This window comes from Streptomyces turgidiscabies Car8, from assembly GCF_000331005.1.
Taxonomy (GTDB): Bacteria; Actinomycetota; Actinomycetes; order Streptomycetales; family Streptomycetaceae; genus Streptomyces; species Streptomyces turgidiscabies.
The window spans coordinates 1-54,750 of the sequence record NZ_AEJB01000623.1 but is presented as its reverse complement, the minus strand read 5'-3'; the positions used below and the strand labels follow the sequence as shown (position 1 = coordinate 54,750).

General features: G+C 69.5%; 53 protein-coding genes and 3 pseudogenes (1 of these 56 only partly in view). 22 read left to right on the top strand and 34 right to left on the bottom strand.

Annotation, left to right across the window (positions count from 1 at the left end):
• From STRTUCAR8_RS43505 to STRTUCAR8_RS43490, 4 genes are all read left to right on the top strand, one after another.
• On the top strand, positions 1-460 hold the 3' portion of the coding sequence (locus STRTUCAR8_RS43505; RefSeq protein ID WP_006382841.1) for an LLM class flavin-dependent oxidoreductase. The gene continues 662 nt to the left of window position 1, outside the view; only the last 460 of its 1,122 coding nucleotides appear in the window; its start codon lies off the left edge, out of view; its stop codon occupies positions 458-460.
• Positions 457-1,098, top strand: coding sequence for an FMN reductase (locus STRTUCAR8_RS43500; RefSeq protein WP_006382834.1), 642 nt, complete (start codon positions 457-459; stop codon positions 1,096-1,098). The genes STRTUCAR8_RS43505 and STRTUCAR8_RS43500 overlap by 4 nt, the downstream gene beginning before the upstream one ends.
• Positions 1,099-1,176: 78 nt before the next feature.
• The gene (locus STRTUCAR8_RS43495) at positions 1,177-1,911 is read left to right on the top strand and encodes a response regulator transcription factor (RefSeq protein ID WP_006382849.1); all 735 of its coding nucleotides are present in this window, start codon (positions 1,177-1,179) and stop codon (positions 1,909-1,911) included.
• Positions 1,912-3,336 carry a HAMP domain-containing sensor histidine kinase gene (locus tag STRTUCAR8_RS43490; protein WP_006382839.1) on the top strand — a complete coding sequence of 475 codons (1,425 nt, stop codon included), beginning with the start codon at positions 1,912-1,914 and terminating at the stop codon, positions 3,334-3,336.
• Between the two features lie 57 nt (positions 3,337-3,393).
• Here STRTUCAR8_RS43490 and STRTUCAR8_RS43485 read toward each other — a convergent pair whose 3' ends face one another.
• The 3 genes from STRTUCAR8_RS43485 to STRTUCAR8_RS43475 all read right to left on the bottom strand — a co-directional run bounded on the left by STRTUCAR8_RS43485 (position 3,394) and on the right by STRTUCAR8_RS43475 (position 5,964).
• Positions 3,394-3,984 carry a DUF305 domain-containing protein gene (locus STRTUCAR8_RS43485; RefSeq protein ID WP_006382789.1) on the bottom strand — a complete coding sequence of 197 codons (591 nt, stop codon included), beginning with the start codon at positions 3,982-3,984 and terminating at the stop codon, positions 3,394-3,396.
• A 66-nt stretch (positions 3,985-4,050) separates the two neighbouring features.
• Positions 4,051-4,473, bottom strand: coding sequence for a DUF6153 family protein (locus tag STRTUCAR8_RS43480; protein ID WP_006382797.1), 423 nt, complete (start codon positions 4,471-4,473; stop codon positions 4,051-4,053).
• A 90-nt stretch (positions 4,474-4,563) separates the two neighbouring features.
• Positions 4,564-5,964: a histidine-type phosphatase gene (locus tag STRTUCAR8_RS43475; RefSeq protein ID WP_006382810.1), complete on the bottom strand. Its 1,401-nt coding sequence runs from the start codon at positions 5,962-5,964 to the stop codon at positions 4,564-4,566.
• A gap of 188 nt (positions 5,965-6,152) precedes the next feature.
• Here STRTUCAR8_RS43475 and nagZ point away from each other — a divergent pair, with 188 nt between their 5' ends.
• On the top strand, positions 6,153-7,691 hold the full coding sequence (nagZ, locus tag STRTUCAR8_RS43470) for a beta-N-acetylhexosaminidase (protein WP_006382788.1): 1,539 nt from the start codon (positions 6,153-6,155) through the stop codon (positions 7,689-7,691).
• A gap of 104 nt (positions 7,692-7,795) precedes the next feature.
• Here nagZ and STRTUCAR8_RS43465 read toward each other — a convergent pair whose 3' ends face one another.
• The 3 genes from STRTUCAR8_RS43465 to STRTUCAR8_RS43455 all read right to left on the bottom strand — a co-directional run bounded on the left by STRTUCAR8_RS43465 (position 7,796) and on the right by STRTUCAR8_RS43455 (position 10,275).
• Positions 7,796-8,284, bottom strand: a complete 489-nt coding sequence (locus STRTUCAR8_RS43465) for a PASTA domain-containing protein (RefSeq protein ID WP_006382809.1) — start codon at positions 8,282-8,284, stop codon at positions 7,796-7,798.
• Positions 8,281-8,937, bottom strand: a complete 657-nt coding sequence (locus tag STRTUCAR8_RS43460; protein WP_006382820.1) for a SigE family RNA polymerase sigma factor — start codon at positions 8,935-8,937, stop codon at positions 8,281-8,283. Before STRTUCAR8_RS43460 ends, STRTUCAR8_RS43465 begins: the two co-directional genes overlap by 4 nt.
• A gap of 93 nt (positions 8,938-9,030) precedes the next feature.
• The gene (locus tag STRTUCAR8_RS43455; protein ID WP_006382837.1) at positions 9,031-10,275 is read right to left on the bottom strand and encodes a glycoside hydrolase 5 family protein; all 1,245 of its coding nucleotides are present in this window, start codon (positions 10,273-10,275) and stop codon (positions 9,031-9,033) included.
• An 84-nt stretch (positions 10,276-10,359) separates the two neighbouring features.
• Here STRTUCAR8_RS43455 and STRTUCAR8_RS43450 point away from each other — a divergent pair, with 84 nt between their 5' ends.
• Positions 10,360-11,487 (top strand): BadF/BadG/BcrA/BcrD ATPase family protein, encoded by a 1,128-nt coding sequence (locus STRTUCAR8_RS43450; protein WP_006382826.1) that lies wholly within the window; start codon positions 10,360-10,362, stop codon positions 11,485-11,487.
• 74 nt (positions 11,488-11,561) lie between these two features.
• On the top strand, positions 11,562-13,796 hold the full coding sequence (locus STRTUCAR8_RS43445) for a glycoside hydrolase family 3 N-terminal domain-containing protein (RefSeq protein WP_086810404.1): 2,235 nt from the start codon (positions 11,562-11,564) through the stop codon (positions 13,794-13,796).
• A gap of 97 nt (positions 13,797-13,893) precedes the next feature.
• On the opposite strand, the gene cpt is transcribed toward STRTUCAR8_RS43445, so the two are convergent.
• From cpt to STRTUCAR8_RS43430, 3 genes are all read right to left on the bottom strand, one after another.
• Positions 13,894-14,481 (bottom strand): chloramphenicol phosphotransferase CPT, encoded by a 588-nt coding sequence (cpt, locus tag STRTUCAR8_RS43440; protein WP_006382802.1) that lies wholly within the window; start codon positions 14,479-14,481, stop codon positions 13,894-13,896.
• Between the two features lie 59 nt (positions 14,482-14,540).
• A complete protein-coding gene (locus STRTUCAR8_RS43435) occupies positions 14,541-15,653 on the bottom strand; it encodes an alkene reductase (protein ID WP_006382814.1) in 1,113 nt (370 codons plus the stop codon).
• A 332-nt stretch (positions 15,654-15,985) separates the two neighbouring features.
• On the bottom strand, positions 15,986-17,329 hold the full coding sequence (locus STRTUCAR8_RS43430; protein WP_006382838.1) for an aldehyde dehydrogenase family protein: 1,344 nt from the start codon (positions 17,327-17,329) through the stop codon (positions 15,986-15,988).
• Between the two features lie 169 nt (positions 17,330-17,498).
• On the opposite strand from STRTUCAR8_RS43430, the gene STRTUCAR8_RS43425 reads away from it, so the two are divergent.
• The gene (locus tag STRTUCAR8_RS43425; RefSeq protein WP_006382835.1) at positions 17,499-17,852 is read left to right on the top strand and encodes an ArsR/SmtB family transcription factor; all 354 of its coding nucleotides are present in this window, start codon (positions 17,499-17,501) and stop codon (positions 17,850-17,852) included.
• A gap of 290 nt (positions 17,853-18,142) precedes the next feature.
• Here STRTUCAR8_RS43425 and STRTUCAR8_RS55930 read toward each other — a convergent pair.
• Positions 18,143-18,842 (bottom strand): annotated as a pseudogene (locus STRTUCAR8_RS55930) (IS701 family transposase); the annotation flags it as partial.
• Positions 18,843-19,202: 360 nt separating this feature from the next.
• Here STRTUCAR8_RS55930 and STRTUCAR8_RS53030 point away from each other — a divergent pair.
• On the top strand, positions 19,203-19,364 hold the full coding sequence (locus STRTUCAR8_RS53030) for a hypothetical protein (RefSeq protein WP_006382827.1): 162 nt from the start codon (positions 19,203-19,205) through the stop codon (positions 19,362-19,364).
• 36 nt (positions 19,365-19,400) lie between these two features.
• Positions 19,401-21,119 (top strand): protein kinase domain-containing protein, encoded by a 1,719-nt coding sequence (locus STRTUCAR8_RS48570; RefSeq protein ID WP_006382852.1) that lies wholly within the window; start codon positions 19,401-19,403, stop codon positions 21,117-21,119.
• 239 nt (positions 21,120-21,358) lie between these two features.
• Here STRTUCAR8_RS48570 and STRTUCAR8_RS43405 read toward each other — a convergent pair whose 3' ends face one another.
• Together STRTUCAR8_RS43405 and STRTUCAR8_RS43400 are read right to left on the bottom strand one after the other, a co-directional pair.
• Positions 21,359-21,730 carry a hypothetical protein gene (locus tag STRTUCAR8_RS43405; RefSeq protein WP_006382787.1) on the bottom strand — a complete coding sequence of 124 codons (372 nt, stop codon included), beginning with the start codon at positions 21,728-21,730 and terminating at the stop codon, positions 21,359-21,361.
• Positions 21,731-21,959: 229 nt separating this feature from the next.
• The gene (locus tag STRTUCAR8_RS43400; protein ID WP_158697500.1) at positions 21,960-22,130 is read right to left on the bottom strand and encodes a hypothetical protein; all 171 of its coding nucleotides are present in this window, start codon (positions 22,128-22,130) and stop codon (positions 21,960-21,962) included.
• 228 nt (positions 22,131-22,358) lie between these two features.
• Here STRTUCAR8_RS43400 and STRTUCAR8_RS43395 point away from each other — a divergent pair, with 228 nt between their 5' ends.
• From STRTUCAR8_RS43395 to STRTUCAR8_RS43385, 3 genes are all read left to right on the top strand, one after another.
• Positions 22,359-23,330 (top strand): hypothetical protein, encoded by a 972-nt coding sequence (locus STRTUCAR8_RS43395; protein ID WP_143666641.1) that lies wholly within the window; start codon positions 22,359-22,361, stop codon positions 23,328-23,330.
• 87 nt (positions 23,331-23,417) lie between these two features.
• Positions 23,418-23,684: a hypothetical protein gene (locus STRTUCAR8_RS43390; RefSeq protein WP_006382784.1), complete on the top strand. Its 267-nt coding sequence runs from the start codon at positions 23,418-23,420 to the stop codon at positions 23,682-23,684.
• Positions 23,685-24,085: 401 nt separating this feature from the next.
• Positions 24,086-25,255 (top strand): HEAT repeat domain-containing protein, encoded by a 1,170-nt coding sequence (locus STRTUCAR8_RS43385; RefSeq protein WP_006382792.1) that lies wholly within the window; start codon positions 24,086-24,088, stop codon positions 25,253-25,255.
• A gap of 236 nt (positions 25,256-25,491) precedes the next feature.
• On the opposite strand, the gene STRTUCAR8_RS43380 is transcribed toward STRTUCAR8_RS43385, so the two are convergent.
• Positions 25,492-26,175 (bottom strand): class I SAM-dependent methyltransferase, encoded by a 684-nt coding sequence (locus tag STRTUCAR8_RS43380; RefSeq protein WP_006382783.1) that lies wholly within the window; start codon positions 26,173-26,175, stop codon positions 25,492-25,494.
• A gap of 149 nt (positions 26,176-26,324) precedes the next feature.
• Between STRTUCAR8_RS43380 and STRTUCAR8_RS43375 the strand changes: the two genes are divergently transcribed.
• A complete protein-coding gene (locus tag STRTUCAR8_RS43375) occupies positions 26,325-26,594 on the top strand; it encodes a hypothetical protein (RefSeq protein ID WP_044473895.1) in 270 nt (89 codons plus the stop codon).
• Here the strand turns inward: STRTUCAR8_RS43375 and STRTUCAR8_RS43370 are convergent, their stop codons facing one another.
• The 8 genes from STRTUCAR8_RS43370 to STRTUCAR8_RS43335 all read right to left on the bottom strand — a co-directional run bounded on the left by STRTUCAR8_RS43370 (position 26,595) and on the right by STRTUCAR8_RS43335 (position 38,281).
• Positions 26,595-27,410 (bottom strand): hypothetical protein, encoded by an 816-nt coding sequence (locus tag STRTUCAR8_RS43370; RefSeq protein WP_006382828.1) that lies wholly within the window; start codon positions 27,408-27,410, stop codon positions 26,595-26,597. It lies immediately after the preceding gene.
• Positions 27,411-27,530: 120 nt separating this feature from the next.
• A complete protein-coding gene (locus STRTUCAR8_RS43365; RefSeq protein WP_006382812.1) occupies positions 27,531-28,490 on the bottom strand; it encodes a DUF4232 domain-containing protein in 960 nt (319 codons plus the stop codon).
• A gap of 161 nt (positions 28,491-28,651) precedes the next feature.
• Positions 28,652-29,554, bottom strand: coding sequence for a carbohydrate ABC transporter permease (locus STRTUCAR8_RS43360; RefSeq protein ID WP_006382819.1), 903 nt, complete (start codon positions 29,552-29,554; stop codon positions 28,652-28,654).
• A complete protein-coding gene (locus STRTUCAR8_RS43355) occupies positions 29,551-30,579 on the bottom strand; it encodes a carbohydrate ABC transporter permease (RefSeq protein WP_044473894.1) in 1,029 nt (342 codons plus the stop codon). The genes STRTUCAR8_RS43360 and STRTUCAR8_RS43355 overlap by 4 nt, the downstream gene beginning before the upstream one ends.
• 2 nt (positions 30,580-30,581) lie before the next feature.
• Positions 30,582-31,952: an extracellular solute-binding protein gene (locus STRTUCAR8_RS43350; RefSeq protein ID WP_006382795.1), complete on the bottom strand. Its 1,371-nt coding sequence runs from the start codon at positions 31,950-31,952 to the stop codon at positions 30,582-30,584.
• Between the two features lie 139 nt (positions 31,953-32,091).
• Complete coding sequence (locus STRTUCAR8_RS43345) at positions 32,092-32,883, bottom strand: hypothetical protein (protein ID WP_006382833.1); 792 nt, start codon at positions 32,881-32,883, stop codon at positions 32,092-32,094.
• Complete coding sequence (locus tag STRTUCAR8_RS43340; RefSeq protein WP_006382842.1) at positions 32,880-37,193, bottom strand: glycoside hydrolase family 38 N-terminal domain-containing protein; 4,314 nt, start codon at positions 37,191-37,193, stop codon at positions 32,880-32,882. Before STRTUCAR8_RS43340 ends, STRTUCAR8_RS43345 begins: the two co-directional genes overlap by 4 nt.
• A gap of 203 nt (positions 37,194-37,396) precedes the next feature.
• Entirely contained in the window at positions 37,397-38,281 is an 885-nt protein-coding gene (locus STRTUCAR8_RS43335; protein WP_044473901.1) for a MurR/RpiR family transcriptional regulator, read from the bottom strand.
• Between the two features lie 326 nt (positions 38,282-38,607).
• On the opposite strand from STRTUCAR8_RS43335, the gene STRTUCAR8_RS43330 reads away from it, so the two are divergent.
• The 3 genes from STRTUCAR8_RS43330 to STRTUCAR8_RS43320 all read left to right on the top strand — a co-directional run bounded on the left by STRTUCAR8_RS43330 (position 38,608) and on the right by STRTUCAR8_RS43320 (position 40,057).
• Entirely contained in the window at positions 38,608-39,387 is a 780-nt protein-coding gene (locus STRTUCAR8_RS43330) for a sugar isomerase domain-containing protein (protein WP_006382825.1), read from the top strand.
• A gap of 132 nt (positions 39,388-39,519) precedes the next feature.
• Positions 39,520-39,786 (top strand): type II toxin-antitoxin system Phd/YefM family antitoxin, encoded by a 267-nt coding sequence (locus STRTUCAR8_RS43325; RefSeq protein ID WP_006382811.1) that lies wholly within the window; start codon positions 39,520-39,522, stop codon positions 39,784-39,786.
• Positions 39,787-39,793: 7 nt separating this feature from the next.
• Positions 39,794-40,057: a type II toxin-antitoxin system RelE family toxin gene (locus tag STRTUCAR8_RS43320; protein WP_006382794.1), complete on the top strand. Its 264-nt coding sequence runs from the start codon at positions 39,794-39,796 to the stop codon at positions 40,055-40,057.
• A gap of 42 nt (positions 40,058-40,099) precedes the next feature.
• On the opposite strand, the pseudogene STRTUCAR8_RS54920 reads toward STRTUCAR8_RS43320, so the two are convergent.
• Positions 40,100-40,201: pseudogene (locus STRTUCAR8_RS54920) on the bottom strand (GNAT family N-acetyltransferase); the annotation flags it as partial.
• Positions 40,202-40,269: 68 nt separating this feature from the next.
• Here STRTUCAR8_RS54920 and STRTUCAR8_RS43315 point away from each other — a divergent pair.
• Together STRTUCAR8_RS43315 and STRTUCAR8_RS43310 are read left to right on the top strand one after the other, a co-directional pair.
• Complete coding sequence (locus STRTUCAR8_RS43315; protein WP_006382848.1) at positions 40,270-41,100, top strand: SDR family oxidoreductase; 831 nt, start codon at positions 40,270-40,272, stop codon at positions 41,098-41,100.
• A 104-nt stretch (positions 41,101-41,204) separates the two neighbouring features.
• Positions 41,205-41,786, top strand: coding sequence for a hypothetical protein (locus STRTUCAR8_RS43310; protein ID WP_006382793.1), 582 nt, complete (start codon positions 41,205-41,207; stop codon positions 41,784-41,786).
• An 11-nt stretch (positions 41,787-41,797) separates the two neighbouring features.
• Here the strand turns inward: STRTUCAR8_RS43310 and STRTUCAR8_RS43305 are convergent, their stop codons facing one another.
• Together STRTUCAR8_RS43305 and STRTUCAR8_RS54915 are read right to left on the bottom strand one after the other, a co-directional pair.
• A complete protein-coding gene (locus STRTUCAR8_RS43305) occupies positions 41,798-42,211 on the bottom strand; it encodes a GNAT family N-acetyltransferase (protein WP_006382831.1) in 414 nt (137 codons plus the stop codon).
• 91 nt (positions 42,212-42,302) lie between these two features.
• Positions 42,303-42,563 carry a hypothetical protein gene (locus tag STRTUCAR8_RS54915; protein WP_006382823.1) on the bottom strand — a complete coding sequence of 87 codons (261 nt, stop codon included), beginning with the start codon at positions 42,561-42,563 and terminating at the stop codon, positions 42,303-42,305.
• Between the two features lie 579 nt (positions 42,564-43,142).
• On the opposite strand from STRTUCAR8_RS54915, the gene STRTUCAR8_RS43295 reads away from it, so the two are divergent.
• Both STRTUCAR8_RS43295 and STRTUCAR8_RS53025 read left to right on the top strand, forming a co-directional pair.
• The gene (locus STRTUCAR8_RS43295; protein WP_006382847.1) at positions 43,143-43,826 is read left to right on the top strand and encodes an alpha/beta fold hydrolase; all 684 of its coding nucleotides are present in this window, start codon (positions 43,143-43,145) and stop codon (positions 43,824-43,826) included.
• Positions 43,827-44,000: 174 nt separating this feature from the next.
• A complete protein-coding gene (locus STRTUCAR8_RS53025; protein ID WP_158697499.1) occupies positions 44,001-44,153 on the top strand; it encodes a hypothetical protein in 153 nt (50 codons plus the stop codon).
• Positions 44,154-44,270: 117 nt separating this feature from the next.
• Here STRTUCAR8_RS53025 and STRTUCAR8_RS43290 read toward each other — a convergent pair whose 3' ends face one another.
• From STRTUCAR8_RS43290 to STRTUCAR8_RS43245, 10 genes and pseudogenes are all read right to left on the bottom strand, one after another.
• On the bottom strand, positions 44,271-44,657 hold the full coding sequence (locus STRTUCAR8_RS43290; RefSeq protein WP_044473892.1) for a PIN-like domain-containing protein: 387 nt from the start codon (positions 44,655-44,657) through the stop codon (positions 44,271-44,273).
• Positions 44,647-45,303, bottom strand: coding sequence for a DUF433 domain-containing protein (locus STRTUCAR8_RS43285; RefSeq protein WP_006382815.1), 657 nt, complete (start codon positions 45,301-45,303; stop codon positions 44,647-44,649). The genes STRTUCAR8_RS43290 and STRTUCAR8_RS43285 overlap by 11 nt, the downstream gene beginning before the upstream one ends.
• 116 nt (positions 45,304-45,419) lie before the next feature.
• Complete coding sequence (locus STRTUCAR8_RS43280) at positions 45,420-46,400, bottom strand: hypothetical protein (protein ID WP_063139058.1); 981 nt, start codon at positions 46,398-46,400, stop codon at positions 45,420-45,422.
• A 274-nt stretch (positions 46,401-46,674) separates the two neighbouring features.
• Positions 46,675-47,478, bottom strand: a complete 804-nt coding sequence (locus tag STRTUCAR8_RS43275; RefSeq protein ID WP_006382816.1) for a hypothetical protein — start codon at positions 47,476-47,478, stop codon at positions 46,675-46,677.
• A 79-nt stretch (positions 47,479-47,557) separates the two neighbouring features.
• Positions 47,558-49,189: pseudogene (locus tag STRTUCAR8_RS43270) on the bottom strand (nuclease/transposase family protein).
• Positions 49,182-49,757 (bottom strand): IS607 family transposase, encoded by a 576-nt coding sequence (locus STRTUCAR8_RS43265; RefSeq protein ID WP_044473891.1) that lies wholly within the window; start codon positions 49,755-49,757, stop codon positions 49,182-49,184. Before STRTUCAR8_RS43265 ends, STRTUCAR8_RS43270 begins: the two are co-directional and overlap by 8 nt.
• Positions 49,758-49,825: 68 nt before the next feature.
• Positions 49,826-50,320 (bottom strand): NUDIX domain-containing protein, encoded by a 495-nt coding sequence (locus STRTUCAR8_RS43260; protein ID WP_006382824.1) that lies wholly within the window; start codon positions 50,318-50,320, stop codon positions 49,826-49,828.
• 106 nt (positions 50,321-50,426) lie between these two features.
• Complete coding sequence (locus tag STRTUCAR8_RS43255; protein WP_044473890.1) at positions 50,427-51,221, bottom strand: phosphotransferase; 795 nt, start codon at positions 51,219-51,221, stop codon at positions 50,427-50,429.
• An 89-nt stretch (positions 51,222-51,310) separates the two neighbouring features.
• Complete coding sequence (locus STRTUCAR8_RS43250; protein WP_006382805.1) at positions 51,311-51,985, bottom strand: formylglycine-generating enzyme family protein; 675 nt, start codon at positions 51,983-51,985, stop codon at positions 51,311-51,313.
• Positions 51,986-52,010: 25 nt separating this feature from the next.
• Entirely contained in the window at positions 52,011-53,303 is a 1,293-nt protein-coding gene (locus tag STRTUCAR8_RS43245; RefSeq protein WP_006382853.1) for an acyltransferase family protein, read from the bottom strand.
• 215 nt (positions 53,304-53,518) lie between these two features.
• Between STRTUCAR8_RS43245 and STRTUCAR8_RS43240 the strand changes: the two genes are divergently transcribed.
• Positions 53,519-54,730, top strand: a complete 1,212-nt coding sequence (locus STRTUCAR8_RS43240) for an AI-2E family transporter (RefSeq protein ID WP_006382803.1) — start codon at positions 53,519-53,521, stop codon at positions 54,728-54,730.
• The last annotated feature ends 20 nt before the right edge of the window (positions 54,731-54,750 follow it).

The following is a 54,750-nucleotide window of genomic DNA, read 5'->3' as shown; positions in this document are numbered from 1 at the left end:
CCACTACGGGCACGGGGCCGCCGAGCAGGCCGTCGTGGGGCTGGGCGGCCATGTGTTCATGCGGAAGAACTCGCAGGACGCGGTACGGGAGTTCCGGCCGTACTTCGACGAGGCGCCGGTGTACGGGCACGGGCCCTCGCTGGAGGACTTCGCTGATCAGACGCCGCTGACCGTCGGGTCGCCGCAGGAGGTCATCGAGAAGACGCTCGCCTTCCGGGAGTACGCCGGTGACTACCAGCGCCAGCTGTTCCTGGTCGACCACGCGGGGCTGCCGCTGAAGACGGTCCTCGAGCAGCTCGACATGCTCGGCGAGGAGGTCGTGCCGGTGCTGCGGGCGGAGTTCGCCAAGGGACGGGCGGCGGATGTGCCGGACGCGCCGACGCACGCCTCCCTGCTGGCCGCGGCTCGGAAGGCGCAGGAGAAGGACACGGAGCAGGAGAAGGAGGGGACCGTCGTATGAAGCTCGTCGTCGTCTCGGCGGGGCTGAGTGTTCCGTCGTCCACCCGGCTGCTGGCCGACCGGCTGGCCGGCGCGGTGGACCGGAAGGCGGACGCGGACGTCGACGTCCAGGTCGTGGAGCTGCGCGAGCTGGCCGTGGCGATCGCGCACCACTTCACCAACGGGTTCCCGGGGCGGAAGCTGGCGGACGCGCTCGACGCGGTGACGCGGGCTGACGGGCTGGTCGTCGTGACTCCGGTGTTCTCGGCGTCGTACAGCGGGCTGTTCAAGTCGTTCTTCGACGTGCTGGAGAAGGACGCGCTGGCGGGGAAGCCGGTGCTGGTCGCCGCGACCGGGGGCTCGGCCCGGCACTCGCTGGTGCTGGAGCACGCGATGCGGCCGTTGTTCGCGTATCTGCGGGCCGTGGTCGTGCCGACGGCGGTGTACGCGGCTTCGGAGGACTGGGGTGCGGAGGGGCTGCCGGAGCGGATCGAGCGGGCCGCCGGGGAACTGGCGGCGCTGATGTCGGGGCTGGCGGGGGTCTCGGCGCGGCTGCCGGCACCGAGGGCCGTGGCGGACGGGTTCGGCTCGGACGCCTTCGTGTCGGACGGGTTCGAGGTCGTCCCGTTCGAGCAGCAGCTGAACGCGCTGCGGCCGTGAGAGCGGGAGGGGTGCCGGGCGTGAGAGTGAGAGGCGAGTAAGAGCTCCCCTTGGCACACTGGGCGGGTGCCCCACACCGTGCTGCTCGCCGAGGACGACCGTGCCATCCGCCACGCCCTGGAGCGGGCCCTGACTCTGGAGGGCTACCGGGTCACCGCGGTCGCCGACGGGGTCGAGGCGCTCGCCCAGGCGCATCGCACACCGCCGGACATTCTCCTCCTCGACGTGATGATGCCCGGCATCGACGGCCTCCAGGTGTGCCGGGTGCTGCGGGCCGAGGGGAACCGTACGCCGATCCTGATGCTCACCGCGCTCGTGGAGACCGCCGACCGGATCGCCGGCCTGGACGCGGGCGCGGACGACTACGTCGTCAAGCCGTTCGACGTCGAGGAGGTCTTCGCCCGGCTCCGCGCGCTGCTGCGGCGCACCGGCACCGGCGAACGCCCCGCCAGGAGCGCCGCTCCCGTCGGCGGACACGCCTCGCACGTGGCGAAGGAGCCAGCCCTTCCCGAGCGGCAGCTCAACGCCGCCGGACTGCGGATGGACCTCCAGGCGCGGCGGGTGTGGCGCGGGACGCGCGAACTGGAGCTGACCCGGACGGAGTTCGAGCTGCTGGAACTGCTCGTGCGCAACGCCGGGATCGTCCTCGACCACTCCACGATCTACGACCGTATCTGGGGCTACGACTTCGGCCCGGGCTCCAAGAACCTCGCCGTGTACGTCGGTTACCTGCGCCGCAAGCTGGACGAGCCGGGCGCGTCGCAGCTGATCCACACGGTGCGTGGCGTGGGTTACGTCCTCCGGGAGGACTGAGTGACCGTGCGGAGGGCGGGACTGGCCTCGTTGCGGACCACCTTCGCCGTGTCGTTCGCCGCGGTCGCCGCCGGGGTGACCGTGCTGGTCGGTTTCCTGTCGTACGACGCCGCCGCGAGGCTGGTCCGGGTGGACCAGCAGTCCGCGTTCGCGGAGGTCGTGCAGGACCTCCAGGACGAGGTGCGGCACAACAGGATGACGCCGCAGGACTTCTCGTCGTCCGAGCCGGGGCACGACATCGTGCGGCCCAGCCGTACGGATGTGCAGGTGCTCGGCCCGGCGGGCGAGGTGGTCGACGGTGGCAGTCCGGCGCTGCCCGTCACCGCGGCGGACCGGCGCATCGCCGTGTCCCCGGTCGCCGGGCTCGCCGTGCAGCACAAGGACGTCGACGTCGGCGATGACGTCTACCGCATCGCGACCGTCTCCCTGGGCGGCGAGCAGGGCGACGGGCGGGGCGCGGTGCAGGTCGCGCAGGAGTTCAGCGACACGGAGGACCTGCTGCGGGAGCTTCAGCAGCGGACGATCCTGATGGTGGTCGCGGTCGTCGTCGCGGCCGGGTTGTTCGGGTGGTGGCTGGCCCGGCGGATCACGCACCGGCTGCGTATCCTCGCGTCCGCCGCCGAGGACGTCGCCCGGACCCGCCGGCTCGGCATCCAGGTGCCGGTGACCGGGTCCGACGAGGTGGGGCGCCTCGGCCGCTCGTTCGACCGCATGCTGGGCCGGCTCGCCCAGTCGGAGGAGGACCAGCGCCGGCTGGTCCAGGACGCGGGGCACGAGCTGCGGACGCCGCTCACCTCTCTCCGTACGAACATCTCGCTGTTGCGCCGCATCGACGAACTGCCGCCCGCGACCCGGGAGGACCTGGTCGACGACCTCGCCCTTGAGGCGCGTGAACTCACCGACCTGGTAAACGAGTTGGTGGATCTGGCGGCCGGGCAGTCGGACACCGAGCCCAAGCAGCGGATCGACCTCGCGGACATCGCGGACGAGGTCGCGGTGGTGGCCCGGCGGCGTACCGGGCGGGAGGTCGTCGTACGGGTGAGTGGCGAGACGGCTGCCGACGCCCGTCCCGCCGCGCTGCAGCGTGCGATGTCCAACCTCGTCGAGAACGCGGCCAAGTTCGACCGGGGCGGTACGACGCCGATCGAGATCGCGGTCACCGGACCGGAGCGGGCGCGGCTGGGCGGGCGGCAGGGGGTGATCCGGGTCGAGGTGCTCGACCGGGGGCCCGGAATCGCCGAGGGCGATCTTGTGCGCCTGTTCGACCGGTTCTACCGTGCCGCCGACGCCCGTAGCCTGCCCGGTTCGGGGCTGGGCCTGTCCATCGTCCGTGAGGTGGCGATCGCGCACGGAGGGGCGCCCTTCGCGAACCGGCGGGACGGGGGCGGGGCGGTCATCGGGTTCACGGTGGGCGGGCAGGGGTGAGCCGACCGGCTCGGCGCGTGGTGGCTGCCGGCCGGCTCGTCAGTGGTGCCCGTGGTGTCAGTTCCTGCCGCTGCTGCCGAGGAGCCCGTTCATCTCGGTGATCTCGGCGTTCTGGGTGCGGATGACGTCGTCGGCCATGGAGGTGGCGGGGCCGTACTCGCCCTTGGCCTTCTCGGTGGTGGCCATCGTCACGGCGCCCTTGTGGTGCTCGATCATCATCGTGAGGAACGCCTTGTCGAAGTCGTCGGCGGCGGAGCCGTGGTTCATTTCCGGCATCGCCTCCATGGACTCCATCGCCTCCATGCCGGGCATCGACTCCGTCGACGTGGGGACGTCCTTGCCCCAGGTCTTCAGCCACCCCGTCATGGTCTCGATCTCCGGGGTCTGCGCCTTCTCGATACGGGCGGCGAGAGACTTGACCTCGGCCGACGAGGCCTTGTCGGCCGCTTCCTCCGCCATCTCCAGGGCGCCCTTGTGGTGGGGGATCATGCCCTGCGCGAAGGTGACGTCCTGGGCGTTGTAGGCGTCGGTCTCGGTCCTGGCGCCTGTGCTGCCGGTGCTCTCGCTGTCGCTGCCACCGCACGCGGTGAGGAGGGAGAGCGTGGCTGTGGCGGTCAGGGCGACGAGGATCGTACGGGTTGTGCGCATGCTGGAACTCCTGCTGTGCGAAAGGGGATTGAGGTGGACGGGCACGCCGGCGGCGTGCGGCGACCTCTAGATCCGCAGCAGTTGGAGTTCGGCGAGGGACGGTGGTGCGCGGGCGCCCTCGGGGGACCTCGCCGGGGAGTGGTCGGCGCGGTCGGCCAGGGCCGTGGCGCCGGTCGGGTCGGGCGCGAGGGCGGGGAACGTGTGCCCCGCCGGGACGGCGCCGGACGCGCAGGTCGCGTCGGCGTGCTGGGAGTGGCCGCCGTGCGAGCCCATGCCGTGACAGACGGATTCGTCGGACGGCCCTGACCGTGCACTCATCGGCTGGGCGTGGCGGCCATGGTGGGAGGCGTCCGCCGTTCCGCCGGACATGCCACCCGGCCCCAGGCCGTGCATCGCGAGCACGCCCGCCAGCAGCCCGAGCACGACGAGCGCCCGCGCCCACCACGACGGGGGGTGCGTGCGCCGCTGTCGCTGTGCGCGGGCTGTCATGCGGGTCATCCTAGCCGGGGCGGCGTATACGGATACGGGGTACCCCTATAGCCGTACCCCTTCTTGCTCCTTGCCGGCTTACTCCCTGCGTCAGGAAGTACGGCCGAAGCAGCGCTCCAGCTCATCCAGGTCGTAGAACTTGCTGCCCTTGGACACCGGTCGGCAGCCGGCCCTGAAGGCGGTCTCCTTCTCGTTGTAGAGCATGCGTACGAGCGTGGTGTCGCCCTTGCGGAACACGTCCCACTGGATGTTCGAGGCCATCGGCGCCACGGCCGCGCCCCGCCACGGGTTGCCGCCGTACGTGTACGGCCGTGTGGCGGTCGCCCCCTGTGTACTGCCCGGCAGGCCCATCAGCGCGGCCAGCGGGATGATCTCCTCGGCGTGCGTGAAGCGCAGTTCGGCACCGAGGGTGCCGGTGCCCGAGGTGCTGCTCTCGGCGGTCTCGGCCTTCTTGAAGAAGTCGTCGAGCAGGACGTTCGCCATCTTGTAGGTGATGTCGCCGCCGGCGAAGCCGGGGCCCTTCTCGTAGAAGTCCTCGGCGTCGCTCAGGTATCCGAACCAGGCGGCGTCGGCCTGCGAGATGTACCGGTTCATGTGCCAGCCCTTGCCCCCGGGGCTCTCGTCGCTCATGGCCGGGGCGATGCCGTACAGGTTGTAGACCGCCTCGGCCGCGTCCACCGCGCTGCCGACGGAGGAGAACTCGCCGTCGACGATCCGCTGCGCGAACGGCCGCTTGAAGATCTTCCGGAGTACGTCCGAGGCGGCGCGGTGGGTGGCCGGCTGGTCGGTGATCGACGTGAGGGTGGTGGCGAGGCGCTGGTCGTTCGCGATGTAGTCGCGGTAGGCGGCGCCTCCTGCGGCCTTGTGGAAGTAGAGCAGGTCCTTGTCGGTGCGGGCCGTGCCGATGAGCGGCCCCAGCGCCGGGTCGGTGGCCGCGAGGGTGTCCGCGAAGAGCTGCCCGCTGTCGACGGCGCGGCCCTGTCCGGAGCTGACGACGTCGATCTTCTCGCCGTTTCGCGCGATGCCCGCGAAGAGACCCGGCAGCCGCTTCTCCATCCGTACGGCGGCGCCCGCGATCTCGCTTTTCCCGCGCCCGCTGAGGTCGCCGTAGCCGACCTTGGCCATGGCGTCGAGGAGGGCCCGTACCTTCGGCCCGAACTCCTTGCCGCGCGCGGTGAGTTGCCCCTCGCTCTCGGCCTGGTCCCACAGCTTGAGGATCAGATCGCCGTCCGAACTGTCGGTCGCGGCCCGCGAGCCGTGTCGGGAGACGTTCTCCGTGAACACCGGGACGAAGCCCTTCGGGGGCTGCTGGTAGCTCCGCAGGCTCTGCTGGGGAGCGTACGAGGCCTTGGTGCCGTAGCTGTCGGCGGAGGGAGAGGTGGAAGTCGAGGTAGTGGTGGGGGCGGAGGAACGGTTCGCCGCGTGGGCGGGGAGCGTGGTGGCCAGCAGGGCGCACAGGGGTGCGGCGAGGGCGAGGGTGGCGCGGTTCATGGGCGCATCGTCGGTGGCGTGGATGAACCCGGGATGGCCGTGGAATGGCGCATGCGGGGCGTATGGGGCATGTGTGCTGTGAGATTCTGGTTGATTGATTCACCTTGTGCTGGAGATTTGGTGACTTCTATCATCGGAGGACTGTCCGCGAGACCCCAGTGATACCCAGAGGCCGACCGATGAAGTCGATGAAGTCGACGCAGCAGCAGCCCCAGCACCATCTGCCCCTCGACCTGCCACTCGACCTGCCCGTCGACCTCGACGAAGCCGTCCACCGGTGTCTCGTCGCCGGTTTCGACGGCACCGACGGCGTCCCGTCCACCCTCGCGCGGCTCATCGAGCGCGGCCTCGGCGGGGTCATCCTCTTCACCCGCAACGTGCGCGACGCGGCCCAGGTCCGCCGCCTCACCGACGAGCTGCGCGCCCTGCGCCCCGATCTCCTCGTCGCCATCGACAACGAGGGCGGCGGTATCGGCCACCTCGTCGCGGCCGGTGCCCCCGAGGTGCCTGGCTCCTACGCCCTCGGTGTCGTCGACGACCCGGATCTCACCGCCCGCTGCGCCGACGCCCTCGCCGGTCACCTCGCCTCGCTGGGCATCACCGTCTCGTACGCCCCCGTGGCCGATCTCCAGCACCACCCCGACAACCCGATCGTCCGCACCCGCTCCTTCGGCGCCGACCCCGGCCTCGCCGCCCGCCACCTCCGCGCCTGGATCACGGCCACCGAGGCCCGCGGTGTCGCCTCCTGCGCCAAGCACTTCCCCGGCCACGGCGGCACGGTGACCGACAGCCACCACGAGATGGCGGTCGACCCGCGGTCGTACGACGAGATCCGCGCCGACGTCGAGCCGTTCCGGGCGGCGGTGGCGGCGGGCGTGCCGATGCTGATGAGCGCGCACGTGGTGTATCCGGCGCTGGATCCGGAGCGGCCCGCGACCCTCAGCCGCCGCATCCTGGGCGACCTGCTCCGCCACGACCTCGGCTTCGACGGGGTCCTGGTCAGCGACGCCCTGGAGATGAAGGCGATAGCCGACCGGTACGGCGAGGCGGCCGGCGCCCGGCTCGCCCTCGCGGCCGGCGCCGACCAGGTGATCGTGGCGGTACCGGACCTGACGACCACCCTGGCCTGCCGGGACGCGGTGATCGGCGCGCTGCAGGACGGCAGGCTCGCGGAGGAGCGGGTACGGGAGGCCGCCGGGCGGGTGCGGAGGCTGGCGGAGCGGTATGCCGCGGCGGTGGGGGCGGGCGCTGTCGGGCCGTGGGATGCGGGGGCCGGGCTGGAGGCGGCTCGGCGGGCCGTGCGGAGTGGCTTCGCCGGTTCCGGGGTGGGTGGCGTGGTGTCTGCGGGGCGGGGGGCGTATGTCGTCGACCTGTTTCCGCCGCCGCATCCCGCGCTGAACTGGGGTGGCGAGGACCTGCTGAGCGAAGTGCGCGCACTGGATCCGACGGCTGCGGGCCTGGCGCTGAACGAGGTTCCGGTGGAGCCGCGTGCTCTGGTCGAGGGGATTCTGCGGTGGGCGGCCGGGGTGCCGCTGGTGGTCGCCACGTCGGATGCCGGGTTGTATCCGTGGCAGCGGGAGCTGCGGGAGGCGCTCGTTGCCGGGCGCGGGGACGCGGTGGTGGTGGAGACGGGGTTGCCGGATCGCGCCGCCGCGCTGTGTTCGTACGGGCGGGGGCGGGCCAATCTGCGGGCGCTGGCCGAGGTGCTGGTCGGAAGCGGCGTCTGACGCTGCCCCCGTTCCTTTTGGTACCGGCGCCGGTACCAAAAGGAACGGGAACAGAGACGGTCGGGCGTCTCAGGTGGCCGGTTCGGCCAGTTGGGTCAGGTCGGTCAGCCGGCGCAGAGCGTCAGGTTGATGGTGGCGCCCTTGGCCACGATCTTCGGCTCGTGCGGGTCGACCGAGATGACCGTGCCCGGCTTGCCGTTCTTTCCGCAGTCCGTCGTCTTGACCGTGCCGAGCTTGAGCTCCGACTTCGCCAGCTGCTGAGTGGCGAAGTCCAGGCTGAGGCCCCCGAACTCGTACTTGTACTTGCTGCCCTCCATCAGGACCGTGGCGGCCGGGATGTAGGTCGACGTGGTCGGGCTGGTGGCGACGGACGCGGCCCTGGGGGCGTCCGAACCGCCGGTGGCGATGGCGGTGCCGCCACCGGCCACGATGAGGGCGGCGGCGATACCGGCGATGGCCGTGTTCCGCCTGCGGCGGGTGCTGCGCACGATGCCGGCGCTGTCGAAGTCGGGTGCGGCGGCGGAGTTCGCGAAGTCGTTCATGGCGTTCACCAGTTCCTCTTCGAAGGGTGTGCCGTCGGTGCAGTGGGTCATCGGGTTCCTCCCGTGGATCCCGTAGATCCGGGCTGCTGCTGTGACGACGGCGATGAAGGTGACGGTGAAGGGTCGGAGAGTGCGGGAAACTGGCTTCTGAGCTTGTCGATTCCCCGGGCGAGCTGGGATCGTACGGTGCTCGGCGAGATCCTCAGGTCGGCCGCTATCTCGGCGTCGGAGAGGTCGTGGAAGTACCGCAGCACCACGACCGTGCGCATGCGCATCGGCAGCGACTGCAGGGCCCGTACCAACTGGTCCCTGCTGTCGACGCGCCCGTACTCGTCCCCGAGGGCCGCCCTGTCGCCGGTGTCCTGGTGCGGAACGGGTGACACCAGCGGGACCGCGCGGCGAAAGCGACGCCACCGGTCGTTGGCCAGGTTCACCATGATCCGCCGCACATAGGCGTCCGGAGCGTCCTTGGCGGCGACGGTGCGCCACTTGCGGCAGACCCGCTCCAGGGTCTCCTGGACCAGGTCCTCCGCCGCCTCCCGGTTCCCGGTGAGGACAAGGGCGCCACGGAACAAGGACGCCGACCGGGTGGCGACGAACCCCGGGAAGTCCATCTCCCCGGACTCCCCGAACGCGGAGTCGGCCCCGGCCGTACTGGTCCCGCCGAGGCGGGCGCCGGGCTTCCACTCGGTTGCCAGATCCACACGCTCCTCCCTTCCTGTCACCCCTCCTCGACGTGACTGGCCGCGCGTCTGCTGCACGGGCGGGATGTGAGCTGGGTCATAGCCCCAGCCTCATCAGAGGTCCCGGACGGCCTCCTTGATCCCCCGCGCCGCCAAGTACTCCTCGTCATCGGCCCGTTCCGCCAGCACCACCGCCGGGCGCACGCCCTCCGCCCGCAGCCGCATCCACGCCTCGAAGTACGCGCCTCCAGGGCCGGAGATCGAACGGTTCCCTGGTGTGCAGTCCAGGACCAGGGCGGTCGTACGGGGCTCGGCCGGGCGGGGCCCGGCTGTACGGAGTTCGGCGACTGTCTCCGCGAGGGCCTCGGCGATGGGCTTCGGGCGGCCCGTGGAGTCGAACAGGCCGAGGGTGTACTCCAGTTCGGGGAAGTCGGCCAGGGATCGGTCGACGTCGTGGGAGCACCACCAGGTGACCCCGTACAGGTTGGCGCAGTCGACGGCGTTGCGTACGGTCGCGCGGGCGAAGTCGGGGGCGTCGGCCGCCGGGACGTGCGGTTCGGGGGCGCCGGTCTCCTGGACCCAGACGGGCCGGGCGGGGTCCTTCGAGTAGGCGGTGGCCAGCTCGACGCCGTACTCCGCGAGGTGCTGGACCTGCGGGGAGCGGGGGCCGTAGCGGCGGGCGCAGTCGGCCGAGAACACCCAGGGGTGGACGGTCGTCAGGTCACCCTTACGGGCCGAGGCCTCCGGCGTGAAGGGGTGGTCGTCGCTGTACCAGGCGGCGTCGTACGCGGAGTGCGTGACCAGGCCCCTCGGCGATCCCAGACCGGTGCGCGCGGCGGTCAGCAGGGTGTCCAGGTAGTGGTCGATGTCGGCCACCGTCACCGGGTTGTGTTCGACCAGGTTGTTGAGCTCGTTGCCGAGCTGGAGGCCGAGGAGGTTCGGCCGGCCGGCGAGCGCGCGGCCCAGTGTCCGCAGCAGCTCCGCCTGCGCCTCGATCGCCTCCGGGTCCGTGAAGACGTTGCGGTGGTGCCAGCTGCGGGTCCACTCCGGGTAGAAGTCGAAGCTGGAGAGGTGGCCCTGCACACCGTCCACCATGACGTCGAGGCCCGCGTCGGCGGCCACGTCCACGAGCTGGGCCACCTGCTCGACGGCGGACGCGCGGATCAGCGTGCGGTTCGGCTGGAGCAGCGGCCAGAGAGGGAAGATCCGTACGTGGTCCAGGCCCAGCCCGGCTATCTGGTCGAGGTCCTCGCGGGCGAGGGCCGGGTCGAAGTCGTACCAGGAGTGGAACCAGCCCCGGCGCGGGGTGTAGTTGACGCCGAAGCGGGGGCCGGAACGGGGGGCGGGGAGTGTGCTCACGGGTCCTCCTCGGACGTACGTGACTGCGCCGGGCCGCGAGTCGGGTCTTGTCCTCGGCGAATGTATGAACCACCATAGTGCGCGATGAGCAATGAATTGAACCAGGATCTGGGTCGGGATTCGGATCAGGATTCCGGCCGGGGTGAGCGCGGTGTTCCAGCGGCCGGCGACCTCGTCGTCGGGCTCGACGCCGGTGGCACCCGTACGCGCGCCGTGCTGGCGTCCGCCTCCGACGGGCGCCCGCTCGGCGAGGGCGTCGCCGGGCCGGGCAACGCCCTCACGGTCCCCGTCCCGCAGCTCACCGAGCACCTCGTCGAGGCACTCGCCGGTGCGGTGCCGGAAGCGGACCGCCCCCGGGTCGTCGCCGTCGCGGGCGGCTTCGCGGGTGCCGCCGGCAGCGCCGACGAACCCGGCCGCGTCAACGCCCTCACGGCGCTGACGGAAGCCCTGCGACGCCTCGGCATCCCCGCGCACGAGATCCGGATCCGCAGCGACATCGAGGCCGCCTTCGCCGCCGCCCCGGGCCCCGCCGGTCCGCCTGCGGACGGGCTGGCTCTCGTCGCCGGCACGGGCGCCGTCGCGATGCGCATCGCCGACCGCCACTGCGAGAAGACCGTCGGCGGCGACGGCTGGCTCCTCGGCGACGACGGCGGCGGCTTCTGGATCGGCCGGGAAGCGGTCCGGGCCGCCCTGCGCATGGCGGACCGACGGGGCGGCGACACGGCTCTGGCGGCGCTGGTGGGACGGGAGTTGGGGGTGCCGGACGCCGTTCTTTCCTCCGTAGGGGAGGCATCGGCGTACGAGGGTGAGAGCGGCGTCGGTTCGCCCTGGTCCCGTTCCGCCCGGGAGGCCTATCGGCGGCACGTCCTGCCCGCCGTCATGGCCGAACCGCCGGTCCGGCTGGCCCGGTTGGCCCCGCTGGTCGCCGAGGCGGCCCGGCATGGGGACGCCCTGGCACAGGCGATCATCGAGGAGGCGGCCGGTCATCTCGTCGACTGTGTACGGGCTTTGGAACCGAGGCCGGGCGAGTCGTTGGTCTCGACGGGCGGTCTGCTCGGCCCCGAAGGCCCCCTGACCGTCCCCCTGGACCGGCGTCTCAGTCCCCTGGGGCTGGTGGCCCACTGGGTCCCGGACGGCAGCCGGGGTGCGGTGGCCCTGGCCCGGCTCGCCCGCGACGGCGGGCCCGACACCCACCCGGAGAAGAACCAGTGACCGCCTCCCCCTCTCGCCTCTACCGCGACCCCGCCGCCCCCGTCGACGACCGCGTGGCCGACCTGCTGGCCCGGATGACCCTGCGTGAGAAGGTCGGCCAGCTCAACCAGCGGATGTACGGCTGGGACGCCTACCGTCGCCGCCCGGACGGCGGGTTCGAGCTGACCGACGCCCTGTACGAGGAGACCGACCGCTTCGAGGGGCTCGGCGCCCTGTACGGACTCCTGCGCGCCGACGCCTGGTCCGGCGTCGACCACTCGACGGGCGCCGACGCCGACGCCGGCCCGGAACTCGCCCACCTGGTCCAGCGCCACGTACTCGAACGCAGCCGCCTCGGCATCCCCGCCCTCTTCGTCGAGGAGGTGCCGCACGGCCTCATGGCCCTCGACGGCACGGTCCTCCCCGTCAACCTGGCGGTGGGCGCCACCTGGGACCCGGACCTGTACGAGCGGGCGGCATCCCACGCCGCCGCCGAACTCCGCGCCAGAGGCGGCCACTTGGCTCTGGTCTCGGCGCTGGACATCGCCCGCGACCCGCGCTGGGGCCGTACGGAGGAGTGCTTCGGGGAGGACCCTTACCTTGCCGCGCGTCTGACGGAGGCGCTGGTGAGAGGCATGCAGGGGGAGGTGAAGAAGGGTGTCGAGGGGGGCGTCGAGGATCAGGGGAGGTTCTCCCCGGACAAGGCGCCGGTGGTTCTGAAGCACTTCGCCGGTCAGGGTGCGACGGTCGGCGGCCGGAACTCGGCCGAGTCGGAGTTGGGCCCCCGCGAACTCCACGAGATCCATCTCCCGGCAGCCAGGGCCGGCGTACGGGCCGGTGCGGCAGCGGTCATGGCCGCGTACAACGAGGTGGACGGCGTCCCGTGTTCGGCCAACGGCCCCTTGCTGAACGGGCTGTTGCGCGATCGCTGGGGCTTCGGCGGCCTGGTCGTGGCGGACGGTCTGGCCGTGGACCGCCTCGCACGCATCACCGGCGACAAGGTCTCCGCAGGCGCTCTCGCCCTCAACTCCGGTATCGACCTGAGCCTTTGGGACGAAGGCTTCACGCACCTCGCGGAGGCGGTGGAACGGGGCCTGGTGGAGGAGTCGACGGTCGACGCGGCCGTAGCCCGGGTCCTGACCCTGAAATTCCGCCTCGGCCTCTTCGAACACCCTTGTACGACACCGGAGCCGCCGTCCGCCGAAGACGGCCGTGCGCTGAGCACAGCCCTGGCCCGCTCGTCGGTCACCCTTCTCCACAACCGGGCGGGAGCCCTGCCCGTCGACCCGGCGAGGGTCTCCCGCATCGCCGTCATCGGCCCGCACTCCGCCACCACGGCCCACCAACTCGGCGACTACACCGCCCCCCAGCGCCCCGGCACGGGAACGAGCGTCCTGGCCGCCCTCCGCCAACTCGCCCTCCCGGGAACGGAGATACGGCACGCCCACGGCTGCGCCCTGACCGGCGACGACCTCTCCGGCATCCCCGAGGCGGTCGCGGCGGCGGCGGCCTCCGACCTGGCGGTGCTGGTCCTGGGCGGCAGCAGCGCCCGTACACCTGACACCGAGTTCGACGCCAACGGCGCCGCCCGGACGATCGTCTCGGAGATGACCTGTGGGGAGGGTGTCGACCTGGCCGACCTGCGCCTGGGCCGGGCCCAGCACACCCTGCTGGACGCGGTGACGGCGACGGGCACACCCACGGTCGTCGTCCTGATCCAGGGCCGCCCGCACGCGGTCCCGGAGGCCGCCGACCGCGCAGCCGCGCTACTGACGGCCTGGTATCCGGGCCCCTGGGGCGGCGAGGCGATCGCCGAGATCCTCCTCGGCCACGCCTCCCCGACCGGCCGCCTCCCCGTCTCGGTCCCCCGCTCGGCGGCCCAACTCCCCGTCTACTACAACCACAAGGACACGGAGTACGGGTCGTACGTGGACCAGGACGCCGAGCCACTCCACTCCTTCGGCCACGGCCTGACGTACACGAGGTTCGAGTACGGCACTCCGAACATCGTCGAGGGCGGGGCCGGTTGCGAGGTCGACGTCACCAACACCGGTGATCGGGCGGGACGTTCCGTTGTCCAGCTGTACATCCGCCCACTGCGGACGACGGTGTGGCCGCGCACCCTGGAGCTCCGCGCCTTCGAGAGCGTCGACCTGGCCCCGGGGGAGCGCCGTACGGTCACGTTCCACCTCGGCCCGGAACAACTCGCCCAAGTGGGAACGGACTTGGAGCGGGCGGTGCTGCCGGGGAGTGTGGAGATCAGGGTGGCGCAGTCGGCGCGGGAAGCGTTGACCGCCGAACCGTTGACCGCCGAACCAATGATCGTCTGATCGTCGTCGGTTGTGCGACGCCGTGCTGCTCGGCCGCCTCGCACGCGGGCTGCGGACATCGGAACCCCGACCCCCGTCCCGCCGCCTGAGATGTGGATCAGCCGGTCGGGCGCGGGGTCTGACGGCTGTGTGTCGGCTCGCTGCCGTGGACGCGGGCGGCGATGGCCCGCGCGCACACCAGGGACTCGGTGTGCGAGGTGTCGACCTCCAGGTCGTAGGCCACGCCCTCGTGCACCACGTGCGCCTGTCCGGCGGCCATTCCCGGGGCCCGGTCTCCCCGGGCGGCCTCGCGGCCGGCGGCTACCGTGCTGTCACAGCGGACGCCGACCCACAGCACGGCCAGGTCGCCGACTTCACCGAGAGCCTTCCGCCACCGCTGCTGGGACGCCGCTCCGCCGAGGAAGACGTCGTCGATGACGACCCGGGCGCCCGCCCGGACCATCGCCACGACACCCTCCCGCCAGGCCGCCTCCAGCGCCAGGAAGTCCGCCCCGACGCTCACCCGGCCGTCCGCCGCGATCTCGATCCCCGCGTCCGACTCCCGCATCCTCGCGGGCAGGGCGTCGACGAACGAGTCACACCCGAACGCCAGCCACGGATCCGGCAGTTCGGCTTGCAGACACCGTACGATCCGGGACTTCCCCGAGCTCGAACCACCGTTGAGAATGATCATCTGGATCGCCATCTCGCCACCCTAGTGCGATGGGGCGACCGCCCCGTGAGCGCCGGCAGGTGCGACTGGCCTCAAGCCGTCTGGAGAAAGGGGTAGTCGGTGTAGCCCTCGGCGCCCGGCCCGTAGAACAGTTCCGGCCGCGGCTCGTTCTCCGGGTGGCCGCCCTGCCAGCGCTCGACCAGGTCGGGGTTGGCGATGAGAGCCCGGCCCACGACCACGGCGTCGGCGTGGTCGGCCTCGATCTGCTGGAGCGCCTGCTCGCGGCTGGTCTGCCCCCCGAAGGGGCCGCTGTTGACGATCAGCTTGCCGTCGAAGCGCCGCCGCAGCTCCTGTACGAGGTCGCCGCCCGGTTCGACGTGCAGTACGGAGAGGTAGGCCAGGCCCAGCGGGCGCAGGTGGTCGAGCAGGGTGCCGTAGGTGGCCAGGACGTCGTTTCGGTCGGTCTCGAAGACGTCCCCGAGGTCGACCTCCGGCGAGATCCGCAGCCCGACCCGCTCGGCACCGACGGCCTCGGCGACCGCCGTGACGACCTCGACGACGAAGCGGGCGCGGTTCTGCGGTGAGCCGCCGTATCCATCGGTGCGCTGGTTGGCCGCCGGGGAGAGGAACTCCTGGAGCAGGTAGCCGTTGGCGCCGTGGATCTCCACGCCGTCCGCTCCCGCCTCGACGGCCCGGCGGGCCGCGGCGACGAAGTCCTCCAGGGCTGCCCGGATCTCCGCGGTGGTCATCGCTTCCGGCACGGGGTAGGGCTGCTCGCCCTTCTCGGTGAACGTCTTGTTGTCGATGGCGATCGCGCTGGGGGCGAGGATGCGGCGGCCGCCGTTGATGTCGGGGTGGGTGCCGCGGCCGGCGTGCATGATCTGCAGGACGATGCGGCCGCCTTCGGCGTGCACCGCCTCGAACACCCGCTGCCAGCCGGCCGCCTGCTCGTCGGTGGCGATGCCCGGCTCACCGACATACCCCTGCGACGCGTGGTCGGGATAGGTGCCCTCGGTGACGATCATTCCGACGCTCGCCCGCTGCCGGTAGTACTCGACCATGAGGTCCCCGGGGATGCCGGAGGAACCGGCCCGGACCCGGGTCAGGGGCGCCATGACGACACGGTTGGCGAGCTCGATCTTCCCGAGGGAGACAGGGGAGAAAAGCGATGAAGTGGGCGAGACTTCTGAGATGTCGACAGTCATGGGTCTTTTCTTTCTTTCTGCGATGCGGAGGAAAACGGGATGGAGGTCTGCGGCGCAGGGGGTCCACGCTGTCCGGGCGGAGGCACGGATGCGGTCCTCGGGCAGCAGGCGACGCGGGCCCGCTGACGGTGACGCGGTTTCGGGACCGCGATCGGGGTGGGGATGGTGTTGGCGGCGAACGGAGGGGCGAACCCGGTGAGAGCCGCATGCCGTCGGCGTCGGCGTCGGTCTGGCGCGACTGCCCGCCGGAGTCGGTGTGGATCGGTGTCTGCAGGCCGCGCTGCGACCGAGCGATCTCGGCGATCCTGATCTGCTCTGAGGAAAGCGCGAGGCTAGCTGAGCGGCACGTCCACGACGCCCTTGAGGTGGCTGAACGTTTCGAGGGAATAGCGGCCGTGGTAGTGGCCCATGCCGCTTTCACCGACACCACCGAACGGCAGGCCCGGCATGAGCAGCTGCATCGGCGGCTGGCCCCAGGCGACGCCGCCGGAGGACGTCTCGTTCACGAGGCGCGACTTGGTGGCGTCGGAAGTGGTGAAGGCGTAGAGCGCGAGGGGCTTGTCGCGTTCGTTGATGAAGCCGATGGCGGCATCGAGGTCGGCGACCTCGACGATGGGGAGGATCGGGCCGAAGATCTCCTCCTGCATGACCGGGGATGCCGGGTCGACGTCGGTGAGGACCGTCGGTGCGATGAACAGGTCGTCGCGGTCGTGCCGGCCTCCCACCGCCACCCGGCCGGAATCCAGCAGGCGAGTGAGCCGGTCGAAGTGCCGCTCGTTGATGATCCGGGAGAAGTCGGCTGAGGTCTGCGGATCGGAGCCGAACTGGGCTTCGACCGCCGCGCGCAGGGCGGGAACCAGTACGGCAGCGGTGGCAGCGTCGGTCAGAACGTAGTCGGGGGCTATGCACTGCTGCCCCGCGGCGCCGAACTTGCCGCCGACCAGCCGCTTCGCGGTCTCGTCCACGTCGGCGTCGGGCGCCACGAAGACCGGCGACTTGCCCCCGAGTTCAAGCGTGACCGGGGTGAGGTTCTTGGCTGCTGCGGCCATGACGATCCGGCCGACCGTGCCGTTGCCCGTGTAGAAGATCTGGTCGAAACGCTCCTCCAGGAGGGCCGTGGTCTCCTCGGCGCCCCCCTCGACGACGGCGAGCACGTCGGCGTCGAAGTACTCCCGCAGGAGGCGTGAAGCCACCGCCGATGTGTGCACCGAGATCTCGCTCGGCTTCGCCGCCACGGTGTTCCCGGCGGCCAGTGCGCCGATGAGGGGGTCGATGAGGAGATGCAGCGGGAAGTTCCACGGAGCGATCACCAGGACGACGCCGAGCGGGTCGTACTTCGTGTAAGCCGTGGTCGTGGGGCCGAAGTGGGCGGGAACCTCCACCGGGCGAGGCTTGAGCCAGCCCTCGAGGCTCGCCAGCGTCTCGTCGATGTGACCAACGGTGAAGTCGATCTCCAGCTTCGCCTCGGCGACGTTCTTCCTCAGATCCGCGAAGAGCGCTTCGAGCAGTTCCTGCTCGTTCTCCACCAGCAGCGCCCGCAGCCGCTGCAGCTGGTTGACGCGCCAGTCCAGTTCGCGGGTGACACCGGTGTTGAACGTCGCACGAAGGCGGCCGACCGCCTCCGCGGCCGTTTCGGTCCGGTGCGTCCTCGGCTCGGTCGCCTGTGTCGGGGTCATGGGGTGTGCTCCGTTCTTGATGCAGGCCGCGCTGTCAAAGGGGTTCGTGGCATGCCGTGGTACCGGTGATGGGCAACCCGGTGGATGACGGATGAAGGGTCGATCCGTGCCTTCACAGTAGCCCATGTACGCACTAACGCGAACATGGAGCTGGGGTTATTGTTTCCTTATGGCCAGTCGCACCTCGTCCCCCCTCGTTCACCCCGACACGGACGACCTCGACCTCTTCAAGATCATGAGCGCGCTGACCGACGAGACCCGGCTCACCATCGTCGTCACCCTCTCCGTCTCTCCCGGTCTGGCCTGCAGCGGCTTCACGCAGGCCGTCACCGCGTCCGTACTCACCCGCCATTTCCGCGTCCTGCGCGAGGCCGGTCTCATCCGCCAGCACGATGTCGGCACCCGCCGTTTCAACACGCTGCGCAAGGAGGATCTGGACCAGCGGTTCCCCGGACTGCTCGACCTCGTCCTCAAGGAGAGCGTCGGCCGCGTGGAGCCTTACGTGAACGCCGAGTGCGCCTGACCCTCCGGGGCGACCTTCCGTGGCCGCGGCGAATCGGACCTGCCGCGACGGCTTGACGGAACGGTCTGACGCAACGGCTTGATCAACTCATACAGCCTGGTCGGCCCTGGAACTGCGCTACGAGCGCTACGAGCGCCTCCGCCACACCGCGGCAGACACGTGGGCCGGCGCACGGTCACCTCGACGCCGCCGAACTGCCCCCGGACCGCCGCCACTTGAGTCGGATGACGGTGGCGCCGGCCGTGTGTCGGACGGGGGCATTTCATATCGCGCGGCCGGCACCTGACGATGCCGATGTGGATCCAGGCCCAGTCGTAGCAACGAGGACCTTTCGCGCCGTTGCCGGCGCTCTGGCGATGCCAGGCCGTGACGGGCAGTCGGCCGACAAGGGTGTCCGCGCGAACGGCAGTGCGGCCGTGGTTGATCCTCATACGCGTCGAGCAGGCGACAGCCAGGACATAGCCGGTGCCGCGTGCCTCAGGACGACGCGGAGCTGCGGGTCCTGGCCGTAGGCTTCGTCGCCGGTCACCCAGGACGCAGTGATTCCGGCGTCCAGCGCTGCGGCGATAATCTCCCCGGCCAGACGGGGCTTGGTCTGGAACCGCACTTCGTCGGGTGCCCCGCCAGCGTGGCGGCGTTCGGGATCATCAGCCCAGGAATGCTCGGGCAGGTAGAGCCGACGGTCGATCAGAGCCCGTCCCCGGCTGGTTGCCAGGGCAAGGAAAACGCCGACCTGGGAGTTCTCGATGCGTCCCGCAGTGCCGGTGTACTGCCTCTGCACCCCTGCCGAGGACCGGCCCTTCTTCAGGAAGCCGGTCTCGTCCACGATCAGACACCGTCGGGGGCGGCGAGGTGTTCCGCGGCGTAGAAACGCAGGTCGTCGCGGACCGCATCGGCATCCCAGCGGGCGTAGCGCAGCAGCCGCTGCATCGGCCCGGGTCGCGTACGGCCCGCCTGTTCGGCCAGCTGCCAGCAGTTCTTCCGCTCAATCTGCCACTGATGCCACCGGCATCCGTTACCTGGCGCAGGCGGGCGAGCACGATTGGGCCGGTACGTTTCCTGAGACAACCACGACCGGTGCGTGCGCAACCTGCCCGCCTTCCTTGAGGTCATCAAGGCCGAGTAGTTGGCCGACCGGGCGATGGCGGCGCGGCGTGACCATCAGGTCCCTACGACAAAGAGCTGACCGGGGACGGGTCCTGGCGGTACTCACCGGGCCCACCCCGGGTGCTGACTGGCGAGCAGGACAGGCCGTCCACGGCGCCGGAGACATGGCGCTTTCGCCGCCGGCTGGCCAGCGCGCAGCAGCAATTGCACCCTCCGGCGACCACATCAAAGCGGCGCCTCGCGGTGGCTGGCAGTCTCGAGCTGGCCTTCGCCCTTGCCGAGCCGGTGCGCAGGATCGCCCAGGTGCTCGCCGTGCCGCACGGGGGCGATGACCGGCTGCCCGCCGACGAACACTGCTTCATCCTCGACGAGTTGCTCGTCCCGATGTATGTGAGCGACAAGTAAGGCATGGGGAGTGATACCTGACGCTAGGGTCGGTTCATGCTTCCTGCCCCAATTGTTGTGGTGCTCACGGCCACAGTCGTCGAATACGCGGCCGTGCTTGATCTGTTGGACGCAAGGCACTCGCTGAACTCGGCGTCGGGAGCGCCGTACACGGTCGGCAGTCTGAATGTCGAGGCAGGGGTTTGGGAAGTATGGGTGGGGTGCATCGGGCAAGGCAATGTGACCGCCGCGTTGCAGGCCAGCCAAGCTATTCAAGATCTTCAGCCAGCACTGATCGTGTTTCTTGGCACGGCGGGTGGGCTAAAGGAGGGCGTGCGCCTGGGGGATGTCGTCTTCGCGACGAAGGTCTACGGGTACGAGAGCGGCAAGCAGACGGATGAGCGACTGCTGAGCCGCCCGGACATCGCTCTGGTAGATCCCCAGACCACGGCTTTCGCCCGCAGGATCGCCGGGTCCGAGAAGTGGCACCCTGACCGGACCGATTCCAGCGACGGGCTTCAATCGCCCTGGGTCCATGTCGCGCCCATCGCTGCGGGTGAGAAGATCCAGGCCGGACAGCGCGCGGAGTTCCGGACACATCTGCGCGAGTCATTCAACGACGCCGTCGCCGTGGAGATGGAAGGGCTGGGGTTTCTGACCGGAGCTCAACAATGGAGCGGGATCCCAGCCATGGTGGTTCGTGGCGTTTCTGACCTCCTCGCCGACAAGTCTCCCGATCAGGACGAGCACGTGCAGCCGATCTCGTGCAGCAACGCAGCCCGATTCCTCAGAGACATGCTCAACGACCTGTGGCCCAGCGAACCTTCTTCCCTGAGCGGTCGCCGGAATCGAGGGGCGAGGGCGCACGGCATGTTCGATCCGCTCACCTTCGTGCCTGCCGATGCAGCCGACAGCAGGGGCATCTTCAGCCGTGGAGACCTGCCCGCCGTCGAACTGACCGATGTCATGGTGGGGCACGGATATCTTCTTCTGCGCGAGATAGGCCGGGGGTCTTTGAACGCTGTATGGGAGGCGGAAGAGCGAGCGTTTGGACGCACGCTGCGCCGTGTGGCCGTAAAGCTGCAGCCGCCGGATACGACTAAACGCCACCGGTACTTCACCCGTGAAGCGGCCACAATGGCTTCCTTCGACAACCCCTATGTCATTCCTTACCGTGCGGCCGGGACGGAACATTCAGGGCCGCTGAAGGGCTGGAGCTACATCGTCACTGGCCTGGCCGACGGATCGCTCCGGGACTGGATCAATGAACAGCCGATGGCCGACGAGGCGTTGGGATTCATGCTGCTCGACCTCGCCCGGGCACTGCAATACCTCCATCGCCAACGACTCGTCCACGGAGATGTCAAGCCGGCCAACATCCTCAATTACGGAGGGCGCTGGGTGCTGGGGGACTTCGGTCTAACACAGCCGACGGGAGCTCAGGAACCGGAGGGCACCCTGGGCTACATGGCCCCCGAGCGTTTCAGCGGAAGGGTGATCAGCGCCAACGACGTGTACTCGTTCGCGGTCACCGCAGTGGTCGCAGCATGTGGCACATGGCGCAATGACCGCCGCACAGTCGACAGCACCGCGGGCAAGGTATTGACCTACCTCTATAACAACATCCGCGCCCGCCCCGACTTCAACCGCGACGCGTTCCCGGAGGAATTCTGCGCCGTGCTCGAGATGTGCTTCGAAGAAGACCCACGTGATCGCCCCGCTATGGGAGACGTGATCGACTGCCTCAAAAGGCTATTGAAGCCAGACCGTACCTGAGGGCCAGGTTTTCACACCACGAGGGCGTGCACCATGGCGACTCCAGGAGGATATCGACATACTGATTCTTTCTTGCCCGTCTCACACGGCGCGCAGCGTCCACAGCGGATCCGACCGGGCAGCTGACGGTTCATCTTTATGTGGCTGCGTAGGGGCCAGTGTCCCCGGGCCTCACCTACCGCCCAGGGGACGATCGCCTGGCTGAAGCCCCACTACTTCACCCAGGCCCGGGCCCTCGATCACTCGATCCCCTCGCCGAATCCTGGGACTCCAATGCCTCCCTTTGGGCCGCCGCCGAACGCCAGCCTGGGCGCTGGCGGCCTGCGTGCCACAAGCGGATCGGGCAGCTGCTTCGCGCTGACACCGCTCCGGTTCTCAGCGCGAACAGGTGTGCCCGCCGACACCTCCAGGACGTCGGTGTCGGGGTCGACCTGGTGGCCGTCGCGGAGCAGGGAGCCGACGCGGCTGGCGAAGCCCGGGCCCGGCAGCGGGATCTCGAAGTCGTGGCGGAGGTAGCCGATGTCGACCGCGGTCGGCAGGTAGGCCATCAGGTCGGTGACGGCGGTAGCCCGGTGGTGGCTTCTGGCGAGTTGGCGCAGGACCCGCAGCATTGTGGTGGGGAACTTGCCGAGGGGATGGTTGGCGGGCGCCCATTCCCTTTCGCATGCCGGTGTCTGTGCATCAACTACCTCGGCTGAAGGCCGCCCGGCACACGCCAGGCGGCCTTCGCGGTTCCGTGGGGCACCAGAGGGCAGTTGACGGTCGCGGCATCTGAGGCCTTTGCGCCCAGCCCGGCCTCGGGCAAGCAGGTCCCGGGCCGGGCAGGCTATCGGGCGCTGGTCAGTTGATCTTCTGGCTGATCTCCCAGACCAGCCGCAGGAGCTGGATCACGGTGGAAACGATAGTGATCTTGTCGTTGCGGCGGTCCTTGGGCCGCCGGGCCGTCGAACGGCTCGTGCTCGGCCGACGCCCGGCACGGCCCGCAGGTGCCCGGCCTGGGCGGTTGTTCATCTTCCTGTTCTTGGTCACTGGAACGGTTTCCCCTCGATTGATGTCGCCGACCTTGCCCAGGCCCGCACCGGGAGCACCCCGGCAGCACTAGATTTCTCCATCGGGGACAGCAAACGAAGTTGCCGCGGGGGACCCTTTGGCCCGCATAAATTCTTCCGTTGCTGAGCCATTCCTGCTGGTCAACGAGATGCGAACATGCGGCCAAAGGGTCATAAGAGGGGGGTTGTGGTGCCGAGGATTGCAGACCGGCGAGCGGCGCGGCTGGCGGACCTGGAGGAGATGGAGTCGCAGTTGGAGCGGACGACGCGCCTGTGCTCATCGCTGCATGCTGCCGCACCACGTCGGTTGAACAAGTTCATGATCCGGAGCAGCTTCTTTTTCACCGCGCCCGACGAAACAGGTACGCCTCCCATCGTTCGAATCGCCGCACCTCGGGGTGTCAATCTCCAGCTGTACCTGCTGATCCTCTTCGAGGCCCAGTGCCGCAAGCGCAACGGCTTTGCTGGGCCCAGCCCGCTTCCCCTCAACAGTCGCGAGGAAGTTCGCTCCTGGACCAGCCTCACGTTTTCGAAGGCGACGCAGAACGACGGACTCAAAGCCCCCATCTCCGCACGGGCCAACCGTGAGCGCCAGGTCCGCTCCGCTCTGAAGCGGCTGGCCGACGAGAGACTGATCCAGCGCAACGTCGGTACTCCACCCCAGGCGGTGATGGCGCTCGACGAGTCCGGCAAACAGGGCAAGGAGACGGCCTACTACCACGTCCCTGATCCCTTCGAAAGCGTCATCACGATCCCCACGGAGTTCGTGACACAGGGCTGGCTCTACCTGCTGACTCCCGCCGAGATCAGGTTCTACTTCGCTTTCCGTCACCTGGAGAAGCGCTACCTGAGGAGGGCAGGCGCCTACTTCTCCTCGGAGGCGCGAACCTCCGAGTACTTCCTGACCCGGGATGTCTACGAGTCCCACCTGATGCTTGACCGCCTCGGCTTGATCCAGCGCGTTGCGGACCCCAGAAGGCGCTCCGATGGGAAACTGCTCGACTTCCCCTCCTACGCCAAGCGTGGAGAGAAGTGGCCCATCCATCTGTTCAGGCTGGGCGACGACACTCTTCTGCGTCAGCCAGCGCACGAGTCTGTGAGGCGCGCTCTGCTCAACAAGCCCCGGCCCCAGCGGCCGCAGATCAGGCCGCTGTCTCCATAGTCGGTCAACGTCCGGAGCCCGCGCTGCGTAAGTAGCTGTTGTCGTTCCGATCTTGAGGGGTGTGTGTCGAACGGGAGTCTCGATCGGGTGATCGCGGCTGGCGACATCCAGCAGCACCTCACCGACCACCCGAACCCGATCCCGCCTTCGAAGATCGGCGGAACGCCGACCAGCGCCAAGGCGGTGCAACGCCGCGTCGGGCCGTACGGCGCCGGCCCGCTCCTGCGGCGGGATGATCGGGCGCGCCACTACCGCATCGACGACGCACTCGTAGCCGACGTCCAGCGGGCCTTCGCCCTGGCCGACGCTCGTCCCGACCTGCTGTGCGGCAAAGCGGCAAGCCAAGTCCCCTGATGCAGCCACACCACCGGAAGGGGAACGTGTCGCCCTGCCTCGTACCCAGCTGGATCGGCACGGATCCGACGTCCAGTCCGTGGTCTGCCCGGGCTTACGGAGTCGCGGTCCGCGCCGAAGGCCGCCGTTTCGGGCAGGGCACCCCTCCGGCCACAAGACGACGCCCCACCGCTGGCCAGGCATGGCACCGGCGGCCGGGAGCTGGCTCCCGGTGATCAGGACGCCTGCCAAGCGATCACCGTGTCGGGCGGCCGAAAGATCGCCTTCGGCTCGGGCGGGCGCTTTCGCCGACATTGTTACCGGCCTCTGCGTCTACGGCAGCAGCAGGCTGAACGACTTGCCAGGGGGCCACCCGTACCCCGGCGCAATCGGTTGTCAGTGCTGTTCGACAGGGTGTACATGTGACGAATCGAGACGAGGAACGTGGCGCCCAGATCTGGTCTGGACTGCCTTCGACGGCCAGAGAGCTGCTCACGGCAACGGAATGGGGCGCTCTGCAGCACGCATACGGGAGCGCCGGAGATATCCCGCCGTACCTGGGGCAACTCCTGAACGAGGATCCCGAGGTGCAGGCCGAGGCACTGGGAATGCTCGATATGTCCGTGCTGCATCAAGGGTCCCTGTACAGCTCCACCCCGCCGGCCGCATTGTTCGTCGCAGCGATCCTGACCCACCGCCAGACTGCGGTCGAGCACGAGAGCTTCTTCCCCTGGGACGAGCGGACCCGACCTCTACGGGCCGCACTACTCGACTGGCTCGGCCAGATCGCCGATTCGGCTTCCCACGGCGAGGGCCCCGGCGGCGAGGGGGAGTACGGGGAAGAGTACGACGGCGGGGACGAAGACGAGCTCGCAGCGATCCACGCCTGCCGGAGTATCCGACGCGAACTCTACGACGCGGTCGAACCGTTCCTCGACGATCCGCATCCGGACACCCGAGAGGCAGCCCTCGGGGCGGTCACCCTACTGTTGAAGGCACCCGACCTCGCCGAGCTCGTTCCCCGCGCCGCCCGCCGCCTGCGCAGCGTTCTCGCAGCGGACGGCAGCCGCCGAGAACGCTCCTCCGCAGCTCTGGCCATGGGCGCCTGGGGCCAGGACACCACCGGCCTTCTCAACGATCCTGATCCAGCCGTGCGCACCTGCGCCGCTCTGGCCAGCGGATGCGCGCACATGCCAGACGCCACCGCCGTCCTGCTCGAAGCCCTGCAAAACCCGGTCGAGGCAGACCACTGGTTCTCCGACCCACTCCCTCAATTCGACGGCTGGCTCCGCTTCACCCTCCTGGAAACCGTCCTTGACCGCGTCGACGCCTTCGAAGACCTAGCTCCGGCTGCCATGGCCCTGATACCGCTCGCCAGCGACTTCACCGTCGACCGCGACTGGGGTCCGCTCCTCGTCAAAGCCTTCCCCACCGGCTACTGCCCCGGCCTGCCACTGTCGGCCGCGCAACGAGAGCTTCTGCAAGCCGTCACCACCAACGCCAACTGTTGGGGGAACATTGGCAACAAATTTCGCTGGCTCAGGGAAGTCGGCCTGCCAGAGCAGCGCGACGCCATCCGAACCCTGCTCTGATCACACGGCCGCCGGTTGATCTGGTCCGAGAAGAAGGCCACGATCGTTCATGGGTCCCCTCGCCGGTGTGCTGACGGGGACTCTGTGTTTGTGAGGTGCGGTCTTTTCGGGGTTGGGGCACGCCGACGGACCTTGATGACCAGCTTCCAGGGGCAGTCTTACTTCGCCTCTCACTGCCAGGAGGGATTGCGGCTCGGCAGCCAGGGACCGAAGAGCGACTCGTACTCCTCTCCCGTCTAGGAGGGCAAGGCGCGTTCGGGTTTCCGGGCCAGGAAGGTGGCGTAGGTCTGCTTGACCCCTTCGGCGCGTTCCTGGATGAGCCGCGCGGTGATCAGGAAGCCGGCGCGGCTCAGCAGTTCGGCGATCCGCTGAGGCGGCAGATAGTGGGACTCGTAGGACACCGGATGGCCGCCGTGCCCCTGGGTCGGACGGAGACGGACGTGCTCGTCGATGCCTGCGTGCCCGGCCAGCATCAGGAGTCCGCCGGGGGCGAGGGTGCGGTGGAACTCGGCGTACACGGCGGGTAGTTGCTCGGGTGGGGTGTGGTGGGTGGAGTAGTAGGCGAGGATGCCGCCGAGTTGGCCGTCCTGGACGGGGAGCGCGGTCATCGAGCCCACCGTGAAGTCCAGCTCCGGGTGCGCCCGGTGGGCCAGCTCGATCATCTTCGGCGACAGGTCGACGCCGAACGCGTCTACGCCCAGGCCCGCCAGGTGGGCGGTGACCTTACCGGGCCCGCACCCCAGATCCCCGACCGGCCCGAGCCCGGCCGCACGCACGGTTTCGGCGAACGCGGCCAGCATCGCCCGGGAGACCGGGTCCAACTCGGCTGGGCTGGGGACGAGTTGGGCGTAGTCGGCGGCGACGGCGTCGTAGGAGTCGCGGATCGCGGTGAGGTAGGCGGGGGAGGGGTTGTGGGTCACGGGGGGACTTTAGGGGAGGGGGCTGACAGTCGGGGTCTGGGTCTCTGGGTTCCTGGGCAGGTGGTGAGGTGGGCTGTCGGATTCCCCTGTCGGAGTGCGCTGGCGGCCAACCTTCGTTCCGCGTACACACAGGCGCGTTCACTTGCCTCATGGACGAAAACCGCTGTGACCGTACACGCGAAGCCCGCGCCCACCTCGCCGATCACATCAACCGCAACGGTGCTCCGGTGACCGCCTACCGCCTCGCCGACTTCAACGCGCTGGAAGACGCGGCCGACGAACTGCTCGCGCGTGAGGCCGAAACTGTTGTCGCCGAAGGCGGAGCCACTGTGACCATGGCTGAGCTGCTTGCAGACCTGTTCGCCCAGGACGTCGCAGGCTCGGGATCAAGTACGTCTGGCGAAGGACGTTGTTCCTGATCAGTCCCAGTCGGGCGCGGGCTGGTCGGCCTGGCCGCCCTGGTGGGGCGATGGAATGTAGCCGTCGGCTCCGGCAGGAAGTGCCGCTATGCATGCTAACGAGCACGCGTTGGCCAACAGAGGGAGGACGTCGGTGGCCACGCGCAAGGAGATCCAGGCCTGGTGCAACTCGCCCGACTCCAGCGACCTGTCACAGACGCTGCACGTGTGGACGGCTGTCGCTCCCCAGCGACTGGGGTCCAGATCGGCAAGATCGAGCAGTTCGGGCTCCACGGCCCGGCCTCGCGAAGGCTGAAGCCGAGGGAACTGCGGACGCAGCTTGTAGTTGCCGAACAACGACCGTGTACTGATCGTGCTGCTGACCAGCCGAGAGCATCTGGTGATCTCGTACGGGAACCAGTGCAGGCGGCTCGACGTGTAGGGCGTGAACTGCACCAGGCTCGTCATGGCGCCGATCTCGGGTGGGATACGAACCAGGTTGCTGCCGTAGAGCATTAGGTGCTTGACCGCCGTCAGCTTGGAGATGGACGGCGGCAGAGTGATGATCTGTCGCCGTTCCTGTGGGCTGAGTTCAGCCAGTGGACGGAACTCCTCCCGGCCGTCGGAGGCCGCCTCGTCGATCAGCGCGAGCAGATGCTGCCAGCCCGCCGAGGAGGTGTCCTGAAGCTCTGGGTGGAAATCGACGCGGGCGGACGGACGCGCGTTGTACTGATCGAAGCACGAGCACCCGTCCTGATCGGGCTCCGCTCCATGAGGCTGCGTGCCCGACGGGTCGGCCCATCGGTTCTCGTACAGCCTCGGCTCCTGCTCATCCATGGCGTCACGACAGGGAACCTACGGCGCCGTGGAGCGGAATTTGTCGGAAGAGCCGCATACCCGCGTACCCCCTCGTCCAGATGTTCCTTCTCGGCTGAGGGAATTGGAGGGACAGACCACCTAGCCCTCCGCCTTCACCCAAGGCCGCACCCCGAGCTTCCCGGTCGTGCCGAGGTCGAGGTTCGGGGTCACTGTCACCGGGGTGGCGCCCGCCTTCGCTCGGACGCGTACGTAGGGCACGTTCACCGGTGTGCCGAACTCGGTGGTGTTGCGCCAGACCAGGGCGGCGGTCGCCGACTCGCCGGGTTCGAGGGTGACGGGGCGGGGTGGGTTGTCGGGGCCGGCGCCGGTGGTGATCTCGGTGCTGCCGTCGAGGATCTTGACGCCCGTGACGGGCTTGCGGGCGTCGTCGAGGAGCTCCAGCAGGGGGTAGCCCTCGACGGTGTAGTCACCTTTGCCGCAGTTGTCGAGATGCAGGCCCACGACACGGAGTCCCATGGCCGCGTCGCCCTCGTCGGCGCTGACCCGGATCCCGGAGGCCGGGCATGTGCCCGACTCGGCCGGGGCCTCGCTCGTGGGGACCTTGGTCACTTCGAGCACCTTGGCCTGCGTCACCCGTGGTGTGGTGGGCGGTACCTGCCCTTGGCGGACCGTGCCCCGCACGGTCTTGCCGGGGCCGACGTCCCGCACGGTCACGGTCTGGTTGCCCATGGCCCCGCCGTCAGCGCTCAGGAAGCTGAAGACGACCGTGTAAGTCAGCGTCTCGCTGCCGTTGTTGGTGACCTCGTAACCGGCACTGACCCCCGAGTCCGTGGCGAGGCTGTCGGCGGAGACGGAGTAGTTGTCGGAGGGCGAGGGTGAGGGGGTGGACGAGGCCGGCGGCGGGAGGGTCAGGGAGGTGATCCGGACGCCGTCCTTGCCCGGGTCGTCGACCTGCGTACGGGACGGTGGGTCGGCTGCGCCGGCACGGCCCGTCTCCGTCCCGCAGGCCGCGAGCAGCAGGGCGGTCGCTGCGAGAGCCGGCAGAAGGGGGACGGTCCTGACGAGAGCCGGGCGGAGGGAGGCGGGCGGTCTGCGCATCCGGTCATCCGATCAGGGCGTGAATCCTGTGCCTGTGACGGAGGCCATAGTTCCGGTCACGGGGGTGTCACAAGTTCGCTGACCGGACGGGCGAGTTGAGGTCCGTCTCCCTCAACTCCCCGGCCCCTCGACTCCCTTGTCCGCTCGCTCCCTCAACTCCCTCACAGCTTCACGCCCCCCGAAGCCACCCCCCGGTAGAACCACCGCTGCGTGATCACGAACAGCACCAGCACCGGCACCACGGAGATCACCGAGCCCGCCATCACCATCCGCTGGTCGTATCCGAACGACGACGTCTGGAGCCTCGCCAGTCCCAGCGTCAGTGTGAAGTGTTCCTCGGAGCGGAGCACGATCAGGGGCCAGAGGAAGTCGTCCCAGGCGCTGATGAACGTGTTGATGGTGACGACCAGGATCGCGCCGTACGCCGACGGAAGGTACAGGTAGCTGAACCGCTTCCACTCACCCGCGCCGTCCAGCATCGCCGCGTCCTCGATCTCGCGTGGGACCGCCAGGAAGGCCGCCCGCATGATCAGTACGTTGATCGCGCCGACGAAGCCGGGCAGCCACACGCCCGCCAGGTGGTCGACCAGGCCCAGGTCCCGGATGCTCAGGAACAGCGACACCATGATGGACTCGAAGGGGAACATCATCGACGCCAGCAGCAGTACCCAGACGGCCTTCTTGCCCTTCCAGCTCGGCTTGGACAGCATGTAGCCGGCCATCGTCGAGAGGGCGAGCTGGCTCGCTATCGACAGCAGCGCGATCATCACGCTGTTCCTGATGTACGTGCCCACCGGGACCTGGTCGAAGATCGCGCGGTAGGCGCGGAGCGTCGGGTGGTGGGGGATCAGGGACGCGTTCGAGCCGAATACGTCCTCCCCTACGCCCTTCAGTGACGCCAGGAGCTGCCAGAGGAGCGGGCCGATCGTGATGCCGAGGACGAACAGCAACAGCAGGTAGCGCACGATGAGTTCGCGCGGGCGGCCGTAGTCCCGCCAGCGGGGCCGGAAACGCCGGCCGGGTGCGGTGGGCGCCACAGGAGCGGCCGGGGATTCGGTCGTCACGACTCGTCCTCCTTGGTCAGGCGCTGTGCCAGCAGTGTCAGGCCCAGGGTCAGTACGAAGAGGGCGACGCTGACCGCAGCGCCGTAACCGGCGTTGCCGCTCAGCGGGTCGAGGCCGACGTCCCGGATGTAGAAGGGGAGCGTGCGGTCGGCGCCGCCGGGGCCGCCTGTCGAGCCGCCGAGCATGTAGATCTCCGTGAAGACGCGCAGGGAGCCGATGCCGGTCAGCGTGCCGACCAGCATCATCGACGTACGTACGCCGGGAACCGTGATGTGCCAGAAGCGGCGTACCGCGCCGGCGCCGTCCACCGAGGCCGCCTCGTGGAGTTCCTTGGGGACGTTTCCGAGGGCGGCGAGGTAGAAGATCATGTACCAGCCGAGGCCCTTCCACAGGGTCAGGCCCATCGCCGACAGCAGGATCAGCCAGCTGTCGGAGAGGAAGGGGATGGCCCCCTTGATGATGTGGGCCTTCTCCAGCCAGGTGTTGACCAGCCCCTGGTCCGCCAGCAGCCACTGCCAGCTCAGGCCGACGACCACGCTGGAGGCCAGCACCGGGGTGTAGAACGCGGAGCGGAAGAAGCCGATGCCCGGCAGGTTCTTCTCCACCAACACGGCGAGCAGAAGGGGGAGCAGGACCATCAGCGGGACCACGATCACCGCGTACAGCACGCTGTTGCGGGTCGCCAGCCAGAAGTCCGAGTCCCCGAGCATGCGGGTGTAGTTGTCCAGGCCCACGAAGCCCGCCGCGCCGCCGAGCGGTTTCGCGTCGGTGAAGGAGAGGACCAGCGTGTTCAGGAACGGGAAGACGCCGAAGGCCGCCGCTCCGAAGATCGCCGGGAGCATCCACAGCCAGGGGAGCCACCAGCGGCGGTAGATGGCCGCGCCGCCCGCGTCCGGGGTCGGGCCCGGGGTGACCGCCTTCAGCACGCGGCGCACCCTGCCGGGTGACCGCGGCGCCGGGGCGCCCGGTGCCGCCGGAGCGGTCGCGGGCGCCTCGCCGTCAGGCATCGTACGTACAGCCGTCATCCTCAACTGCCCTGCTTCAGCAGCACGTCGGCCTTGGACTGCGCCTCCTTGAGCGCGTCCGCGGCACTCTTCTTGCCCTGCATCGCCAGCTGCACCTGGGCCGTGATGGCGTTCAACTCACCCGGGGACAGGGCGATTTCGTCGGCGGTCGACGTCTTGCGGTCCTCGGCGACGATCTTGCGGGCCTCGGAGAAGGGGTCAGTTCCCTTGACCGACTGGAAGAAGGGGTCGTTCAACGAGGCTGTCGTGGAGGGGAAGATGACCACGTTCGGGTCCTTCGCCCACTCCAGCTGGTTCTGCGCGTTCGTCAGGAACTGGGCGAACGACAACGCTGTCGGAGCGTTCTTGCTCGTCGCGGCCACCGATATGTACTGCGGGGCACCCACGGTGTGGCCGAGGTCGTCCAGCATGTACTGGGCGACGCCCGTCTTCTTGTAGACGCTCGGGTTGTTCTGCTCGATGAAGCGCAGGTAGTTGGGGTTGGTCGAGCCGTAGACCAGCTTGCCCTGGGCGTAGAGGGTCGACGCGTCCTGGTTGGAGGAGAGCGAGTCCTTCGGCATCGCTCCCGCCTTGTACATCTTGGTCATCGCCTCGACCCACGCCACCGTCTTCGGGTCGTCGGCGAACGTGAACGACTTGCCGTCGTCGGAGAGGACCTTGACACCCATCTGCTGCCAGTCGGCCGGGATGCGCCAGATCGGGTTGGCGACGGTGGCGTAGTACTTGCCGTCGGACACCTTGGCGATCTTCAGCGCGTCGTCGAACATACCGAGGATCGTCGTCGCCGGCTTGGCCGGGTCCAGGCCCGCCTTCTTCATCAGGTCGATGTTGAAGGTCTGGGCGATACCGCCGGAGTACCAGGGGTACGCGCTGTGCGTCTTCGCCCCCGAGGCGTCGGTGAACACGCTGGACTTCCAGATCGCGGCGCCGAACGGCGCGCCCGAGTCCGGCGCCTTCTTGTCGAGGTCGAGGAGGTAGCCGGCCTTGGTGAGGGCGATCGACGTGTTGACGTTCAGGTTGACCACGTCGGGGAGGGTGCAGGCCTGCGCGTCGGCGACCAGTCGCTGCGTGAACTGGCTGTCGCCCGGGTCGTCGATCCACTTGACGGTCGTGTCCGGGTGGGCTTTCTCGAAGGCGGCGATGACCCCGTTGAAGTACTTCCCGAAGTCCTTCTTCAGGTTCGTCGTCTGGAACGTGATCTTGCCCTTGACGTCCCCGGTGAGCTTCCCGGAGCCGACGTTGCCCTTGTCGACCGAGCAGCCCCCGGCGGTGGCGCCGCCGTCGTCGGAGCCTCCGGAGAGGCCGCATCCGGCGGCCGTCAACGTCAGTACGACGAGACAGGACAGGGATCCGGTCAGTCTTCTTGCGCGCATTGCTGCTGCCCTCCTGGACGCGGGGTGCTGGTTTAATTCACCAACTTTGACTCCGAGTGATGAAAATGTGGACCAGAATTCATCGGAGGTCAATGGGGTGCCGTGTTGCTTTTAGGTTCCGGAACCGAGGCCGCCCACCTCAGTGACGGTGTTCGTGGTCCGGGTGGGACGGGTCGCCGGGGTGCTCGTGCCCGGGCGCGTACACGACGTCCGCCCGCGCCAGGTCGAGCCACGAGAAGAAGGCCCGACGGCCCGCCGCCTGCCTCAACTCGCCCTCGATTCCGGCCTTCACCTGCTCGTACGGCAGGAAATCGGGCTTCGCCGGCTCAACGGAAGGCCCGCCGAAGATGCCTTCACCGGCGCCTTCGCCGGTGCCTTCGAAGGTGCCTCCGGAGGGTGCGTAGGGGTCCACTCCGCGCCGCATCGCGTCCTGGGTGAGGAACCGGTCCCGGTTGTGCACGTAGTACTCCCACAGGGCTTCCTCGGGGATCGCCTGGTGCCCTTCCAGGTGCCCCAACAGCACCCGCGCGGCGGCGGAGTAGGCCAGCACGACGGCGACGATGCTGCCGAGGCCGGCTACGTCTGCCTCCGGCACGGCCCGCAGCTCCTGCGGCGCGGCTTCGGGAGGCCTCAGCCCCCGCTCCGCGCACGCTCGCCGTGCCAGTACGTCCGCCACGACCACCTGCGTGGCCCAGCGCCGACGCTGGCGCTCCGCGGGAAGCGTCGTGTGTTGGCTGCCGGCCTGTGGGGGCTGGTCGCGCAGTTCCCCGCGCCCCTTCAGGGGCGTCTCGCGTGCCGGTACTGCTGCAAGAACCGCCTCCACCTCTGCCCTTGGCACGGGTACGCCGTGTATGACGGCACAGGCGCCCTCGGGAAGGTGGGTATGCGGATGCGCGTGGTCGTGATTGTGGTCGTGGTCGTGGTCGTTCATGGGGTCACCTCCAGCAGTACGGCCTCCGTGTACGCCACGGATCCGTGCCAGCCGGCCTTCGCCATCAGCCAGTACGAACCCGGTGCCAGCGCCCCGCCGTCCACCTCGATACCGCACTCCACCGACTCCCCGGGCGGTACGGCGAACCCCCGCACCCCGGGCCCCACCCCCGCCCACGTCCCCCACGAGGACACGGCCCACAAGGTGCCGGTGATCTCCCCGAGGGTGGTGTTGCGCAGGCTCACCGGAACCCGTACGCGCTCTCCGCGACGCACGACGACCCGGTCAACCCCCAGCCCTGTCACCAGGGTCGGTCCGGTACGCCCGTCCGGGGCACCCTCCGCCACGGCGCCCGGTACATCCAGGGCCACGGCGTCCTCGTACACCTGGCCGCCGTACGGCAGGCGGGCGGTGAGCCAGTGGCGGCCCGGTGGCGCGTCCTTCGGCGGGGTCACCGTGACCTCGGTGAGGGTGAAGCCGGCGGGGCCGAGAGCGTACGGCAGCTCGGGCGGTTCGGCGGACCAGCCCGGCGGGACGCCGAGGGCCAGCGTGCCGGAGACGGGGGAGTCCGTCAGCTCGGAGCTGATGCGGACCGTCACCGTGACCGGGCCGGAGGCGGAAAGGGCGGTGGGGGAGAGATACACGGCGACGGGCAGGTTGCCGCGCGGGGCCGGGCCGGAGTTGTGCAACCAGTACCGGGTCGCGACGGGCTGTGCGGGCTCGTACGCGTCGACCCCCACGCCCTCAACAGTCGGCGCGACAGCGGGAGTTGTCCGGACGGTGGCGACCTCGAAGCCGGTCAGGTGGGCGGCGAGGACGCCGTCCGCGTCCGGGGGCAGCGGCTCCCCGGGCTTCTCCAGGACGTCGGTACGGACGCCGTCCGTCCAGGCCACCGGCCCGCGCACCCGCACCGGCGTCGACCGGCCGTTGACCTCGTGCATCCGTACGACGACACCGCGCCCCGGATCGGCGGGCGCCACGCTCCCCCGGGCGAGCGGCGACCCGGCGGGCTTGAGGGCGTCCAGGAGCACCTCACCGGCGGGTTCGATGCTCAACAGGGTGGTGGTGCGCGGAAGTTCGCCCCTGTTGGCCGACGCGGCCGGGGGCTGCTCCCGCCCTCGAAGGCGCGCCCGCAGCGGACGGTTGTAGGCGTGCCCCGCCTGCGGCAGCCGCAGCTCGCGCCAGTCGCCCGTGCCGCCGAGGACGGCGTACTCGAAGGTGTGGGACCAGCGTTGGAGCTGGAACGCCGAACCGTCGGGGGCCGTGCGGCGTGGTGGGTCGACCCAGATGCCGGACGGCCAGCCGGTGCAGGAGCGCATCAGGGACATGTAGAGGTCGCCGGAGGATGTGACCACGCAGCCGGGGGTACCCCGGTTGAGGACGGCGAAGCCGGTGCCGTCCCAGGTGTCGCCCGGCGGCAGCGCCTCGCCGCCACCGGCGGCGGTGGCGTGGACGACCGCGTCGGCCAGGTCGGCGACAAGCGCGTCCACCGCCTTGGCGTCGTCCTGCGGACCGTTGCCCGCGACCACGAGCAGCGGCAGCCGCTCCAGGTCGCGCAGGTCCGCGCCGGGCACCCACTCCTCGCGCAGTCCGGCACGCGGCGCGACCCATACGGCCGCCACGCCCGACTCGGCCAGCTGGCGCCGGAGTTCACGACCGGCGGCGGGATCCATACCGAGGGCCTCGGCGACGACGGAGTTGCGCTCGGGGGAGCCGACGGCGATCCGGATGTCGGGGAGGTTGGAGTCGACTTCGAGGTCGCCGTAGCGCTGCCCGCCCGCGATCGTCGAGGTGGCTGTCACGCCCACCCGGACGAGGGCGGCGGCGAGTTCGGCACCGAGTTCGCCGGCCTCGTCCCAGGACGGGTAGACCAACTCGGCGACACCGATGGCCCGTTGGCCGAGGAGGGCGCCGGAGCCGTCGTGCACGGCCACCCGGGCCGTCGTCCCCAGCGCGAACCAGTTGTTGGCCGGGTTGTCGAGCGTCCACGGGAACCGCTCGCTGTCCACCTCCACGAACCCGAACCCGCGCCCGATGACCGCGTCGGCCACCTCGTGCACGGGAAGCCCGCCCTGGACATCGGCGGGCCAGCGGACCCGGATGAGCCGGTCACTGCCGTCGTATCCGTCGATGACGGTCGACACGTCCAGCCGGTCGATGCCCTTCCAGAGGGTCAACTGCTGTGTGTAGGTGAAGAGTTGACCTAGGGTGGCGGTGACGGTGATGCGCGATCCGGCGGCCGAGTGCTCGACCCGTACGTCTGTGTCGGCGACGCCGATGTCACGGCTGCGGGCGGCCGTCGTCCCGGTCGGGGTGAGATGCCAGGGCCCCTCGCCGAAGCGCGGGTGCCTCGGATACTCCTCCTGCACGACCAGCTCGTTGCCGATGTCACCGGCACGCAGCAACTCCCGCTCGATGTCACCGAGTTGGAGCAGGCTGCTGACGCCGCCGCCGCGCTCTGGGTCGACCGTCACCTCGTAGAACTCGTTGCGGATGGTCAGTCCGTCGCCCGGAGTCCAGCCGGGAACCGAACCCTCCCCGAGCGGCAGGGCCTTGAGTCCCAGCCCGGGTACGTCGGGGACGACGACCCGCAGCTCACCGTTCTCCTCGCGTACGGCGGGCAGCGGCAGCCCGGTGGTCTCGTCGAGGGGGACGAGGCCATCGGGGAGGTCGGTGGTGAGGGTGTCCCGGCGTTGCCAGGTCGCGGAGTTGAGGACGACGAGGTCGGGGCCGCCGCCGGGCAGCGGGGTCACGTGGTCGGCGAGGGCCTGGGTGGCGTCGGCGTGCACGGACTCGGCGAGGTCGTACAGCTCGCGCCAGCCGGTCATCAGGTCGATGTACACCTGGTCGGACTCGGAACCGGTGACCGCGTCGTGGTGGGCGCCGTAGATCAGCTGCCGCCAGGCCTTGTCGAGCGCGGCGTCGGGATAGGCGCGCCCGGTGACGAGGGAGGCGAGCGTCGCCCAGGCCTCGGCGTCGGCGAGGACTGTCTCGCCGTACCGCTGGGCCTGCTTGGTGTCGATGTACGAGACGTCCTTGCCGGTGTAGATCGGGTTCATGTCCCGCGTCTGCGGCGAGGCCTTGCGCCCCTCGGCATCGAGTTCGGCGCGTACGGCGGCGAAGAAGTCGCGGGGGATCGCGGAGACGAAGCGCGGCCAGACGTACCGCTCGTTCCAGTCGCGGTGGATGGCCATGACCCAGCGGCAGGGCGGCGCGTAGTCGCCACCGACGGGCAGGAGGACGTTGCGGGTGAGCGCGACCTTCTTCAGCCCGGTGAAGAGCTTGAGGGCGGCGGCTTCCGCCTCCGGGAGCGTGGGCGCGTTGTCGATGGCCCAGCCGGCGCCGTAGTGATTGACCATGTAGGCGGTCAGCAGTCCGCGTCCGGAGGGGGCGATCCAGTCGAACTCGGCCTGGAACTGCATCCGTTGGGGGTCGCGCGGCTCCTCCCCGAAGACGGAGAGCGTGGGCCCCCACTGGTGGAACGGGCCGCGTGCCCAGGAGCTGGAGGAGAGCCCCGCGTCGGCCATCAGCCCCGGGAACTGGGGGTCGTGGCCGAAGGCGTCGAGCTGCCAGGCGGTGTGCGGGTCGGCGCCGAGGATCCCGCGCTGGAAACCGTCGCCGTAGAGGGCGTTGCGTACGGTCGCCTCGGCGCCGGTGAGGTTGGTGTTGGGCTCGTTGTACGTCCCGCCCATGATCTCGACGCGCCCGGTGCGCAGCAACTGCCGCAGAAATGCGCGCTCTTCGGGGAAGGCGTCCCAGTAGGGCTTCAGGTAGTCGACCTCGGCGAGCACGAAGGTGTACGCGGGGTCGCGCCGCGCGAGGTCGATGTGCGCCCGCACGAGGCTCATCCCGGACTGGCCGCGCGAGTCGAAGGTACGGGCCGGGAGCCCGCTGGTCGCCGGGTCGTCGGCGACGTCCCAGGTCTCGGTGTAGGCGGCCTGGGTGTTCCACCAGACGGGGTCGTAGTGGAAGTGGCTGACCATGAACATGGTCCAGCCGGGCTCGGCGACGAGCAGACTGCCGGTGAGCGAGGCCCGTCGGCCGGGGTCTTCCGTTTCCTCGGCGGTGACGGTGATGTGGGTGCGTTCGCCGGGGGGCAGGTCGCAGACCACGGGTATCTCTGCGCGGAGGGTGCCGTCGTCGCCGACGGTCGCGAGCGTCTCCCCGTCGGCGCGGACGCCGGGGCCGTCGGCGGTCAGCCGGACCGTACGGCCGGCGGTGGCCTGGCCGATCTCGGCGATCACCACCTGACGCGGGTGCTCGGCGCTGCCGACGAACAGCTCGGTCGACTCGACTGAGGTGACGCGCATGGGTCTCCTACGAGGCCTACGGGAAACAGGGGCGGGGGCAGCCGGGGAACGGCGCGGCCTATCGTGGCACCGTTCGGATGGTTCAAACAACCATCTTCAAGTTTCCTTGGTGGTTCATCCATGCAAAAGCCGCCTCGGGGTCAGTGACCCCGAGGCGGCTTCCGCGTGACGTTCTGCGCGGTTCTGCGACCTTCTATGACTGCTCAGCGCGAGCGGCGGGACCTCACCGCGTGCTCCCTGGCGATGTGGTCGGTGAGGGCGAGGGAGGCGCTGGCGCGCTGGTAGGAGAGCTGGGCGACCCGGACGTACAGCAGGTCGATGAGGACGAGCACGGAGTGGCGGGCGCCGATGCTCTCGGTGCGGAAACTGGTCTCCGAGGAGGAGGAGATGAGCCGTACGTCGGCCGCGCGAGCCAGCGGGGACTTGGGGTCGGCGGTGATGGCCACGGTGGTGGCGCCGCGCTGCTTGGCCAGTTCGAAGGGCTCGATGGTCTCGCGGGTGGAGCCGGAGTGCGAGATGCCGATGGCGACGTCGGCGGGGGTGAGAAGGGCGGCGGAGGTGAGGGCGGCGTGCACCTCGGTCCAGCCGCGCACCGCGCAGCCGATGCGGAAGAGCCGCGTCTCGGTCTCCTGGGCGACCGCGCCGCTGCCGCCGACGCCGTACACGTCGATACGGCGGGCGCGGGCGGCGGCCTGACCGGCGCGCTCGATGGAGTCGAGGTCGATACGGTCGATGGTCTGCTGGATGGCCCGCAGGTCCGCGCTGCCGACGACCTGAACGACCCGTTCCAGGCTGTCGTCGGGCGAGATGTCGGGCCCGATCTCGGCGGTTCCCCAGTCGGAGACCTCGCCGCGACCGCGTTCCTGGGCCAGCTCGATCAGCAGATGCTGGTAGGAGTCGAGGCCGATGGCACGGCAGAACCGGGTGACCGTGGCCTGCGAGGTGCCGGTACGGCGGCCCAGCTCGGCGGCCGAGCAGTGGGTGACGGCGGCGGGATCCTCGAGGATCAGCTCACCCACCTTCCGCAGGGAGCCGGCGAGGCGCGGCAGCTCCGTACGGATGAGGGTGGTGACGTCGGTCGGGGGCATCCCGTTGCCGGAGCCGGTCCGTTCCATGGGGCTACCCGATCTCCTCGGCGCTGTGCTGCTGTGCGCTGTTGTCCACTGCTATCCACTGCTATCCACTGCTGTGCGGCTGTACTTGATGGTAGGGGCGAATGTATCAGCCACCGTGTCTGGGTCAGTCTGAATCCCAGGACCGGGCCGGGGTGGGGCCAGGGTCGGGGTGGGTCCTGGGAACGGATACCTGGGTGGGCTTTGCTCGTGACCCGTTGCCCACATCCCATACACTGTGATTTATTGATTCACCGATAGAGGTAGAGCGGGTGGTTCAATCCACCGGTGGGGAGAGTCGAGTGTCCGTCGAGTCGGCCAGTGCGGTCAGTGCCCAGGGCTTCGCGCGCGAGAGCCGGGCCGTTCTCGACCGCATCACCGGATCGGAGGCGGTCCAGGAGTCGGTGACCCGCGCCGCCGGGCTGATCGCGGACTGCATCCGCGCGGACGGCGTGATCCAGGCCTTCGGTACGGGACACTCCCAGGCCCTCGTCCTGGAACTGGCCGGCCGCGCCGGCGGCCTCGTCCCGACCAACCGCCTGAGCATGGCCGACCTCGTCCTCTACGGCGGCGACGCCCCCAGCGCCCTCGACGACCCGCTGCTGGAACGGAAGCCGGGCATCGCCGAGCGGCTGTACGAACTCGCCGAGCCGCACCCCGCCGACCTGTTCGTGATCATCTCCAACTCGGGCGTCAACAACGTCATCGTCGAGATGGCCCTGCACGCCAAGGAGCGCGGCCACCGGATCCTCGCGATCACCTCCCTCACCCACACCCGCACGGTCCCGGCGGCCCACACCAGCGGCAGGAAGCTGGCCGACATCGCGGACGTGGTCCTCGACAACGAGGCCCCCACGGGTGACGCGTTGCTGGAACTGCCGGGCGGAGGCGCGGTGTGCGCCCTGTCCACGCTGACCGGCGTGATGCTGGTGCAGATGGCGGTCGCGGAGACGGCGGCGGTACTGATCGAGGCGGGGGAGCGCCCGCCGGTATACGTGTCGGCGAACGTGCCGGGGGGCTTCGAGGGAAACCTGGAGCTGGAACGGCACTACGGGGGGCGCATTCGGCGTCCGGCGAGCTGAGCGGACGGTTTATAGGGGGAGGAGGGCGGTGGGGCGGCGACTGTCCGCCGGACTCCGGACTCCGGCCGGTGTGGCCGAGCCCGCTCTCGCCCGCCGTTGTGTACACATGGCACATCCGGTACTTTTGGGCGTATGACGCAGATGCCCATAGAGTCCATCCGTGACGTCCGCGCACACCTTGCCGAGGTCGTCGAGCGGGCCGAGCGCGATGACCAGCCCACCGTGATCACACGAAGAGGGAAAGAAGTGGCGGCCGTCGTCTCGATCGACGTCCTGCGCAAGTACCAGCAGTGGGAAGAGCGCGAGATCAACCGGATCATCGACGAGCGGATGGCCAGCCGTTCTGCCGGCGTCCCCATCGAGGACATCATGAGGGAGACCCTGGCGCGCAGTGAATGAGCACAGCGTGAGTGAGTACCGGACGGTCTTCCGGCCCGAGGCGCAGGCCGAGCTTCGGAAAGTCCCCCGTGACACGGCGCTGCGCATCCTGGCCAAGCTGACGGAGCTGGAGAGCGATCCGCTCGGATTCAGCACCACGGCGCTTGCGTCCCAGCCCGATCGCCGTCGCCTCCGGGTCGGCGACTACCGCGTCATCTACACCATCGACAACGGCGAACTGGTGGTGTGGGTCGTGCAGGTCGGACATCGCTCCACGGTTTACGAGACGTGAGGTGCGGGTGAGTCATTCTTCCGAGTTCGTCATGGTGGGCGGCTAGAAGGGCCGCAGGTGCTCCTCGAAGTCCACGTGCAGCCACTCGCGACCGGCGGTACGGGCGTGCTGCGCGGCGGTGGCGATGAGGGTGGCGCTGATCCCCTGGGCTCAACTTCGCTTCTCCGAAAAGCAGTTGCTGAGCAGGTGACGCTCATGGACGATCGCGCCCCGTGACGACAAACGCGGATCAACCTCAACGCGACCTCCCCCCTGCTCCCCTCGCCGCCCGCCCGCTCGCCCTGGTCACCGGGGTGGGCCGCACCGTCGGGATCGGCGCCGGGATCGCCCGTCGGCTGGCGGCGTCGGGCTGGGACATCGCCTTCACCTACTGGACCCCCTACGACACCCGTATGTCCTGGGGCGTCGAGCCCGGTGCGACCGAGGCGATCACCCGGTCCCTGGCCGAGCGGGGCGCCGCGAGCACGGCGATCGAGGCGGACCTCGCCGACCCGGACACCCCGGCACGTGTCTTCGACGAGGCCGAACGCCGGATGGGCGTCGGCGGCGGGACGGGTACCGGCGTCGGTGTCTCCGCGCTGGTGATGTGCCACTGCGAGTCGGTCGACTCGGGCCTGCTGGACACGACCCTGGAGAGCTTCGACCGCCACTTCGCCGTGAACGCGCGCGCGACCTGGCTGCTGATCCGGGAGTTCGGACTCCGCTTCACGGCAGCCCCGGGAACCGGCCGCATCATCAGCCTCACCAGCGACCACACGGTGGGCAACCTGCCGTACGGGGCGAGCAAGGGAGCGCTGGACCGCATCACGTTGGCGGCGGCCCACGAACTCTCCCACCTCGGGGTGACGGCGAACGTCATCAACCCGGGCCCTGTGGACACCGGTTGGATGTCCGAGGAGGCCAGGGAGAACATGGTTCGCCACACACCCCTGGGCCGCCTGGGCACTCCCCAGGACACGGCCCACCTCGTCGACTTCCTTTGCTCGGAGGAGGGGCAGTGGATCAACGGACAGCTGCTGAAGAGCAACGGGGGCCTTGCGTAAGGGGTTTGCCCGTTCGGCCGACGCCTGCCGTCTGCCGCCCGCACACCCCCGGCGGGGACATCCCCCACCTCAAGTCGCGACCACTCCCCACAGAGGACCAGCCTTTGACTCCGTACTCGCTCGCGTTCTACATGGACGTCGTCACCACCGGCACCGTGCTCGGCGTGAGCCCCGCGGATTCTCCCGAGCGCGTGGTCGAGGTCCTGGGGCCGGGCTTCACCGAGGACATCCGCAACGACCACAACCTGTGCCTTGGTGGCGGCTTGGTCGAGTTCTTCTGGAACCGTGCTTCCGTCGACGACCCCTGGTCGGGCTACCACCTCACCCTGCAGGTGCGCCGACTCGCGTACCGGAACCGCACCCACGTCCCCGACGTGCTGCGCACCCGGTACGGGCGGTTCACTCCCAGGCTTCGGTTCGAAAAGCTGCGGCGTCTACTGGCGCGGCGTGGCGTGACCCTGGTGGAGATCCCGGAAATCGTGTCGTCCGGTCCGTATTTCCGTACGTTCTGGCAGCCCGAGTCCCTTGTGGCCGTCACCGTCATAGGCACCTACGGCGAGTACGAGACGCCGGAGAACCTGCGGGTCGGCGACGTGTACAGCATCCACGGCCCGATCACCGCCAAGGATGTCGAGCGGCGGAGGGCAAGGCCGGGCGGCGCATGGCCGGACGGGGTCGTCGCGTAGACCCGAGTCGGCTACAGGGGGAGCGGGGAGAGCAGGGAGATCAGTCCTGCGTCTGTCGGCCGGAATCCGCAGGCCTCGAAGTAGAAGGGCCGCAGGTGCTCCTCGAAGTCCACGTGCAGCCACTCGCACCCGGCGGTACGGGCGTGCCGCGCGGCGGTGGCGATGAGGGAGGCGCCGATCCCCTGGGACCGGCAGCGCTGAGCCACGACCGTGTCCAGGACGAAGGCGTGAGCTCCGCCGTCCCAGGCGACGTTGACGAATCCGACGAGGGAGTCACCGTCCCAGGCGCAGACCCAGCCGAGGCTGTGACGTTCCAGCCGTCCGCGCCAGTCGATGACCGCCGGCCGACCGCCGAAGCCCTCGGCGTGCAGCGCGTCGAGGGAGGCGTTGTCGAAGTCGGCGCGCCATTCGTAGGTCGTCGTCACGCGGTCTCGCCTTCATGATTCCTTTGAGCAGCAACTACAGGGCGAAAAGGCCACATTCAGGTCGCTCTTCTATCTCCCTGTTCGGCCTCCTCTATTCAACTGCGACTTCTCCGGTTGCGGGGTTGGCGCATACGGTGACGTCCGATTCCTCGCCCGCCGCCAGGCCCGTCTCGCAGAGTTGGCCACCTTTCTCGCGCAGGTCGAGAGAGAAACGGGTGGCCTTGCCTTCCTGCTTGAGGCCGTGGATGCGTTCGTCGATGTAGCCGAGGCTGTTCAGGGTCTTACGGACCTTGGCGGGAGTGGGATCCGAGACTGCCTGCAGCGCCTGGATGATGCGCTGTTCATGCTGCACGCTCGCGCACCAATCGCGGTCGTTCAACTCCGTCTCAGGCCCTGTCGGGGCGCCGGGCTCGATCGGGTCGGTCGGAGGAGTCTCCCCCGGGGCGAGACTCCGCGCTGCCGGAACGCTGGTCGGTTGCAGGCCAGTTGGGGCGGAAGCGGCCTCGTCGGTCGAAGGACACGGCTGCGCGACCTCGTCGAGCATCGCCGTGAACGCCGCCTGCCCGGGGGCCGAGGGTGTGGCACTCACCTGGGCGCCGACGACCCTGCCCGGCTCCCCCTGCGACCCACTGGCACCTACCGGCTTCACGCTTCCGCAGCCGGTAAGCGCCAGGGCGGTGAGGGCGGCGGTTGTGATGGCGCGTCGGGGGCGGGTAAATACCCTGATGGGGGCCGGACTTCGAGTCATGCACGCATTCTTGGTCCGACATCTCCGCCTCGCATGAGTACGGGTGCTCATATGCGTTGTGAGCAGTAGACAGGGGGTTGAGTCGAGCCGTTCGCTCGGATCGGGCCCTGATCAGAGCCCGGTGTCAGAGCCTCCCGATAGCGTGCCAGGAATCAGATCCGACTCCTCTTCGGGAGAACTACCGTGGACATCCTGCTCATCGCCGGCTTGTGGCTCGACGGATCCGCCTGGGACGACGTCGTGCCCGAACTCACCGCGCTCGGCCACCATCCCGTGCCGCTCACTCTCCCGGGCCAGGGCGACAACGGCGCCTCGGCGACGCTTGACGACCAGTTGAAGGCAGTGCTTGCCGCGGTTGACGCGGTGCCCGGAAAGCCGCTGGTGGTAGGGCACTCCGCAGCATCGACCCTGGCCTGGCTGGCCGCCGACGCGCGACCGGAGAAGGTGGCCAAGGTCGCTCTGGTCGGCGGCTTCCCCGCCGCTGACGGGCAGGCCTACGCCGACTACTTCGCGATGGAGGACGGCGCCATGCCTTTCCCGGGCTGGGCTCCGTTCGAGGGCGCGGACGCCGCCGACCTGGACCAACAGGCCCGCGACCGCTTCGCGTCCGCCGCGGTTGCTGTCCCCGAGGCGGTCGCCAGGGGAGTCGTACGCCTGACCGACGAGCGCCGCTTCGACGTCCCCGTTGTGGTCGTCTGCCCCGAGTTCACCCCCGCTCAGGCCGAGGAGTTGGTCACCGCCGGTGACATTCCTGAACTCGCCCGCGCTACCCACCTTGAGTACGTGGACCTCGACTCGGGCCACTGGCCGATGGCCACCCGCCCCCGCGAACTCGCCCGCGTCCTGGCGGAGGCCGCCAACTCCTAGCGGTGCCGGGCCTTTCGGGAAAATCCCGCCGCCTTGTCTGGGCCCTCGGCGTGAAGCTGGTCTTCGCCCGGTGCGGCACCGAGCACAGCTCCGGACGTGCTGTTGCGTGGTTGAGCGCATTGCCCACCCGCACCATTCCGCTATGCCTGGCTAGACGAGGAAACCGGCGCCGACGTGGTGCTGTGGACCGCCGCCGACGACACCGCACGGGTCATCCGGGCCGCGCCGGACATCGAAGAGCCGGCCCACGAGGTGAGCGTGGCGGTCTGGAATCTCGAACCGGACGACGAGGAATCGCCGGATACGAAGCCGTGGAAACACCTGTAGAGGTTCCGGGTTTCCGTGGAGAGGGAACCGCCCGTGCTCCAGCGGAGTGCTCGGCGTCGAGTTCGCGCAGCTTCTCCGGCGCCGCACCCCGCCCATCTTCCGTCACAGCCCGGGAACTCACGGCCACGTCCGGTCGAGGCCGTTTGTCCGTACGGCGTAAGCGGCGGGACCACCCTTCTCCACGGCTCGGTGGATCGCGTTGCGATGCGAGTCGAGCCGTTCCACCATCTCCAAGGTGCGGAGTTGCTGGTTGTCGAGGTAGAAGAGGACGGCGGATCGTTCGAGGACGGGCCGGATCTCCAGGTCCCGAGTCCTGATACGGCCGTCTTTCGACAGCGGAATCCATGACCTGTCGAGTCCGTACGAGATCCACTGCTCGTCGGGGATGTCCTGCGCGTCCGCCGGGAAGACATCGACGATGCGGTGCACTGCCCAGCCGCGGTCTCTCAACTCCTCCGCGACTCGGCGTCCCAGATTCCGGTCGAGGAAGAACTCAGGCGGCAAGGCGCACCACTGCGTGGCAGAGCTCGTCCACCTGCTCGGGCGTCATGTCGTACTCGTAGGCGATGTCCTCGACGCTCTCACCGGCCTCCCAGAGGTCGGTAACGGCCTTGACCGTGACGCGGTTGGCGGCGATGACCGGCAGCCCGTGGCCGAATCGGGGGTCGATCACGACGGGTGTCGACTTCCCGTACTGCTTCAGTCGCAGACTCGTCGGGTAGTCGTCTTCCCCTTCCCAGGTCAGGTAACGGAGATAGCCGGCCACCACCTCGTGAATGGGGGCCTGACCGTCCCGGGCCCGCCTTAGATCCCCGAAGCCGTGTTCGACGAAGATATCCACGCCGTCCGTCGCGATTCGCTTCGAGACCAGACCGTAGGGCGTGTCGAACGCCTGCCGTACGGCTACTGCGGCCTCTCGGATCTCGCTCATCCGCAACCCGAGTGAGCGCAGGGAACGCAGTACATGGGCTTCCGCCACGGCGATGAACGGGACCGAGGGCTGCCCGTTACGGACCGGCTCGACGCGGTGGACGAGTGGTGCGCCCGCTGCCGTTCCCTTGAGCCAGCTGGTGAGTGTGGACAGCGGGACTTCCAGATGGGAGGCCGTCTCCGTGGGTGTCAGGAGCCCGTCGCTGAACCGGTCGACCATGACCATCCTCCCTTCGATCAGAGATCTCGCATGTTTGCATACCCAGTCCGCGTGGGTTGCGCCACGACCGCGCAAGTCCGTCATTTTCCGGGCTCTGACGTTGATTCGATGGCCCATCAAGCCGCCGTCTCCATCAAGGCCCCCCTGCACTCGCGGCAGCGGGAGGGGCCCGTCGTCCGGAACGCCCGTTCGCAGCCGTCGCAGGTCTGCCAGGGGAGGGTGAGGGGCTGGGGAGTGCCAGGCGTCGGGGCCCTCGTGGGCGTCGGGAGTGGCGCTTCACGCAGGCGGAACGCCAGTACGCGGGCCGGGCGGGCCCGGAAGTGGTCGGGGAGGTCGGTGGTCAGGGCCCCGGTGATCTCCTCGGGCCGGAGACCTCGCCCGAGCCATTCGGCGACCGCCGGGGCCAACTCGGCGACCTCGCTGCGGGACAGGATCAACCTGCGGTCGACGATACGGAGCGAGGCGAGGATGACGACGGCCTGGGGGTCGGCTTCGTCGAGGCCGAGCGGGGGAGGGGGTGCGGCGGCAACAGGGGTGTGGGGGAGGGGAGTTGCTGCCGCCTGCGCTACCTGCGCTACCTGCGCTACCTGCGCTACCTGCGCCACCTGCGCCACCTGCGTCTCCGGTGCGGCAGCTTCAGTAGTGGGCGCTGATGCCCGCCGGGCGTTCTCGACGGGCTCGGACCTCCTCGGCCGGGTGGGCTGCGGCGGAGGAGAGGTCGGCCGGTCGGAGGCGGCGCGTGGTACGTCGTAGAAGAAGGTCTGCGTACGGACCTGGCCGTCGGCTCCGCGCACTCGGCGCCGTTCCAGATAGCCCGCCGCCTCCAACTCCCGTAGCGCGCGCGAGATCAGGATCTCGCCCTCGGCGAAGTGGGCGCAGAGGGCGGCGATGCTGATGCGGGCGCCGTCGGGCACGGAGAGGATGTAGGCCGCGACGCCGATGGTGACCGCGCTGCCGCGTCGCTGGGCGAGGGCGTTGGAGATCACGGTGAAGGCGCCGGTGAGGCGGGTGCGTACGTGGATCACACCGGAGGTGTGTGCTGCCGTCGTTGTACCGGTGTTGACGCGGGAGGGCGCGTTAGACTGCGTTTCAGCCATGGGGAAGTCGTTCTCTTCCTGAACGGTCAGGCCCTCGTACAGGATTGCAGTCCTGGCGGGGGCCGTCGTTTTTGTGGGTTGTTTCCGGGAACGTAACTCTCCGCAGCCACTCACCGCAACCGAGTCACTCCTGAGAGTGAATGAATCATGTTTCGCCGGGGTCCGCAGGGGACAACGGGCGGGAGGAGGGAGGCGGTTGGTTCTTTACCCAAGTTCTTTAAGGGGGTTGGGTCGTGGCCAACCGCATCCCGGCGCACGAGTACCCGGCGCGACCTCAGTAGCGGTGGTTGGGCCAGTACGGGTCCTCCCAGCGGGCGGGACCGGTGAGACCCATCAGCCGTACCCGGTGCAGGAGTTCCACGGTCGCCGCGTCCTGGGAACGCAGCCGTGCGGGGACATGGCGGACCAACCAGGCCGCGAGTTCGGTGCGCATCTCGTCCGCGTTGTCGTCCTCCCACCACCAATTTTTCCAGGGAAGCTCGTCTCCCAGCAGCCCGTACTCCCACTGAGTAGCCGCTTCCGCCAAGTGCCGGTCGGCCACCGGGTGATCGAGTGCCTCCCATACCGTGAGCCACGGGCCGATGACGCCGGACGCCTCGGCGCACACAGCCAGCAGCTCGTACACGGGGGCGACGGGATCCGGGTCGGTGAGACTGTGCGCCCACCAGGCGTGCAGGAACTCCCACACCACCGCACTCTGGCGCACGGGCCACCGGTGCCAGTCGCCCATGCCGAACGAACGCCCCACCTCTTCCATGAGGTAAGGCTCCACGAGGCCGCCTACCAGCGCTCTGGCGAACTGGGGCAGGACGCGGCGCAGCACCGCGCCGTGGTCCTTCCAGTCGAAGGCATGCCAGGTGCGGTAGAGCAGATCCGGGTCGAGTTCCACGTCCGGGACCTTCAGCAGCGCGAGTTCTTCCTCGCTGCCCCAGTGACAGTCGCACTGGACCTCGTCGGCGCGGGCGGTCGCACCGCGAAAGGTGACGGCCAGGTTGTCCAGGGCACGGTCGAGCCGGAGTTGGGTGAGAGTGACATCCGGCGTGGGAGTGTCGTCGAGGTTCGTCGTTGCCGGGTTCATCGTTTTCGGCACACCCTCAGGGGACTCCAGGTGGCTTCCGCCAGCCGAAGATTGCGATCCTAGTCGCTGCCTACCGTTCCTAGAGACTGAGCGGGAGTGAGTCCTGTTGCCAGGTCTCGTGCTCGGCCGAACGCCCCGGACGGTGTTGGGCGTTCTGGTTGCCCGCGTTCGCTCCGCGTCAGGGCGGCACGGATCGTGTCCGTGGTCCGGGGATGCGGGGGCGGGTTCCCTCACGCCCAGGGGCAACCGGTCTGGCCTGGACGGTCCGATGCCCATGCTCATCACTCCGGTGAGCATGGGGCGGTGTCGTCCGTCGCCGGATCGGGTGTCCCTGGGCGCGCCTTCCGATCGCCACGGCAGCAGCGTCATGGCGAGTCGTCTAACGGGTGGTGCTGGTGAGCGGTTTCTGCCAGTGCTGCGCGCCCCACTTCGAGGTGTAGGCCGGATCGACAGCGATGACCGTGATACCGGTGGCGTCGGCCATCGAAGACAAGCGGGCGCGGAGTTTGCCGGTGGGCATGCCGGAGATCAGTCGGCGGAAGCCTTTCCTGCGGCCGTGTTTCTCCCGGGTCTTCTCCGTGGCAAAGTCCAGATCCTCGACGGCGATCGCCTTCACGCCGCAGGTTCGGGCCCAGTGCAGGAGGCGGGTCAGGGCGTGGCGGACCTGCGCGTCACGATGCTCGGCGGTGCCGGAAAGGTCGTAGATGAAGCGGCGTGGGGCGCCGGTCGGGTTGCCGTCGGTGTCCAGGCGCCAGGCGGCCAGGTGATCGGCGTTCATGTCGACACCGATCACGCCGTGGGCGAGGGCTGCCTCGATGGGGATGGTGGGGGTTGGTGCGATCTGCCAGGACGCGGTCACATACCAGCGCTCCCGGCCCGTGTCGTAGTGGATGCGGTAGGCGATGGCCCGGTTGGCCACGACACGATCCGCCCACTCCCCGCCCCGGTGCGCGAATGTCACCTTGCAGGCCAGGACATACCGGCCGTGCGGGCCATTCGCCAAGTACCCCAGCGGTGCGGGGAGTTTGATGCTGACCTCGCCGTGGGGGCTGACGCGGATCGTCTCGTTGCCGTAGCGCTTGCCGGACTCCCCGTCGGCCTGGCAGAACCAGCGCTCCGCCTCCCACCGCCCACGCCACGCGGACTCCGTGAGCTGCGCGGCCTCCAGGTTGTGCCGGGTGCGTGCCAGCCGTTTGCCGCCCCGCACGACGTGCACGATCCCCGCCTCACGGTCCGCCCGCCCGGCGGCCAGCCGGTCCTCCAGTACCCGCAGCCGCCGTGACTTCGCATGCCATTCCCGCGCGGACCGGTAGCCCCCGGGCACCTTCTTCGTCCCTTTCTGCCCGACCGGCAGTGCCAGCCGGGCCTCGATGATTCGGATGCCGGCTTCCAGGTTGTGGAGGTGCGCCAGCCGGCAGCGGCTGGCCAGTGCCCACTGGCCGTGTGTGGCCTTGGCGATCGACCCCGCCCAGCGCGACGACGAGGCGGGTGTCAGCTCCCGCTTCCGCACCGCCCACGTATTGCCGGAGTGCTCCAGGCCGTCCCGGCAGCGTGCCTTGAGGTCCTTCGAGGCCAGCGAACCCAGATGCGCGCCGACCAGCCGCAGCACCTTCTCATCGCCGGGCGTCAGTTGCTTGAGGCGGGTCCGGACGGCCACACCGCTGGGACCGGACGCGACGAAGGGCGCCGCGATCGGGCGTAGCTCAGCCATGTTCGGCTGCCTGAAGCGCTTTATGGGCACGGTTCTTCGCCGACCTGCGCCCGTACAAGCGGGCGCAGAACGAGGTCAGCACCTCCACCATGTCCCGGACCAGGTCGTCTTCGACCTCACGGCCATCCAGCACGACGAGGCGGCGCCCGGACGCTTCCAAAGCCGCCTCGACCAGCTCTGTATTCATCCGGCCAAGCCGGTCCCGGTGCTCCACCACGACCGTGGTCACCTCGGGATCGGCCAGCAGACGCCGGGCCTTTGCACGCGCCCCGTTCATCCCCGAACCAGTCTCGGCCTCAACCCTCACGACACGGTGGCCGGCCCCAGCCGCCCACGCGGACAGCCGGGCGACCTGGCGTTCCAGATCCGCCTTCTGATCCCGGGAAGAGACCCGGGCATACAGCCCCACCCCGCCGACAACCTCAGGCGCCGCGGCGGCCTCGACGTTCACCAGAATCACCCGCGGGCCGACCCGCTGCGCGGGTACCGGCAAAGTGCCCTCGCGAAACCAGCGATACGCGGTCTGCGGATGCACACCCTGCAACCTCGCCCACTCCGTCAGCTTCACACCCGCACAACGATGCTCACCCAATCGAAGTTTCGCTCACGCAAACAACCTTGAAGGCGAACAGTTGACTACCCCCAGCCCGCCAGCGAGATAAGCGGCCCGCCGTCGAGATACCGACGCAAGGCGCCCGCGCTGGAACGCACGAACTCCCCCGGGGCCTGCGGGAGTTCGGCGACGTCGAACCAGCGGACCTGGGCGTGCTTGTCGGGTTCGCGGTTCTCGGGCTCGCCGGTCCAGTCGTGGGTCGCGAACACGACGGTGAGGAAACCGTTCGGCGCCTGCACACCCTGCGAACCGTGGACGATGTGCACGGCTTCCAGTGCCTCCGGCCGCACCGTGAGCCCGGTCTCCTCGTACAACTCACGTACGGCTGTATCGGTGATGGGCTCGCCCGGTTCGCTCTTGCCGAGCGGGAGATCCCACATGCCCTGCCCGAACTTGGCGCGCGGGCCACGCTGGAGGAGGACGACACGGTCGGCGGCCTTGTCGTGGACGATCACGGCGGCTACCAGCACGGTCATGGAGCCGAAGGCGGGCGCGAGGGTTGCGCGGTGGTCTGTCATGGTGGCCCGGACCCTATGCGGTGGCACTGACATAGGCTGCTCTGACGTACTCTGACCTGGCCTTTTCCGTGTACGGCCGCCGTCGTCGGTGACCCACGCCCGTACGCTACAGGGCGGCCGTGAGCGTCCGGCGGTGGTCCACCAGCCAGGTCTGTATGCGGTCCCAGCGTTCCCATCCACCGCGCTCGGCCAGCGCCTGGAGACAGACGGGGTCTCCGTCGGCCACGCGGCGGGCGACGAAGGCCCGGCAGACCTCCGTGGCCTGCTCGATGACGCCCGGCAACTCGGCGCGGTCCCCCGCCGAGAGGCCGTAGCTGTCGGCGAGAACCCGCAGCCGTGCGGCCGCGTCCAGCCCGGGGGGATGGAGAGCGGCCGCGGACTCTGGATCAAGCATGGGCACCCAATAGCGGGCGGTCATGGCGATGTCCCAGAGGGCACGGCCCGGGGCCGCCCAGTCGAAGTCGATCAGTGCCGCGGCACGACCGTCGCGAAAGACGACGTTCTCCGGGCACACGTCGTTGTGGCACAACATCGTTCCCCCCTCCGGGTCGGCGAGGTCCGGGGGCCACTCGGCACGGGTGTCGATCCCGACGGCTGCGCTGGTCTCGTGCAGACGCCGCAGCAGGCGTCCCACCGATTCGAGGGCGGAACTCGTCATCGCCCGGTCCGGGAACGGCGGCAGAGCCACCTCACCGGGGATGAAAGTCAGCTGCTCACGGCCATCCGCGGTGAGACCGACAGGGGTCGGCGCCGCGTCGAAGCCGTGCTCCTTAAGGGCAAGGAGATAGGCATGCAGGGCGCGTGCGTTGCGCGGTGCCGGTCGCTCCACCGACTCCCCTCGGCGGAAGACCGCCCCCGCGTTCGCCATGCCGCCGACCAGCGCCTCGCCTTCAGCCGTCATGAGGATCACGCTATCGCCGGACCGACCCCGCGCGGGCCGGACCGCACACGACGCGGATCAGCGGCAGCATGGATCAGTGGCAGCGTGGATCAGTGCAAGACGGAACGCGCGACGCGGAATCCCACGTCGTCGACCTCGAAAGTCGGGTGGCTGCGGCGCCGCGCGGAGGCCCGGCAACTCCAGTGCTCATCGAACCAGCCGCCGCCACGGAGCACCCGGTAGGCGCCATAGACCTCGGCGTCGTAGACGTCCCAGCACCAGTCCCAGACGTTGCCGAGCATGTCGTGAAGCCCCCACGAGTTGGGGCGTCTGCCGCCCACCTCGTGGATGCGCTCGTGCGAGTTTCCGCGGTACCAGCCGATCTCGTCGAGCTCCCCGTAGCGCGGTCCGGTCGTCCCGGCACGGCAGGCGTGCTCCCACTCGGCTTCGGTCGGCAGTCGGTACCCGTCGGCGGACGCGTCCCACTCGATTTCTTCGGCCTCGGCACGGAAGTGGTACGCGGGCGTGAGGCCGGCGCACTGGGACAGGGCGTTGCAGAACCGCGCCGCGTCCCACCATGAGACGCACTCGACGGGCAACCGGTCCCCGGGGGTGGCGCTCGGCCGCCGGCCTGTGATCTCTGCGTACAACGCCTGGGTGACCGGGGACGCCGCGAGCTGGTAGGGGGCGAGTTCGACCGACCAACTGCGCTGTGTCCGCCGGTCCGACAGCGTCACCTGCCCCGGCGGGATGGCGACCATCTCGTTCCCCGTCATCAGGTCCATGATCAGGAGACTTTAACGAGACCTGTCAGTGCGAAACGACAGAGCCCCCAAGGAGAGCGCCGTCTGGCCGGTCGGGCCGACCCCCGCCCCTCCGTGCGCGGCGTGCCAGCGGCCGTTCCACGAGTGCGTACGACGCCAGAGCCGCCGCGACCGTCGCCACCATGCCCATCGGCAGCAACTGGTCGTCCGGTACGCCCAGGTCGGAGAGGAGGCGGATGGCGGGGTAGTGCCACAGGTACATCCCGTAGCTGAGGTTGCGGCCGACCCAGGCCAGGGCGCCGATCGAGAGGAGGCGGGAGGGCCAGGACCCAGGGAGCAGGTCCAGGGTCGCCACCACCGTGGCCGTCAGGACCGCGGCGAAACTGAAGCCGACCGTGTACCAGACGGGGTTCCACGCGCTCGCCTCGGCGATCGGGATCTGCCAGGCGACCAGGCCCAGCAGCGCGAGCGCGGGCCAGCACAGGTGGCCCGACCAGCGGCGGAGCAGCTCCAGGCGGGGGTCGTCGGCTCGTAGGCGGGCCAGGACGACGGCCAGGAGGGCGCCGATCAGGAGCTGGTCGGCGCGGGTGTCGGGGCCGTTGTAGATGCGGTGCGCCGCCGAGGGGTCCCAGAGGGCGAGGCGCCAGAGCAGCGGCACGACGCACAGGGCCCCGACCCAGGCCAGTACCTTCCGGGCCGTGGTACGCCGTAGAAGCAGGAGGAACAGGAGCGGCCAGGCCAGGTAGAACTGCTCCTCCACCCCCAGGGACCAGGTGTGGCTGAGGGGCGAGGTGAGGTCCGAGTACGGACCGGCCTCACCCGCCCGTACGAGGTTGACGACCGACACCGCCGCCAGCACCGCCGCCGTCCACGCCCCGTCGAACAGCGGCAGCGGCAACGCCAGGGAGAGAAGCGCGGTGACCGCGCACATCGTCAGCATGGCCGGGCCCAGCCGCACCCACCGGCGCTTGTAGAACGACCGCAGGCCGATGCCGCCCGTGCGGGCGTACTCGGCGATCAGCAGCCGGGTGATGACGAAACCGCTGAGCGTGAAGAAGACGTCCACGCCGACCGAGCCGCCGGGTACCAGATCCGGCTTCACGTGGTAGACGATCACCAGTACGACAGCGACCGTCCGCAGTCCGTCCAGCCCTGCCACCCGCCCGCCACCGCGCAGGGCCGACGGAAAACCCCGCCCGCCACCGGATCTGGGCCGCGCGTCCGTCGTCGGCGCGCCGCCCAGGATCCGCGGGCTCTCCTCCGCGACCTCGACTGTCGCGCCTGCCGAGGGCGTCGCGTCTACGGCGTCTGCCGTGCTCCGGTTGGTGGGGGTGCTCATAACGACCGCGCCTGCCCCGCATCGGCGGAGTCACACAAGGTGTAACGGTTCCCACAGGTTCAGCAGGGCTTTCCGGACGCGGCGCCTCCACCCGGACTCACCCCGTCGTCTCTCCCCGTCCGCTCAACCCTGGGGGTCTCGCGCCGGTCTACTCTGACGCCGCGGACAGCGGAAAGCAGACAGCGGTCGTGCGTGTGAGCGGAGACGAAAACAGGATGAACAGCCGTACGGGAGCCCCTCGCAGAGTCGGCGGCAGCCGCAACAGGCAGCCGGGGCGACGCGGCACGCGGATACACCGGACGCGTACGACCGTACGCACCACCGGTGTCCCCCTGAACACGCCGGTCAGCGCCGACAACCGCGGCGCCGCGCCCCTCCTCTCGGGCACCGCCCGGCGCATCGCCGCCGTGAGCGCGCTGTTGCTGCTGCTCAGCGGCGTGATCACGGTGGGCGTGTGGTTCTGCATCACGTTCCAGACCGTCGTCACGCCCGTGCTGCTCGCGCTGCTTCTCTCGGCCCTGCTCGGCCCGTTCTACCGGCGGCTGGTCAGGATGAAGTTCAACAAGTCCCTCGCCGCCGGGCTGACCTGCGCCGCCGTGATCCTCGTCATGGGCGGGGCCGCGTACATCGTGGTCAACGCTCTGATCGACACCGGTGACCAGATCGTCACCTCCGTGCAGCACGCGGCGAAGGACCTCAGCGAGCGCTTCGACGTGGTCGGCAACTCCCTGGACGAGCTGGCCACCAACGCCAAGGAACTCTTCTCCAAGTTCGGCGGCACCGCCGTATCCGGTGTGCTGAGCGGCGTCAGTCTGCTCACCGAGATGATCGCCACCGCGACGCTCGCGATCCTGCTCCTCTTCTTCTTCCTCCGCGACTCCGACCGGGCCGTCGCCTCGCTGCACTCGCTGGCGCCCCGCGGCTCCGGCGCGACCCTGGAGGTCATGGCCCGCCGCGCCTTCCAGGCGATCGAGGGCTTCATGCTGGGTACGACGATCGTCGCGTTCATCGACGCCGTGTGCATCACCGTCGGTCTGCTGATCCTCCAGGTGCCGGGCGCCGTCGGCCTCGGGGCGCTGGTGTTCATAGGGGCGTACATCCCGTACCTGGGCGCGTTCCTCTCGGGCGCGGTGGCGGTCCTGGTCTCGTTCGCGGACGGCGGGCTCACCACCGCGCTGTGGGTCCTCGGCGTGGTCGCCCTCGTCCAGCTTCTGGAGGGCAACGTGTTCCAGCCGATGATCCAGAGCCGTACGCTCCAGATGCACCCGGCGGTGATCCTGGTCGCCCTCACCGCCGGCGCCTCCCTCGCCGGCATCCTCGGCATGCTCCTCTCCGTACCGCTGACGGCGGCGGCCTTCGGCGTGCTCTCGGAACTCCGGGGGCGGTACGAGGAGGGGGCGGACCGGAGTACGGAGACGGCGAGCTGACCGGACGACTTCGTGAGGGA

Excerpts from the sequence above, each read along its gene's own strand:
- STRTUCAR8_RS43500 (WP_006382834.1), top strand. The coding sequence starts at position 457 with ATGAAGCTCGTCGTCGTCTCGGCGGGGCTGAGTGTTCCGTCGTCCACC.
- STRTUCAR8_RS43485 (WP_006382789.1), bottom strand. The coding sequence starts at position 3,984 with ATGCGCACAACCCGTACGATCCTCGTCGCCCTGACCGCCACAGCCACG.
- STRTUCAR8_RS43480 (WP_006382797.1), bottom strand. The coding sequence starts at position 4,473 with ATGACAGCCCGCGCACAGCGACAGCGGCGCACGCACCCCCCGTCGTGG.
- STRTUCAR8_RS43475 (WP_006382810.1), bottom strand. The coding sequence starts at position 5,964 with ATGAACCGCGCCACCCTCGCCCTCGCCGCACCCCTGTGCGCCCTGCTG.
- nagZ (WP_006382788.1), top strand. The coding sequence starts at position 6,153 with ATGAAGTCGACGCAGCAGCAGCCCCAGCACCATCTGCCCCTCGACCTG.
- STRTUCAR8_RS43465 (WP_006382809.1), bottom strand. The coding sequence starts at position 8,284 with ATGACCCACTGCACCGACGGCACACCCTTCGAAGAGGAACTGGTGAAC.
- STRTUCAR8_RS43450 (WP_006382826.1), top strand. The coding sequence starts at position 10,360 with ATGAGCAATGAATTGAACCAGGATCTGGGTCGGGATTCGGATCAGGAT.
- STRTUCAR8_RS43445 (WP_086810404.1), top strand. The coding sequence starts at position 11,562 with ATGACCCTGCGTGAGAAGGTCGGCCAGCTCAACCAGCGGATGTACGGC.
- cpt (WP_006382802.1), bottom strand. The coding sequence starts at position 14,481 with ATGGCGATCCAGATGATCATTCTCAACGGTGGTTCGAGCTCGGGGAAG.
- STRTUCAR8_RS43435 (WP_006382814.1), bottom strand. The coding sequence starts at position 15,653 with ATGACTGTCGACATCTCAGAAGTCTCGCCCACTTCATCGCTTTTCTCC.
- STRTUCAR8_RS43430 (WP_006382838.1), bottom strand. The coding sequence starts at position 17,329 with ATGACCCCGACACAGGCGACCGAGCCGAGGACGCACCGGACCGAAACG.
- STRTUCAR8_RS43425 (WP_006382835.1), top strand. The coding sequence starts at position 17,499 with ATGGCCAGTCGCACCTCGTCCCCCCTCGTTCACCCCGACACGGACGAC.
- STRTUCAR8_RS48570 (WP_006382852.1), top strand. The coding sequence starts at position 19,401 with ATGCTTCCTGCCCCAATTGTTGTGGTGCTCACGGCCACAGTCGTCGAA.
- STRTUCAR8_RS43405 (WP_006382787.1), bottom strand. The coding sequence starts at position 21,730 with ATGCTGCGGGTCCTGCGCCAACTCGCCAGAAGCCACCACCGGGCTACC.
- STRTUCAR8_RS43400 (WP_158697500.1), bottom strand. The coding sequence starts at position 22,130 with ATGAACAACCGCCCAGGCCGGGCACCTGCGGGCCGTGCCGGGCGTCGG.
- STRTUCAR8_RS43375 (WP_044473895.1), top strand. The coding sequence starts at position 26,325 with ATGGACGAAAACCGCTGTGACCGTACACGCGAAGCCCGCGCCCACCTC.
- STRTUCAR8_RS43370 (WP_006382828.1), bottom strand. The coding sequence starts at position 27,410 with ATGGATGAGCAGGAGCCGAGGCTGTACGAGAACCGATGGGCCGACCCG.
- STRTUCAR8_RS43365 (WP_006382812.1), bottom strand. The coding sequence starts at position 28,490 with ATGCGCAGACCGCCCGCCTCCCTCCGCCCGGCTCTCGTCAGGACCGTC.
- STRTUCAR8_RS43355 (WP_044473894.1), bottom strand. The coding sequence starts at position 30,579 with ATGACGGCTGTACGTACGATGCCTGACGGCGAGGCGCCCGCGACCGCT.
- STRTUCAR8_RS43350 (WP_006382795.1), bottom strand. The coding sequence starts at position 31,952 with ATGCGCGCAAGAAGACTGACCGGATCCCTGTCCTGTCTCGTCGTACTG.
- STRTUCAR8_RS43345 (WP_006382833.1), bottom strand. The coding sequence starts at position 32,883 with ATGAACGACCACGACCACGACCACAATCACGACCACGCGCATCCGCAT.
- STRTUCAR8_RS43340 (WP_006382842.1), bottom strand. The coding sequence starts at position 37,193 with ATGCGCGTCACCTCAGTCGAGTCGACCGAGCTGTTCGTCGGCAGCGCC.
- STRTUCAR8_RS43335 (WP_044473901.1), bottom strand. The coding sequence starts at position 38,281 with ATGCCCCCGACCGACGTCACCACCCTCATCCGTACGGAGCTGCCGCGC.
- STRTUCAR8_RS43325 (WP_006382811.1), top strand. The coding sequence starts at position 39,520 with ATGACGCAGATGCCCATAGAGTCCATCCGTGACGTCCGCGCACACCTT.
- STRTUCAR8_RS43285 (WP_006382815.1), bottom strand. The coding sequence starts at position 45,303 with ATGGTCGACCGGTTCAGCGACGGGCTCCTGACACCCACGGAGACGGCC.
- STRTUCAR8_RS43280 (WP_063139058.1), bottom strand. The coding sequence starts at position 46,400 with ATGGCTGAAACGCAGTCTAACGCGCCCTCCCGCGTCAACACCGGTACA.
- STRTUCAR8_RS43275 (WP_006382816.1), bottom strand. The coding sequence starts at position 47,478 with ATGAACCCGGCAACGACGAACCTCGACGACACTCCCACGCCGGATGTC.
- STRTUCAR8_RS43260 (WP_006382824.1), bottom strand. The coding sequence starts at position 50,320 with ATGACAGACCACCGCGCAACCCTCGCGCCCGCCTTCGGCTCCATGACC.
- STRTUCAR8_RS43255 (WP_044473890.1), bottom strand. The coding sequence starts at position 51,221 with ATGACGGCTGAAGGCGAGGCGCTGGTCGGCGGCATGGCGAACGCGGGG.
- STRTUCAR8_RS43250 (WP_006382805.1), bottom strand. The coding sequence starts at position 51,985 with ATGGACCTGATGACGGGGAACGAGATGGTCGCCATCCCGCCGGGGCAG.
- STRTUCAR8_RS43245 (WP_006382853.1), bottom strand. The coding sequence starts at position 53,303 with ATGAGCACCCCCACCAACCGGAGCACGGCAGACGCCGTAGACGCGACG.
- STRTUCAR8_RS43240 (WP_006382803.1), top strand. The coding sequence starts at position 53,519 with ATGAACAGCCGTACGGGAGCCCCTCGCAGAGTCGGCGGCAGCCGCAAC.